At 70.6% G+C, this 56445-nt stretch carries 49 protein-coding genes and 1 pseudogene (2 of these 50 running past the window's edge); 23 read left to right on the top strand and 27 right to left on the bottom strand.

The window, feature by feature from the left end:
- On the top strand, positions 1 to 619 hold the 3' portion of the coding sequence (locus ABT304_RS18345) for an enoyl-CoA hydratase/isomerase family protein (protein ID WP_350717302.1). 152 nt of this gene lie to the left of the window's left edge; only the last 619 of its 771 coding nucleotides appear in the window; its start codon lies beyond the left edge, outside the window; it ends in the stop codon at positions 617 to 619.
- Positions 620 to 624: 5 nt separating this feature from the next.
- On the opposite strand, the gene ABT304_RS18340 is transcribed toward ABT304_RS18345, so the two are convergent.
- On the bottom strand, positions 625 to 1209 hold the full coding sequence (locus ABT304_RS18340) for a hypothetical protein (protein WP_350717300.1): 585 nt from the start codon (positions 1207 to 1209) through the stop codon (positions 625 to 627).
- A gap of 65 nt (positions 1210 to 1274) precedes the next feature.
- Here ABT304_RS18340 and ABT304_RS18335 point away from each other — a divergent pair, with 65 nt between their 5' ends.
- A complete protein-coding gene (locus ABT304_RS18335; protein ID WP_350717298.1) occupies positions 1275 to 1724 on the top strand; it encodes a MarR family winged helix-turn-helix transcriptional regulator in 450 nt (149 codons plus the stop codon).
- A gap of 8 nt (positions 1725 to 1732) precedes the next feature.
- Here the strand turns inward: ABT304_RS18335 and ABT304_RS18330 are convergent, their stop codons facing one another.
- The 4 genes from ABT304_RS18330 to ABT304_RS18315 form a co-directional block, all read right to left on the bottom strand.
- Positions 1733 to 3955 (bottom strand): MBL fold metallo-hydrolase, encoded by a 2223-nt coding sequence (locus ABT304_RS18330; protein ID WP_350717296.1) that lies wholly within the window; start codon positions 3953 to 3955, stop codon positions 1733 to 1735.
- Between the two features lie 790 nt (positions 3956 to 4745).
- Positions 4746 to 6020, bottom strand: coding sequence for an HNH endonuclease signature motif containing protein (locus ABT304_RS18325; protein WP_350717294.1), 1275 nt, complete (start codon positions 6018 to 6020; stop codon positions 4746 to 4748).
- Positions 6021 to 6505: 485 nt separating this feature from the next.
- Positions 6506 to 6889, bottom strand: coding sequence for a DoxX family protein (locus ABT304_RS18320; protein WP_350717292.1), 384 nt, complete (start codon positions 6887 to 6889; stop codon positions 6506 to 6508).
- A gap of 22 nt (positions 6890 to 6911) precedes the next feature.
- Positions 6912 to 7979, bottom strand: a complete 1068-nt coding sequence (locus ABT304_RS18315; RefSeq protein ID WP_350717290.1) for an Lrp/AsnC family transcriptional regulator — start codon at positions 7977 to 7979, stop codon at positions 6912 to 6914.
- 135 nt (positions 7980 to 8114) lie between these two features.
- On the opposite strand from ABT304_RS18315, the gene ABT304_RS18310 reads away from it, so the two are divergent.
- Positions 8115 to 9299, top strand: a complete 1185-nt coding sequence (locus tag ABT304_RS18310) for a dipeptidase (RefSeq protein ID WP_350717289.1) — start codon at positions 8115 to 8117, stop codon at positions 9297 to 9299.
- Positions 9300 to 9306: 7 nt separating this feature from the next.
- On the opposite strand, the gene ABT304_RS18305 is transcribed toward ABT304_RS18310, so the two are convergent.
- Positions 9307 to 10200 carry a MerR family transcriptional regulator gene (locus ABT304_RS18305; RefSeq protein WP_350717288.1) on the bottom strand — a complete coding sequence of 298 codons (894 nt, stop codon included), beginning with the start codon at positions 10198 to 10200 and terminating at the stop codon, positions 9307 to 9309.
- A gap of 8 nt (positions 10201 to 10208) precedes the next feature.
- Positions 10209 to 10646, bottom strand: coding sequence for an SRPBCC family protein (locus ABT304_RS18300; protein WP_350717287.1), 438 nt, complete (start codon positions 10644 to 10646; stop codon positions 10209 to 10211).
- 102 nt (positions 10647 to 10748) lie between these two features.
- On the opposite strand from ABT304_RS18300, the gene ABT304_RS18295 reads away from it, so the two are divergent.
- From ABT304_RS18295 to ABT304_RS18270, 6 genes are read left to right on the top strand one after another with little or no spacing between them, the layout of a single operon-like run.
- Complete coding sequence (locus ABT304_RS18295) at positions 10749 to 12020, top strand: NAD(P)/FAD-dependent oxidoreductase (protein WP_350717286.1); 1272 nt, start codon at positions 10749 to 10751, stop codon at positions 12018 to 12020.
- Complete coding sequence (locus ABT304_RS18290; RefSeq protein ID WP_350717285.1) at positions 12017 to 12772, top strand: DUF1365 domain-containing protein; 756 nt, start codon at positions 12017 to 12019, stop codon at positions 12770 to 12772. The genes ABT304_RS18295 and ABT304_RS18290 overlap by 4 nt, the downstream gene beginning before the upstream one ends.
- Positions 12769 to 14037, top strand: a complete 1269-nt coding sequence (locus tag ABT304_RS18285) for a class I SAM-dependent methyltransferase (protein ID WP_350717283.1) — start codon at positions 12769 to 12771, stop codon at positions 14035 to 14037. Before ABT304_RS18290 ends, ABT304_RS18285 begins: the two co-directional genes overlap by 4 nt.
- A complete protein-coding gene (locus tag ABT304_RS18280) occupies positions 14034 to 15383 on the top strand; it encodes a cryptochrome/photolyase family protein (RefSeq protein ID WP_350717281.1) in 1350 nt (449 codons plus the stop codon). The genes ABT304_RS18285 and ABT304_RS18280 overlap by 4 nt, the downstream gene beginning before the upstream one ends.
- Positions 15380 to 16726, top strand: coding sequence for a TIGR01777 family oxidoreductase (locus tag ABT304_RS18275; RefSeq protein ID WP_350717279.1), 1347 nt, complete (start codon positions 15380 to 15382; stop codon positions 16724 to 16726). Before ABT304_RS18280 ends, ABT304_RS18275 begins: the two co-directional genes overlap by 4 nt.
- A complete protein-coding gene (locus ABT304_RS18270) occupies positions 16723 to 17724 on the top strand; it encodes an SDR family NAD(P)-dependent oxidoreductase (protein WP_350717278.1) in 1002 nt (333 codons plus the stop codon). The genes ABT304_RS18275 and ABT304_RS18270 overlap by 4 nt, the downstream gene beginning before the upstream one ends.
- A gap of 107 nt (positions 17725 to 17831) precedes the next feature.
- Here the strand turns inward: ABT304_RS18270 and ABT304_RS18265 are convergent, their stop codons facing one another.
- On the bottom strand, positions 17832 to 18872 hold the full coding sequence (locus ABT304_RS18265) for an isopenicillin N synthase family dioxygenase (RefSeq protein ID WP_350717277.1): 1041 nt from the start codon (positions 18870 to 18872) through the stop codon (positions 17832 to 17834).
- 123 nt (positions 18873 to 18995) lie between these two features.
- The gene (locus ABT304_RS18260) at positions 18996 to 19703 is read right to left on the bottom strand and encodes a dienelactone hydrolase family protein (protein ID WP_350717275.1); all 708 of its coding nucleotides are present in this window, start codon (positions 19701 to 19703) and stop codon (positions 18996 to 18998) included.
- 99 nt (positions 19704 to 19802) lie between these two features.
- On the opposite strand from ABT304_RS18260, the gene ABT304_RS18255 reads away from it, so the two are divergent.
- Positions 19803 to 22316 carry a BTAD domain-containing putative transcriptional regulator gene (locus tag ABT304_RS18255; RefSeq protein ID WP_350717273.1) on the top strand — a complete coding sequence of 838 codons (2514 nt, stop codon included), beginning with the start codon at positions 19803 to 19805 and terminating at the stop codon, positions 22314 to 22316.
- Between the two features lie 701 nt (positions 22317 to 23017).
- Here the strand turns inward: ABT304_RS18255 and catC are convergent.
- From catC to ABT304_RS18235, 4 genes are read right to left on the bottom strand one after another with little or no spacing between them, the layout of a single operon-like run.
- Positions 23018 to 23296 (bottom strand): muconolactone Delta-isomerase, encoded by a 279-nt coding sequence (gene catC, locus ABT304_RS18250; RefSeq protein ID WP_008361945.1) that lies wholly within the window; start codon positions 23294 to 23296, stop codon positions 23018 to 23020.
- Entirely contained in the window at positions 23296 to 24171 is an 876-nt protein-coding gene (gene catA / locus ABT304_RS18245; RefSeq protein WP_350717272.1) for a catechol 1,2-dioxygenase, read from the bottom strand. Before catA ends, catC begins: the two co-directional genes overlap by 1 nt.
- Positions 24172 to 24207: 36 nt before the next feature.
- Positions 24208 to 25311: a mandelate racemase/muconate lactonizing enzyme family protein gene (locus tag ABT304_RS18240; protein ID WP_350717270.1), complete on the bottom strand. Its 1104-nt coding sequence runs from the start codon at positions 25309 to 25311 to the stop codon at positions 24208 to 24210.
- Positions 25308 to 26219 (bottom strand): LysR substrate-binding domain-containing protein, encoded by a 912-nt coding sequence (locus tag ABT304_RS18235; RefSeq protein ID WP_350717268.1) that lies wholly within the window; start codon positions 26217 to 26219, stop codon positions 25308 to 25310. The genes ABT304_RS18240 and ABT304_RS18235 overlap by 4 nt, the downstream gene beginning before the upstream one ends.
- Positions 26220 to 26412: 193 nt before the next feature.
- Between ABT304_RS18235 and benA the strand changes: the two genes are divergently transcribed.
- From benA to ABT304_RS18200, 7 genes are all read left to right on the top strand, one after another.
- The gene (benA, locus tag ABT304_RS18230; RefSeq protein WP_350717266.1) at positions 26413 to 27780 is read left to right on the top strand and encodes a benzoate 1,2-dioxygenase large subunit; all 1368 of its coding nucleotides are present in this window, start codon (positions 26413 to 26415) and stop codon (positions 27778 to 27780) included.
- Positions 27781 to 27782: 2 nt separating this feature from the next.
- Positions 27783 to 28322: a benzoate 1,2-dioxygenase small subunit gene (gene benB, locus ABT304_RS18225; RefSeq protein WP_502890368.1), complete on the top strand. Its 540-nt coding sequence runs from the start codon at positions 27783 to 27785 to the stop codon at positions 28320 to 28322.
- A 9-nt stretch (positions 28323 to 28331) separates the two neighbouring features.
- Entirely contained in the window at positions 28332 to 31028 is a 2697-nt protein-coding gene (gene benC, locus ABT304_RS18220; RefSeq protein WP_350717265.1) for a benzoate 1,2-dioxygenase electron transfer component BenC, read from the top strand.
- Between the two features lie 69 nt (positions 31029 to 31097).
- Positions 31098 to 32384, top strand: a complete 1287-nt coding sequence (locus ABT304_RS18215) for an MFS transporter (RefSeq protein WP_350717263.1) — start codon at positions 31098 to 31100, stop codon at positions 32382 to 32384.
- A gap of 20 nt (positions 32385 to 32404) precedes the next feature.
- Positions 32405 to 35071, top strand: a complete 2667-nt coding sequence (locus tag ABT304_RS18210; RefSeq protein WP_350717261.1) for a helix-turn-helix transcriptional regulator — start codon at positions 32405 to 32407, stop codon at positions 35069 to 35071.
- Positions 35068 to 36291, top strand: a complete 1224-nt coding sequence (locus ABT304_RS18205) for a benzoate/H(+) symporter BenE family transporter (protein WP_350717259.1) — start codon at positions 35068 to 35070, stop codon at positions 36289 to 36291. Before ABT304_RS18210 ends, ABT304_RS18205 begins: the two co-directional genes overlap by 4 nt.
- Positions 36288 to 37019, top strand: coding sequence for an alpha/beta hydrolase family protein (locus ABT304_RS18200; protein ID WP_350717257.1), 732 nt, complete (start codon positions 36288 to 36290; stop codon positions 37017 to 37019). The genes ABT304_RS18205 and ABT304_RS18200 overlap by 4 nt, the downstream gene beginning before the upstream one ends.
- Here the strand turns inward: ABT304_RS18200 and ABT304_RS18195 are convergent.
- A complete protein-coding gene (locus ABT304_RS18195; protein WP_350717255.1) occupies positions 37006 to 37719 on the bottom strand; it encodes an aquaporin in 714 nt (237 codons plus the stop codon). The genes ABT304_RS18200 and ABT304_RS18195 overlap by 14 nt on opposite strands.
- Before the next feature lie 46 nt (positions 37720 to 37765).
- Between ABT304_RS18195 and ABT304_RS18190 the strand changes: the two genes are divergently transcribed.
- Both ABT304_RS18190 and ABT304_RS18185 read left to right on the top strand, forming a co-directional pair.
- Entirely contained in the window at positions 37766 to 38437 is a 672-nt protein-coding gene (locus ABT304_RS18190) for an arsenate reductase/protein-tyrosine-phosphatase family protein (RefSeq protein WP_350717254.1), read from the top strand.
- 44 nt (positions 38438 to 38481) lie between these two features.
- On the top strand, positions 38482 to 38931 hold the full coding sequence (locus ABT304_RS18185; protein ID WP_350717252.1) for an arsenate reductase ArsC: 450 nt from the start codon (positions 38482 to 38484) through the stop codon (positions 38929 to 38931).
- Here ABT304_RS18185 and ABT304_RS18180 read toward each other — a convergent pair.
- Positions 38918 to 40264 (bottom strand): NAD(P)-binding domain-containing protein, encoded by a 1347-nt coding sequence (locus ABT304_RS18180; RefSeq protein WP_350717250.1) that lies wholly within the window; start codon positions 40262 to 40264, stop codon positions 38918 to 38920. The genes ABT304_RS18185 and ABT304_RS18180 overlap by 14 nt on opposite strands.
- Positions 40265 to 40353: 89 nt before the next feature.
- Between ABT304_RS18180 and ABT304_RS18175 the strand changes: the two genes are divergently transcribed.
- Complete coding sequence (locus tag ABT304_RS18175) at positions 40354 to 40701, top strand: ArsR/SmtB family transcription factor (protein ID WP_350717248.1); 348 nt, start codon at positions 40354 to 40356, stop codon at positions 40699 to 40701.
- A 9-nt stretch (positions 40702 to 40710) separates the two neighbouring features.
- On the opposite strand, the gene ABT304_RS18170 is transcribed toward ABT304_RS18175, so the two are convergent.
- Complete coding sequence (locus ABT304_RS18170; RefSeq protein ID WP_350717246.1) at positions 40711 to 41169, bottom strand: MarR family winged helix-turn-helix transcriptional regulator; 459 nt, start codon at positions 41167 to 41169, stop codon at positions 40711 to 40713.
- Positions 41170 to 41226: 57 nt separating this feature from the next.
- On the opposite strand from ABT304_RS18170, the gene ABT304_RS18165 reads away from it, so the two are divergent.
- Positions 41227 to 41562: a hypothetical protein gene (locus ABT304_RS18165; protein ID WP_350717245.1), complete on the top strand. Its 336-nt coding sequence runs from the start codon at positions 41227 to 41229 to the stop codon at positions 41560 to 41562.
- 54 nt (positions 41563 to 41616) lie between these two features.
- On the opposite strand, the gene ABT304_RS18160 is transcribed toward ABT304_RS18165, so the two are convergent.
- Positions 41617 to 43200: a 4-hydroxyphenylacetate 3-hydroxylase family protein gene (locus ABT304_RS18160; protein WP_350717244.1), complete on the bottom strand. Its 1584-nt coding sequence runs from the start codon at positions 43198 to 43200 to the stop codon at positions 41617 to 41619.
- A 31-nt stretch (positions 43201 to 43231) separates the two neighbouring features.
- Positions 43232 to 43807 carry a flavin reductase family protein gene (locus ABT304_RS18155; RefSeq protein ID WP_350717242.1) on the bottom strand — a complete coding sequence of 192 codons (576 nt, stop codon included), beginning with the start codon at positions 43805 to 43807 and terminating at the stop codon, positions 43232 to 43234.
- 190 nt (positions 43808 to 43997) lie between these two features.
- On the opposite strand from ABT304_RS18155, the gene ABT304_RS18150 reads away from it, so the two are divergent.
- Positions 43998 to 44930, top strand: coding sequence for an AraC family transcriptional regulator (locus ABT304_RS18150; RefSeq protein ID WP_350717240.1), 933 nt, complete (start codon positions 43998 to 44000; stop codon positions 44928 to 44930).
- 83 nt (positions 44931 to 45013) lie between these two features.
- Here the strand turns inward: ABT304_RS18150 and ABT304_RS18145 are convergent, their stop codons facing one another.
- The 9 genes and pseudogenes from ABT304_RS18145 to ABT304_RS18105 all read right to left on the bottom strand — a co-directional run bounded on the left by ABT304_RS18145 (position 45014) and on the right by ABT304_RS18105 (position 55315).
- Complete coding sequence (locus ABT304_RS18145) at positions 45014 to 45925, bottom strand: LysR family transcriptional regulator (protein WP_350717239.1); 912 nt, start codon at positions 45923 to 45925, stop codon at positions 45014 to 45016.
- Between the two features lie 155 nt (positions 45926 to 46080).
- Positions 46081 to 46899 (bottom strand): YceI family protein, encoded by an 819-nt coding sequence (locus ABT304_RS18140; protein ID WP_350717237.1) that lies wholly within the window; start codon positions 46897 to 46899, stop codon positions 46081 to 46083.
- Positions 46900 to 46905: 6 nt separating this feature from the next.
- Positions 46906 to 49275, bottom strand: coding sequence for an MFS transporter (locus tag ABT304_RS18135; RefSeq protein ID WP_350717235.1), 2370 nt, complete (start codon positions 49273 to 49275; stop codon positions 46906 to 46908).
- Positions 49276 to 49400: 125 nt separating this feature from the next.
- Entirely contained in the window at positions 49401 to 49853 is a 453-nt protein-coding gene (locus ABT304_RS18130; RefSeq protein WP_350717233.1) for a MarR family winged helix-turn-helix transcriptional regulator, read from the bottom strand.
- A gap of 97 nt (positions 49854 to 49950) precedes the next feature.
- Positions 49951 to 50559 (bottom strand): annotated as a pseudogene (locus tag ABT304_RS18125) (class I SAM-dependent methyltransferase); the annotation flags it as partial.
- A gap of 217 nt (positions 50560 to 50776) precedes the next feature.
- Entirely contained in the window at positions 50777 to 52234 is a 1458-nt protein-coding gene (gnd, locus tag ABT304_RS18120; RefSeq protein WP_350717229.1) for an NADP-dependent phosphogluconate dehydrogenase, read from the bottom strand.
- Between the two features lie 43 nt (positions 52235 to 52277).
- Positions 52278 to 53318 (bottom strand): AurF N-oxygenase family protein, encoded by a 1041-nt coding sequence (locus ABT304_RS18115; protein ID WP_350717227.1) that lies wholly within the window; start codon positions 53316 to 53318, stop codon positions 52278 to 52280.
- A gap of 85 nt (positions 53319 to 53403) precedes the next feature.
- Positions 53404 to 54069 (bottom strand): DUF2470 domain-containing protein, encoded by a 666-nt coding sequence (locus ABT304_RS18110; protein WP_350717225.1) that lies wholly within the window; start codon positions 54067 to 54069, stop codon positions 53404 to 53406.
- 70 nt (positions 54070 to 54139) lie between these two features.
- Positions 54140 to 55315 carry a 4-hydroxybenzoate 3-monooxygenase gene (locus tag ABT304_RS18105; protein ID WP_350717223.1) on the bottom strand — a complete coding sequence of 392 codons (1176 nt, stop codon included), beginning with the start codon at positions 55313 to 55315 and terminating at the stop codon, positions 54140 to 54142.
- A 182-nt stretch (positions 55316 to 55497) separates the two neighbouring features.
- On the opposite strand from ABT304_RS18105, the gene ABT304_RS18100 reads away from it, so the two are divergent.
- Positions 55498 to 56445 carry the 5' portion of an AMP-dependent synthetase/ligase gene (locus tag ABT304_RS18100; RefSeq protein ID WP_350717222.1) on the top strand. It continues 903 nt past the right edge of the window, so only the first 948 of its 1851 coding nucleotides appear in the window; it begins with the start codon at positions 55498 to 55500; its stop codon lies off the right edge, out of view.

The raw sequence follows: 56445 nt of genomic DNA, 5'->3' as shown, positions 1-56445 counted from the left end.
CGTGGTGGTACGAGGGGCCGGTGGGACGTTCTCCGCGGGGCTTGACCTGTCGCTGGTCGACCCGGGGCAGACCGAGGTGGCCGGGAGCCTGGTCGCGACGCTGGCGCGGAGCGACCAGGAGGTCATCGACCTGATCGGCGAGTATCAGCGGCCGTTCGCGGCGCTGGCGGACCCGAGGTTCATCTCGATCGCGGTCGTCGAGGGGTACGCGATCGGAGCCGGTTTCCAGATGGCACTGGCGTGCGACCTGCGGATCATGGCAGACGACGCCTGGGTCTGCATGAAGGAGCCTGAGCTGGGGCTGGTTCCCGACCTCGCCGGCACCAAGCCCCTGGTCGACGCCGTGGGCTATGCGCGAGCGCTCGAGATCTGTGCCACCGCGCGCAGGGTGGGCGCTGCCGAGGCCGAGTTGATCGGGCTCGCGCAGAGCGTCTTGCCGGCCGCTGAGCTGGACTCGGCCCTCACCGACCTGGTCGGGTCGCTCGTCGCCCATGATGCGACCGCGGTGCGGCGTACGCACGAGCTCTTGGCGGCTGCGTCGAGCCGGAGTCTCGACGAGCAGCGCCTCGCCGAGCGCACCGCCCAGGTGGGCCGCCTCCGCGCCGTGCTCGGACGCTGATCCCGCTACGACACCGGCTGGCCGTGGTCGACGAAGTCGATGCCGAGGGCCAGTTGGCGCAGCCGGGTGCCGAACCAGGCCGCCGCCAGGCAGATGACGAGGTACATCGAGACGGCCTGGGTCGCGTAGTTGGGGTAGTGGAGCACCCAGATCACCTGGTCGTCGGGGGAGGCCGGGTCGGCCCAGATGTAGGGCATCATCCAGGCGATGAAGCCGCCGGTCAGCTGAGACGCGACGAAGATCAGCAGGGCCTCGCCGGCGCGACTCCACCACTGGCGAGGCAGCTCGCGACGGAGCGCGGGCCCGACCTTGCGGACGAGCCCCGGTCGCCATGCGCCGCCGGGCGCGACCCGGGCCGAGATGCGCGGTGCCACCGCGATCAGCAGGAACGACAGCACCAGAAACGCGGTGATGCCGAACGAGGTGATCCCCGGAACCAGGGCGACCCGGCTCCGCATGAGCCCTGGGGTCAGCAGCAGTGCGGCGAGCGGGGCTCCGACGAGCAGTGTCGCGACGTAACAGCGAAGGAGGGCGCCCGCAAAGGTCGGGGAATCAGTGGTTGCCCGGGGTGGCGACAGCTCGATCTTCATGGCCGGAGACTAGCCTGTTATTTCACTAAGGTGAAACAAATTAGGTGAGGACGGGAGGAGGTCGCGTGTCCGAGGAGGGCGACCGGCTCGGTTCCGAGCTGAGCCTCCATGTGGTGATGTTCCACGAGGCCATCGCCCGCCGGCTGGGAGTCGGCAACAGCGAGCACAAGATGCTCGATCTCGTGGCCCGCCATCCCGACGGCATCACCCCCGGCGAGCTCTCGGCCGCGACCGGCCTGAGCAATGCGGCCGTCACCAAGATCATCGACAAGCTGGTCGCCTCCGACTACGTACGCCGTGAACGCAGCTCGCGTGATCGCCGGTCGTTCCGGATCCACACCACGCCCCACTTCCACCAGACCTCACGCCCGACGGCGGCCGGACTCTCTCGACGGATCGAGGAGATGAACCAGGGCTTCGACCAGCAGGAGCTGGCCGCCATCGGACGCTGGGTCACCGGTGTGATCGAGGCGCTCCGGGTCGAGACCGAGCGCCTCGAATCAGGCGACCATTGACAGGGTCGTCAGTCGGCGTCGAAGACGGGGGTGCCGTCGGTGGGGACGACGATGGCGCTGGCCGGGGTCAGGTCGACCCGGTAGGTGCCACCGGCGCTGACCGTGGCACGCACGGCCTCGGCCTCCGCGCGGCTGCCGAGGCGCTGCGTACGCAGGATCTCGGTGACCTCGGGCCGGATCGACTCGACGGGGCCGACGCCGGGGAGGAAGCCACCGTAGGAGTCGAGGACGTCGAGTTCGAACTGGACATACCAGCCGTCGGGGTCGTGCACGAAGCTGTCGATCTTGATGTTGATGCCGTCGGCCAGGAGTGGGATCAGCGGGTTGCGGTTGAGTGCGCGGTCGTAGCCGTGCTGCACCTGGCCGCCGTCGACCAGCCGGACGCGTACGTCCTGGGCGCCGTTCTCGCGGCCGGGCTTGAACGGACCGTAGGTCTCGATGCTCTGGTAGCCGGGCTGGGTGTCGGCGATGGCGTTGGTGGCGGTGGCGTACCTCTTCTCGAGGTAGTTCACCCACTCACCGGGGACCATCGCGTCGAGCATCGTGAGCTGGCGGTCGCTGTTGGCCGGGTCGTTGTTGTAGGCCTTGAGGGCCTGGTAGATCTCGACGAGCGGGAACTGGTTGGCGTGCTGGCCGGTGACGTAGTCGGGCGCGACCCGCTGCTGGAGCCAGGCGAGGTTGTAGGGGAATCCGAGCCGCTGCCAGCCGTTCGTCGGGGTCACCGTCTTGGAGCTCCAGCCGTAGCCGCCCATGTAGCCGAACGTCAGGCGCTTGCCGTCGCGAGGGTTCTCGACCTCGAACACGAACGAGGCCGACCCGGGAGTGTGCCCGGGCGACCACATCGGCATCAGGCGTACGTTGCCGAAGTCCATCCACTCGTCGTAGACGAGGAAGTCGCTGCGCTCCCGGATCAGGGTCTCGCTCGCGGGCAGCGCCGGTGGGAGGTTCCAGGTGTTGCCGACGGCGTCCTGGCCGAGTCCGACGATGTCCTCGCGCGGGGAGTGGAGCCGGACGCTGCCTCCGGCGTTCTCGATCATCGTCACCAGCTCAACCGTGGAGCCGTAGTGGTCGCCATGGCCGTGGGCCATGATGATGTCGTCGATATCGCGCGGGTCGAAGCCCATGGCTTCGATGTTCTTCCAGTACTGGTAGCCGCTGTTGGGCCAACCGGTGTCGAGCAGGACGAGCCGGTTGTCGCGCGCGCTCCGGGTGCCCATGTCGGTTTTGAACAGGTAGCAGGAGACCTCGTTGTCGCCGACGAAGTAGAAGGTGTCGGGCACGATCTCGAAGGGTTCGGTGCTGCGGGTGTAGGGCGCAGCGGTGACGCCCGTCGCGACGATGTCGACGTAGCGCTGCCCCGAGACCGGGTCGACGCCCTTGTCGGTGAGCAGGTCACTCTGTGTGGGTACGTCCCACACCGGCTTGCCGTCGGAGACGTCCTGCGGCGTGAAGTAGAAGATCTGGCGCACCCGGGCGTCGTCGGCGTCGCGGAAGTCGCGGTCGAAGACGACGAACGCGGCCTGGCGTTCGGTCGTGCTGTAGGCGTAGTCCTTCGTCACCGGCACCGCGGCGAACGTCGAGGACCTCGAGATGGCCCAGTTGGCCGTGTCGACGCGGTAGACCTCGACATCGGCCGCGACCCGGTAGGTCTCCTCGTAGCGCTTGCTCGGCTTGGGGAGCGGGCGGCCGCCGATGTCCTCGGTCACCTTCCGTCCGTCGCCGATCGTGATCGTGCGGCCGCTCTTGGCGTAGACCCAACCGGCGGCGACCATCGCCCCCGGGCTGCCGTCGCGAGGCGCCAGCTCCGGGCCGTACTTCTGCGTCGAGAAGACGGGCCTGGTCGACTTCGTCAGCACCGTGTGGAACGGCTGGGTCTGGTCGTCGTCGACCACGACCTCGCCGCGCTTGACCACGAAGTCGACGAGCGCGCCCGGCGCGAGACCGGCCGCGATCTGTTCGGCTGCGCTGGGACGTACGCGCTGGGTCACCGCCAGCCGGGGGCCGCCCTCTGCCAGCACCGGCACCTCGACGACCGCCTGGGTGCCCTGGTCGACGACCTTCGCGTCGCCGATGACGAACCCGACCGCGACCCCGTTGCGCTCGAGCCGCCGCTCCGGGACCGAGGCGTGCGCTGCCTGCTGGATCCCCGCTCCGCTCGCTGCCAGTGCCCCGCCACCGGCCACCGTCGCGCCGACCTTGAAGAGTGAACGACGATCGAACTCCATGCCCATGCCATTGCCTCTCGCGAATGTCCTCCCTGGAGGGAGGCCGCTGGATTGGCAGCCTAGGAACGGCTCCGAACACGCGTCCAAGCCCGTTTCGGACTGACGTGATGCGCCTTCGGTATGACGACAGTCACACCGGGTCTGCGTGGTCTCGCGCCGTGATCGAGCTTCGTCGGTCTTGGTTTGGTCTTGGTTCACCGCGCTGGAGGTGGCCGTGGTTTCGTTTCTGGGGTTCGCCGCCGACCCTTGGTTCGATTGTTTCTCGATCGCGTACCGCGTCAAGGACGGGCTTCGCCCGCCGGCTTCGCCGGTCGCCTGCGGCGATCCTTGACCCGGTGCGCGATCGAGAAAGATTTGGCCTGTATCGGGTCGGCGGCGAGAGTTTGGCGCAGCGGATTCAGTTGGGTGCGGGCTTGGGGCCGTGGGCTGGCCATGCGCGGGAGTCCCGGTGCCTCGTGGGTGCCTACGGCAGTGGGCGTGATCTTGTGAATCGTTCACAAGGTTGCCGTCGGCTCTGGCGGGCGGGTTCGGACAAGGCGGGTGATCAGTTCCCCACTGATTCGGAGAGTTCCCCACGGGCATGGAGGTTCCCCAGTCTCCGGAGCGTGGGGAACCTTCACTGGAGTGGGGAAGCGTCCCTACGAGTGGGGAGACGGCGCGCGTGGAGTCGAGACAGCCGACCGGAACACTCGTCGGGCACCAGAACGGGCGGCTTCGGCAAGAGCTGAAACCGGTCGGCGGTTGGAGTCGTCGGGCCGAGGGCAGGGCCCGGTGGTGTGATTCCTCGCCTGCCCGGTCAGGGGCGGCGGGTGAATCGGATGGTGCCGTCGGGTAGTCGCTCATGAACGTACGCCGCATTGTGGGCGAGGCGGTGATGATGCGGGCACAACAACGCCCCGTCCTTCAGGTCTGTCCTCCCACCGGCGCCCCACGGGTCGAGGTGGTGGGCGTCGCACCATTCCGGTGGCATGTCGCAGCCTTCGGCTTGGCAGCACTTGTGCTGGAGCCGCATCGCTTTGCGTTGGATCGGTTGGAAGAACCTGCTGCCCCGGCCGGCGTCGAGGACCTCACTGTCACCGCCCAGGACCCAGGGGATGATGGTGGCGGTGCACGCCAACTTGCGGGCCTCGGCCGCCGAGATGGTGGTGCCGTTGGTCTCGTCATAGCCCAGGGTGGCGATCCCGAAGTCCTTGCGGAGTTCCTCGAGGCTGATCACCACGTTGACCACGGTGGCGTCGCCACCGTGACGGGGCAGGGCGGCCGGGTCGACGGTCTCAAGCAGCCGGGCGAAGCCCTGTCCCATCAGCCGTTCCCACGGCGGCAAGGACGCACCCTTGGCAACGAACTGTTGCTTGCGGGGCTGGGCCCAGGCCTCGACCAGCCGCTTGAACCGCATCCCCACCGAAGTCGGCAGCACCCCGTCGAACCCGACTGTGCCGTCGTGGTTGTCCCACACCCGCAGCGCGGTCTTCCGCTGAGCCCGTTCCTCCTCAGCCAACAGGGCTTGGGCTTCGGCGTCGTCGAACCGGGCCGGGTCGATCTCGGCCAGGATCCGTCGTCCGACGATGCGGAGCTCGTGGGCGGTCAGACGGGTGGCGTAGTCAACCAGAAGCTTCTCCGCGAGGACCAGGTCCTCGGCACTGGCGACCGGGTCGGCCTCGATCTTGTCGAGGGCCTGGGTGATCACTCGTGCTTTGTCCTGGGACACCACACCCTCGGCCAGGCCGTCGGCCACGAGGTCGTACTTGGTCACCGCGGCCGCGAGCTTCACCTGCGAGCGAGCCACAGCCTTGTCGACCAGGAGTTCGGTCCGCATCCACCCGGAGGCGTCTTTCGCGCCGGTCTCCTCGGCGATGTCACCGGCCGTGGCGAGCACTCGCAGTTTCAGTGCCGCTTGTTGGGCTTGGAGTTTCTCCAGCCGCTCGAGGAGGTCCTTCTTCTGTCCGGTGCGCCAGTAGGCGGGATCGGTCGACAGGAGGTTGTGGAGGGCGGTTTCGATGGCGGCCAGGGCAGCGTCGATCGCATCGCCGGGGTTGGTTCCCCAGTGGTCGATCGGACGCCCGAGACTCATCGCTGCCCTCTCCCTCGGAGGTGTGCTGTGATGGGTCTGATTCTACCCTTCGCACTCCTGTCTGACCACCTATTTTCGCTGATCAGAGACCATTTTCGCGGCGAGCGAACGGCCTAGCATCTGTGGATGGTAAGTGGCCCGAAGGGCCACCCCTTCCACCCCATAACCTCTCCCGTCCCGAGCAAGATTGCGCTGCGCCACACCCGGGCCGCCGCCCCGATAACCAGCCAAATATTTTCTCGACGGGCCCCGGTGTCAAGGACCGCGAAGCGGCCGGCGAAGCCGGCGGCCGAAGGCCGTCCTTGACTCCGGGGTTCGTCGAGAACACCCTCGAAAACGGGTCGGCGGCCCACCCAACCCTCGAGCGAAACGTCCCGGCAGGGAGAGCTCTCGGCACCCCCAACCAGCAAAGCCACCGTGTTGGTCTCGACACGCTCGCTGGCGCTCGCGGCTCGACCAGCGGTGGAGTCGACTCGACGAGCTGGTCAGGCAGCGAACGGCGTGGTGCCGAAGCGGCCGACGACGATGAAGAGGGCCAGGACGAGGTAGACCACGTTGACCGCGACCAGCTTGGCCTGGCCGAGACGGCCGTGGGTGATCATCGCGCCGATCATCAGGGCGACCCAGCAGGCGGCGGTGACGGGCACCATGACGGGCGCGATGCCGAGCACGGCGGGAAGGACGAGCCCGATCGCAGCCAGGATCTCGAGTACGCCGAGGGTCCGGACGAAGGTGGGGCTGGTGCCGCGGGTCCAGGCGGCGCCGTCGTGCTGGGACAGCGTCTCCAGCGGCACGAAGGTCTTGGTGAGGCCGCCCGCCAGGGCGACGAGGGCGAGCAGGCCGGCGGTGATCCAAAGGGCGATGTGCATGTCTGACTCCTGATCTGTGGGTTCACCCCTGGAGACGAGACGGCTCCTCGCCGTGTGACGTACGGTCGGTGCTCGCCGGGTAGGGCACCAGCGTGCCGGTGGAGCGGCCGACATCGTCGAGCCTCCAGCCGAGGCGCTTGATCTGGCGCAGGACGATCGCGGACTCGACCACCTCGAGCGGTGCGAGGTCGCGCTGGAGATGCTCGTGGAGAAGCATCGCGCTCTCGACCGAGCGCGTCCAGGTGCTGATCAGCAGGTTCGTCGGCCCGGGCAGGCCGACGACCTGTCGTACGCCGGGCGTGGCCCGTAGGCGCGTGACGCACCCGGCGACGTCGCCGACCGGCACCCGGCACCAGGTCTGGACGACGATGGGCAGCGGGGTCAGGCCCTGGGCGACCTCGCAGCGGAAGGTGAGCGCGTCGGAGGCGAGCAGCTGGCCGAGCTGGCGGCGGGTCGTCGACAACGGCCGGCCGGTCTGGCGGGCGATGTCGGCCGCGGTGCTGCGACCGTTCCGGATCAGCGCCTGGGTGAGGGCGGCGTACGGCTCGGTCCAGGGGTTGATCGGAGCAGACGCGGCGCCACCTGTGTCGCGCTGGTCCGGGATCCGGGCCACCGCCCGGGCGTGGTCGTGATCGAGCCCGCCGATGCGCCAGTTGCTCGCGTCGACATGCAGCCGGGCGACATGGTGGGCGCGTACGCCCAGGACCCCCGGCAGGGCGGACAGGTCGTCGAGCAGCAGCTTCGGCATGTCGCCGGCGTCGAGGCCGACGGCCGTCACGATCAGCCCGTAGTCGCGGGCCGCCTCCTCGATGGTGATGATCGTCGGCCACGCGGCCAGCTCCTGGGCGAGGGCACCGGACCGACCGCCGACGCAGGAGATCTCGGCGATGGCGAGGTTCGTCCCGTCGATTCCCCGGGGCCGCGGATGGCCCATGACCCAGGCGCTGCCGTCGGCGCGCAGCCTCTCCCAGCGGCGGCTCAGGGTCGTCGGTGAGGTGCCGAGCGCGGCGGCGAGGTCGGTCCAGGACGCGCGCGGCCTGATCTGGAGTGCGTGGATGAGCGAAATGTCGTCCTCATCCAGCGTCGCCATGGTCACATCCTGTCCGATCGCCCCGGCAGGCGAGCGATTCGGTCCAATTCACCCGTCGTCGGCGTACCCGCCGCGATACTCGTCCCCGCCGTGAGCTCGGCCGTTCCGAGCCTGCCCGAGAGGACCCCGAGAAACATGATCCGACGCTGGACGAAGCGTGTGCTGCTGGCCGTACTCACCCTTCTTGTCGTCGGAGGTGGCGGCTTCTTCGTGCTGGCCCCCGGGATCGTGGAGAACGCCCAGAACAAGATCCGCCCGGCCAGCCTGCCGGAGGTGACGCCCGAGACACGACAGCTGCACGACTCCCTGCAGGTCATCGACATGCACAGCGACACTCTGATGTGGGACCGCGACGTCCTGGAGCACTCGGACCGGGGCCACCTGGACCTGCATCGGATGGAGGACGGCAACGTCGCGCTGCAGGTGTTCTCGTCGGTCTCGAAGTCGCCGCAGGGGCAGAACTACGACAGCAACACCGGGGACAGCGACAACATCACGCTGTTGACCTTCGCCCAGCTCCAGCCGCCCCGTACCTGGACGTCGCTGCTCGACCGCTCTCTCTACCACGCCCAGAAGCTCGACAAGGCGGCGGCGGACTCCGACGGCAAGCTGCGACTGATCCGCTCCCGTGCGGACCTCGACGGCCTGATCGCCGACCGTGAGGCAGGGAAGCAGGTCACCGGTGCGCTCTTCTCGGTCGAGGGCCTCCAGAACCTCGAGGGAGACTTCGACAACCTCGACACGCTCTACGACGCCGGCATGCGGATGGCCGGGTTCACGCACTTCTTCGACAACGAGGTGGCGGGCTCCATGCATGGGGTCGAGAAGGGCGGCCTCACCGATCTCGGCCGCCGCGTGTTCGCCGAGATGGAGCGCCGCGGCATCGTCGTCGACATCGCACACGCCAGTCACGCAGCGGTCGCCGAGATGCTCGCGATGGCCACCAAGCCGGTGGTGCTCAGCCACGGCGGCGTCCAGGCGACCTGCGACGTCAACCGCAACCTGACCGACGAGGAGGTACGCGGGGTCGCCGCGACCGGCGGCGTCGTCGGTGTCGGCTACTGGGACGCCGCAGTGTGCGACCTGACCGTCGAGGCCGTTGTCGACGCCATCGACCATGTCGTCGAGGTCGGAGGCATCGAGACGGCGGCACTCGGCAGCGACTACGACGGCGCCACCACCGTCGGCTGGGACGCCGGTGACCTCGCCGCCATCACCCAGGAGCTCATCGACCGGGGCTATGACGAGACCGAGGTGGCGGCGATCATGGGCGGCAACACGCTGCGCGTGCTCCGCGCCACCCTGCCCGACCAGGTGTGATGTCCAGTCAGCGCTGCGTCTGCGAGATCAGGGCCGCGAGGGTCTTCGCGCCGGCCACGATGTCATGACCCAGGCGTACGGCGGGTTCGGGAGCGTGGCTCTGCTGGGCTCCGCCGACGGCCACGACGAGATCGGGGCGGTGGTCGTGCAGGGCGGTGATCACCGCCGCGGTGGCGATGATGTCGGCGGTGGTGGGGATCACGAGCACCGCGGCGGCAAGGTCGGGATCGTCGACCACGCCGAGCCAATCCTCGACCGGCAGGTCGGCACCCAGGTAGTCGGTGTCCATCCCGTGCCGTCGGGCGGCGACGGCGAAGGCGAAGAGACCGATCTCGTGGCGGGCGTTGGATGCCGTCCCGAGGGCGATGCGGGGCCCGTGGCCGTGGGCGGCCGCCGCCTCGTACGCGAGGGCGAGGCGGCGCATCACCGCGTTCGACGCCAGGTGTTCGCCGGCGATGCTGACCCGGCCGTCGGCCCAGGCGTCCCCGAGCTCCTCCAGAGCCGGGAAGACGTGGTCGGTCATCACCGTCTCGAAGCCACCGAGGGCGAACACCTGGTCCAGGGTCGCAGCCAGGTCGGTGGTGTCGAGTGCCGACGCGGCGGTCGTGAGTCGCTCTACGAGGTCGGAAGAGGAGCTGGCCCCGTCGCCCGGCGCCGCCGCGATCTCGTGAGCGGGCTGCGCGCGATCGAGCCGGATCGCCTCGGCCGCGGCCAGGGCGGCCGACCATCCCTGGTCCACGAGCTGCTTCATCGAGCGCAGCACGGCGACGTCGTGGTCGCCGTAGAGGCGGTAGCCGCTCTCGGACCGGTGGGGAGCGATCACGCCGTACCGGCGCTCCCAGGCACGAAGCGTCGCGGTGGTGATGCCGACCCGCTGTGCCGCGTGCTTGATGGTGTACATCTGCGCGGCTACCGGCCCAGTCGGTCCAGGGTCGCGCGCATCTGCTCGGAGGCGGAGTCACCCAGGCGGGTGAATGCGGGGGTCAGCAGTGGGGCCACCATCCTGGCCATGCCTTTCAGCTCGAACTCGGCCACGTAACGCACAGAGGTTCCGCCCGTGGCTGTCGGGACGAAGGTCATCGTGTCATGTGCCACGACCGTCTTGTTCTCGCCTCGTAGCGTGACGCGCTTCCCGGGTTCGTAGACCTCCACCACGTAGGTGAGATCGGTGTTGCGCCCGAGGAAGCGAGAGGTGTTCGCGTACGCCGTCCCGACCCCGCCGTCGCCGGAGATCCGGTCGGTGCGCACGGTGCCCGGATCCCACTCCTCGGTGTTGGTGAAGTCGGCCAGGAAGTCGAACACCTGGGCGGTCGGTGCGGAGGTCTCCACGGTGCGATCGATCTTCATGTCGTGCCCCTTTCAAACCTTTGACATACCTTGTACAAACATTGTACGTTCGATCTTCGAAACTAGCCAGCGGCCATGCCGTTGCCGGACGAGGGAGTTCTCATGAGCCGAGCGGCCCACACACCGCGGCCAACGGTTGCCGTGATCGGTGGCGGCGTCTCCGGGCTGACCGCGGCGTACCTCCTCGGTCGCAGCCATGACGTCACGCTCTTCGAGGCCGAGCGGAGGCTCGGTGGCCATGCGCACACCCACGACGTCCCGACCACGTCGGGAGCAGTCCTCCGGGTCGACAGCGGCTTCATCGTGATGAACGAGCGCACCTATCCGAACCTGCTCCGGCTCTTCGGAGAGCTCGGTGTCAAGACCCGGCCGACCGAGATGAGCATGAGCATCGACTGCGACGACTGCGGGCTGTCGTACGCCGGCGGCAAGGGGCTGGGTGGCATCCTGGCCGACCCGCGTCGCCTCGGTGATCCGCGTTTCCTCCGCATGCTCGCGCAGGTGCCGCGGTTCCACCGTCGCGCCCGCCGTCTGCTCCAGACCGACAGCGACCTGACGTGGGGAGAGTTCCTCGCCGAGGGCGGTTTCAGCGACTACTTCGTCCAGCACTTCGCCGTGCCACTGGTCTCGTGCGTCTGGTCGTGCGGTGACGAGGACGCCGCCGCCTACCCGGCGCGGCACCTGTTCGCCTTTCTCGACCACCACGGGATGCTCCAGGTCACCGGGTCGCCCATATGGCGCACGGTCGTGGGCGGCTCCCGTGCCTATGTGGACAAGATCGCCGAGCGGGTGGGCGAGATCCGTGTCGGCGAAGCGGTGACCGCCGTGGAGCGGCACGCCGACGGGGTCGAGGTGCGCACCGAGGCCGGGTCCCGGCACTTCGATCGCGTGGTCCTGGCGACCCACGCCGACCAGGCCCTGCGGCTCCTGGCCGATGCGACCCCGGAGGAGAAGGCGGACCTGGCCGCGATCGGATACTCGCGGAACGAGACCTGGCTGCACCGCGACGCCACCCTGCTGCCTGCCTCGCCCCGCGCCCGGGCGTCGTGGAACTATCGCCTCGCCTCGTGCGGCGGTGGCGCCGACAAGGTGGTCGTCAGCTACTGGATGAACCGTCTCCAGGGTCTCGAGGACCACGACGAGCACGTGGTGACGCTCAACGCCACCGAGCACGTCGACCCGGCCAAGGTCACCGCACGGATGAGCTACGAGCACCCGGTCTTCACCACCGAGGCGGTCGCGGCAGCGGCCCGGCTGCGTACGTCCGGAGGACCTCGCCTGGCCTTCGCCGGCGCCCACCTCGGCTGGGGCTTCCACGAGGACGGCTGTCGCTCGGGCGTGGAGGCGGCCGAGTCGTTCGGGGTGACGTGGTGATCCCGTCGCCGGCCTTTCCCGAGGTGCCCGCGCTGGTCGTCGGTCATGTCAGCCACACCAGAGCGGTGCCGTTGCGGCATGCGTTCCGTCACCGCAGCTACCAGTGGCTCATCGACATCGACGACCTGCCTCGACTGCCGCTCTGGCTGCGTCCGCTGGCCGGGTTCCGGGCAGAGGACCATCTCGACGGGGGCTCGTCGGGAGGCGGTGTCCGTGGCGACCTCGGTGTGTTCCTCGCCGGCCACGGCGTCGACCTCGCGCCGACCGACCGGGTGCTGATGCTGGCGAACGCCCGCGTCCTGGGCCATGTCTTCGACCCCCTCACCGTCTTCTGGGTGCAGTCGGACGACGGTGTGCTGCGCGCGGTCGTCTTCGAGGTGCACAACACCTACGGCGGCCGTCACGCCTACCTGCTCGACGTCGATCGAAACGGGCACGCCCGCACCGACAAGGCCTTCTACGTCTCGCCGTTCAACGACATGACCGGGACCTATGACGTCCGGCTCCAGGTCGACCCGCGACACGTCTCGGTGACCGTCGGCCTCGACCGCGACGGCGCCCGCGTGCTGACCGCGACCACCCGCGGGACCGCGGAGCCCGCGACACGTCGTGCGCTGCTGCGAGTCAGCCTCACCCACCTGCTGATGCCTCACCGGGTCAGCGCGCTCATCCGGTTCCACGGGATCCGGTTGTGGCTGCGCAGGTTGCCCATCATCCCTCGTCCAGCCACTCCCAAGGAGGTCACATCATGAGTGCAGAGCCGGTCTCGCTCGAGCTGCCGGTGCAGAGGGAGCCCGCGGCCGCCGCGAGCCTACGAGGCCGTGTCGCCAAGCAGATTCTGCGTCTGGTGACCCGGCAGATCCCGGTCGACGTCATGCTCCCGGACGGCAGCCTGCTCAATCAGCGAGGCGGGTCGCGTACGACCGGGCGGCCGGGCATCCTCCTGGAGCGCCCGGAGTCGTTCTACCGACGACTCACCGAGAACCCGAAGATCGGCCTCGGTGAGGCCTACACCGCCGGGGACTGGCACGCGGCCGAGGGCACCGACCTCGCGGACGCGCTGACGCCGTACGCCGAACGCCTCTCCGGGCTGCTCCCGGGCTGGATGCTGCGGCTGCGCCGCCTCGTCGACCTGCCGATCCCCGCCGACCAGCGCGGCGCCGTGGAGCACACCCGGGAGAACATCTCGGCCCACTACGACCTGGGGAACGACATGTTCGCCGCGTTCCTCGACCCGAGCCTCAGCTACAGCTCGGCGCTGTTCGACCGCAGCCGTCCGGTCGCCGATCAGGACCTGGAAGAGGCACAGCTGCGCAAGGTCAACGCGGCCCTCGACCTGGCCGGCGTCGGCGCCGGAGACGACGTGCTGGAGATCGGTACGGGATGGGGGACCCTCGCGATCGAGGCGGCACGTCGTGGGGCCCGGGTCACCACCATCACGCTGTCCGTCGAGCAGGCGGACCTGGCCAGGGAGCGGATCGAGGCAGCGGGGTACGCCGACCGGGTCGAGGTCGTGGTGCAGGACTACCGACACGTCACCGGCACCTTCGACGCCGTGGTCAGCATCGAGATGATCGAGGCGGTCGGGGAGCGCTACTGGCCCGACTACTTCGCCGCCCTGTCCCGTCTGGTACGTCCCGGCGGCGCCGTGGCCCTGCAGGCGATCCTGATGCCGCACCAGCGCTACCTGGCGACCCGGAACTCCTACGGGTGGATCCAGAAGCACATCTTCCCGGGAGGCCTGATCCCGTCCGCCACGGCGATCTCCGCCCAGGCCGACCGGGTCGGCCTGAGCGTGACCCGCGCCGACAGGTTCGGTGCCGACTATGCCGAGACGCTCCGCCGCTGGCGCTCCGCCTTCCTGGCCTCGTGGCCCGCGATCCGGTCCGAGGAGTTCGACGAGGAGTTCCGTCGCACCTGGGAGTTCTATCTGGCCTACTGCGAGGCGGGCTTCCGGGCCGGAGCCATCGACGTCGCCCAGATCCGGCTGGAGGCCGGGGAACGGGACCACCCATGACCACATCCGTGATGTGGTTCCGGCGGGACCTGCGGCTGGGAGACCATCCCGCCCTGCAGGCCGCGGCCGCCGACGGGCCCGTGGTGCCGCTGTTCGTGCTCGACCCGCGCCTGGCCGGCTCCGGGCGGAGGTGGGAGCGGCTGCTGGCCTCGCTCACCGCGCTGCGCGAGGAGACGGACGGGGCCCTGGTGATCCGCCAGGGCGACCCGGCCGAGGTGGTGGCCCAGGTCGCCGCCGAGGCCGGGGCGACCCAGGTGCACATCTCGACCGAGACGACCCCGTACGGCCGGCGACGCGACGAGGCCGCGGAGCAGCGGCTGGCGGATGCCGGCATCGGGCTGGTCGGCACCGGCAGCCCGTACGCCGTGACCCCGGGCAGGATTCGGAACGCCAGCGGTGCGCCCTACCGCGTCTTCACGCCCTTCCTGCGTGCCTGGCGCGAGCACGGGTGGAGGGCGCCCGCCGGTGACGCTCAGGTCGAGTGGATGACGAAGCTCGAGTCGGACCCGCTGCCGGACCACCCCGAGCATCTGGACCAGGAGGCCGGCGAGCGTGTGGCGCTGCACCGCTGGGAGGACTTCTGCGCCGAGGACCTGGCCGGCTACGCCTCGGCCCGGGACCGGCCCGACCTCGACCGGACCAGCCGCGTCTCGACGGCCCTGAAGCTCGGCGAGATCCATCCGCGTACGCTCCTCGCCGATCTGGATCAGCACGGCAGTGGCGCCTCCGGAGAGGACGTCGAGCGGTTCGTCGCGGAGCTGGCCTGGCGCGAGTTCTACGCCGACGTGCTCTGGCACGATCCCGGATCGGCCTGGCGTGACCTGCGGGACGGTCTGCGAGGCATGCAGTACGACGACGACCCCGAGCTGCTGGAGGCCTGGAAGTCGGGCCGGACCGGCTTCCCGTTCGTCGATGCCGGCATGCGTCAGCTGCTCGCCGAGGGCTGGATGCACAACCGGGTGCGGATGGTCGTCGCGAGCTTCCTGATCAAGGATCTGCACATCTGGTGGCCGGCCGGCGCCCGGCACTTCCTCGACCACCTCCTCGACGGCGACCTGGCCTCCAACAGCCACGGCTGGCAGTGGGTGGCCGGGACCGGAACCGACGCCGCGCCGTACTTCCGGGTCTTCAACCCGATCACTCAGGGTCTCCGGTTCGACCCGCAGGGTGACTACGTCCGGCGCTGGGTGCCTGAGCTTCGCCACCTTCCGGGGGCCGCCGCCCACGAGCCGTGGCGCCACTCGGAGGGCTTTACCAACGGCTACCCTGAACGCGTCGTCGACCATGCCGAGGAGCGTCGCGAGGCGCTGGCCCGGCTGGCAGAGCTGAAGGACTCCACCTCATGACTTTGTTGCGTACGACGACCCACGAGTTCCGCCACACGGTGCCGGACGCGGCCGACGTCGTCTTCGACTGGCACGGCCGACCCGGCGCGTTCCAGCGCCTGGTGCCCCCGTGGCAGCCCGTCCGGATCGGCGAGGAGGCGCAGGACCTCGCCGGAGGCACGGCGGTGCTCGAGTTCCCGGCCGGCCGGCGATGGGTGGCCCAGCACCTGCCCGAGGAGTACGTGGCAGGCCAGCGCTTCGCCGACCGCCTGGTCTCGCGTCCGTTCGTGGTGCCGGTGTCGTGGCACCATCGCCACGACTTCGAGAGCGTCGGCGAGGGCACGACCGTGATCGACAGGGTCACGACGACACTGCCGAAGCGGCTGCTCGAGCCGATGTTCGCCTACCGGCGGCGTCAGCTCGCCGACGACCTGGCGGCTCACCGCTCAGCGGCCGGCACCCCTCGGCTCACCGTGGCGGTCACCGGCGCATCCGGCCTGGTGGGGAGCGCGGTAGCGGCGTTCCTGACGACCGGCGGGCACACCGTGGTCCGCCTGGTGCGCCACCGGCCGACGGCTCCGGACGAGCGTGCCTGGGACCCCGATGACCCCGACCCGGCCTCGCTGGCCGGAGTGGACGCCGTCATCCATCTGGCCGGGCACAGCATCGCCGGCCGCTTCACGGACAGGCACAAGGAGAAGATCCGCGGCTCGCGCATCGGGCCCACCCGTCTGCTCGCCCGGGCCAGTGCGGAGGCCGGCGTGGGTGTCTTCGTCTGCGCGTCCGCGATCGGGATCTACGGAGCCGACCGCGGCGAGGAGGTCCTCACCGAGGACTCCACCACCGGGGACGACTTCCTCGCTCACGTCGTCCGCGACTGGGAGGAGGCGGCCCTGGCCTCGGTCGACGCGGGGATGCGGGTCGTCCTGGTGCGCACCGGGATCGTGCAGAGCCCGCGCGGGGGAGCCCTGCGCCTGCAGCGGCCCCTGTTCGCCACCGGTCTCGGCGGCCCGATGGGGTCGGGGGAGCAGTGGCAGTCGTGGATCGCGATCGACGATCTCGTCGACATCTACCACCGGGCTCTGGTGGACCCCGGCCTCGCCGGACCGGTGAACGCCGTCGCGCCCGCGCCGCTGCGCCAGCGTGCCTACGCCGCCGCCCTGGGCCGAGCCCTGCACCGCCCGGCGATCCTGCCGACACCGTCGTTCGGTCCCCGTCTGCTCCTGGGCGGCGAGGGAGCGCAGGAGGTGGCCTTCGCCAACCAGCGGGTGGTCCCGCAACGACTCCTCACGCTCGACCACCGCTTCCGGTTCGACGAGGCCGAGCAGGCGCTGCGACATGTTCTCGGGAGCGTACGCACATGAAGCACGCCGCAGCATCTGACCAGGGTCTCGACCGCCTGCTCGACCGCACGGTCGTGCTGGGCTACTCCCGCCTCGGCTACGCGATCCGCCGCCGTCGCTGGGCCGAGGGCGACCCGCGTCCGGACGTGCTGGCCGGGCGGACCGCGGTGGTCACCGGCGGCGGCAGCGGTCTCGGCGAGGCCACGGTGCTGGGCCTGGCCCGGCTCGGTGCCCGCGTCCACCTCCTCGTGCGCTCACCCGAACGCGCCGGGCCCGCGGTCGAGAGGATCGAGCGGATCCTCCGCGACGAGGGGCGGGCCGCCGAGCTCCGGACGGAGCGCTGCGACGTCTCCGATCCGGCGATGATCGACGCGTTCGCCGCGGAATTCTGCGCGCGCGACGGCGGCCGCACCGCGCTCGACGTACTCGTGCACAACGCGGGAGTCATGCCGCCCGAGCGGACCGAGTCGGTCGAGGGGCACGAGCTGTCCGTCGCCACCCATGTGCTCGGCCCGATCCGGCTGACCGAGCGGCTGCTCCCGGCCCTGCGCCGCTCGGCGCGCGGCGCCAGGCAGGTCTTCGTCGCCTCGGGCGGGATGTACACCCAGCCCCTTCCCGTCGACGACCCGGAGTTCGAGCAAGGCACCTACCAGGGCGCCGTGGCCTACGCGAGGTCCAAGCGCATGCAGGTGGAGCTGGCACCGATCCTCGACCGGCGGTGGTCACCGGACCGGATCTCCACCTTCGTCATGCACCCCGGCTGGGCGGACACACCGGGCCTCTCCCGATCGCTCCCCGCCTTCCGTACGTTGACCCGACCGCTGCTGCGCCCGGCCGAGGAGGGCGCGGACACGGCGGTATGGCTCGCAGCCACCGAGCCCGCCCCGCCGTCCGGCACCTTCTGGCACGACCGTCGCCAGCGACCGACGAGCTATCGGTCGGCGACCCGTCCGGGTCGCGGAGAGACCGAGGCGCTGTGGAGATGGGCGGCGGCTGCCGCCGGCCTGGAGAGGCCTTAGCTCCGATGTCATCCGCACCGTGGTGGTGCCGGCGGTCTTCGCCCTGGTCGGCGACAAGATCTGGTGGCCCGCCTCGATCGCCCGCCGGCGCTCCAAGGAACCGCTGGTCAGCGACCCGCGGTGAGCACGCGGGCCGCCTCCCGGCCGGCGGCGGCGTTGAGGATGCCGGCACGGGAGCCCGCGAGCTTGGCGGCGATGTGCTCGTCGACGGTGACGTCACGGTAGAGGCGGGGATGCTCCTCGTCGACGAACCCCGGCAGCGGGCCGATGACCGCATGGGCGTCGCCGTCGAAGAAGTACGCAGCCGACCGGCGTCGCTGGATGGTGCCGTCGACGATCGGCGGCTTGACCCGATGCAGGGTCGAGAGCCACTGCTCGTTGGTCAGCCGGGTGGTGAGGTCGCCGAGGTTGATCAGCAGCGCCCCCTCGGCCGGGCTGACGTCGTGCCACTCGCCGCCGTGCAGGACCTGGAGACCCTTGACCCGGTCGGCCCACAGGATCGTGACGATGCCGTAGTCGGTGTGCTCGCCCATCCCGATCATGTCCTCGTCGACCTCGACCCGGGTGCCTTCCGGGAGGGCGTAGTTGTTCAGCCGCAGGACCTCGATCGGGTGGGCCGCGAGGCTCGCGATGGCGCCGCACTCCAGGTCGAGCGCGTCCTCGAAGATGGTGACCATGGTGCGCGCGACCCGGGCGGACTCGGCGCGCCAGGCGTCGATGCGCGCCCGGAAGTCCGGCACCGACGGCCAGGTGTTCTCGGCGTAGTGCGCCGCGACGAGATCGGCGTCCGGGTGGTCGGAGACCGACGAGCCGACATTGAAGGCCTCGAAGAAGTCCTTCATCCGCGTCTCGGACTGGACGCCGGCGCTGAGCGCGAGCGTCTCCGACTTGGGTGGGGTGTAGCCGCGGTTCTCGGCGGCCGGTCGGCGCCACCGGATCTTCTCCGCCGGCGGCAGGGCGAAGAAGTCGTCCATGGCCGCGGCGAGGCCGGCGGCCGCGGCCGGAGCGACGCCGTGACCGAGGATCTGGATGAAGCCGACCTCACGGCAGGCGGCGTCGATGGCGGCCGCGACGGCCGCCTTCTCCTGGGGCGTTCCGCCCTGGACGTACGCGGCGATGTCGACGACGGGAACGTGGAAGTTACTCACGGATGTTCTCCTTGCTCGGAGCAGACAGGTGGTCGTGCCCGGAGGTGTCCGCTTTCCCGGCCAGGAGGCCTTGCTGTCCGTTGAACTCGGGCGCCACCACAGTAGAACGCCGAGGTTTCCGCGCTATTTCGGGGCGAGATGCTCGCCGAAGAAGGCGAGGATGCGCCGCCAGGCGTCCTCCGCCTCGGGCTCGGAGTAGTTGTAGCCGACCACCCGTTCCAGGGCGGGAACGGGGCGGGGAAAGCCCCAGTCGTTCATGAAGCTGTGCCCGACATCCGGGTACTCCTTGACATCGCGCGGCACGTCGCCCGCGGCGAGCGCCGCCTCGACCTTGTCCGCCGCGCCGGGCAGCATGCGGTCCTTGGCGCCGTAGCTCGCCACCATCGGGCACGAGGAGCTCAGCGTGGACAGGCTCCTCGGCAGCACTCCGTAGTTGGGTGCGGCCGCGTCGAAGATGCCGCGCGGGGCCAGCAGCAGGGTGAAGCCGCCGCCCATGCAGAAGCCGACGACGCCGACCTTGCCGGTGCAGCGTGGGTCGTCGGCGAGATGGTCGCGAGCGGCGATCAGATCGTCGACCGCGGTGCCCTTGCCTGTCACCAGCGACTTCATCGTGCTGACGACGCACCCGACCTTCGGGCCTCGCTCGTAGAGCGACGGCGTCAGCGCCAGGTAGCCGTTGGCGGCGAACCGGTCACTGATCCGCCTGACGTCCGAGGCCACGCCGAAGAGGTCCTGCACGACGACGACGCCGGGCCAGGGCCCAGCACCCTCGGGAACCGAAAGATAGCCACGCGTCGGACCCGCGGGAGCGGCATAGTCGATCATCGACATCTCATCACCTCGCCGCGATCCTCGCAGGTACGACGATCCTGCACGCCGGACCACGCCTGACCCGATAGGATTTCGTGGTGATTCGCCAGGCTCGGGCTCTTGACGGAGGCCGGGGTGCGCCATGAGGGCATGTTCGGTCCCAGGCTCCGCCGGCTCCGTGAGTCGCGTTCGTTGACCCAGGGCGCGCTGGCGCGTGCCGCGGGGGTCAGCGTCGCCTCGATCCGCGACCTCGAGCAGGGCAGGACGAGGCGGCCGAGGGCGGCCTCGCTGCGCGCCCTCGCCGAGGCGCTGGACCTGAGCGCCGAGGAGACGGCCCGGCTCGCCGAGGCCATCACGCCCGCCCGCGAGGCCGACGGCGCGGCGGTGCGCATCGCCGTCCTCGGCCCGACCGTCGTGGTCCACGACGGAGTGCCGGTCGAGATCGCCGATCAGGTCGGACTGCTGCTCCGGCGGCTGGCCCTGGAGCCGGGGGAGAAGGTCGGGCGCGACGAGCTGCTCGACCTGCTGTGGCCCGAGCTCACCTCGGCCGAGTCGGGCAGGCGGCTGGCCCAGCTGGTCCGGCGCCTGCGCGCCCTCGTCGGCCCGGTCGCGGTCACCCAGGACGGCAGTGGCCTCCGCCTCGACGCCTCGGCCGACGAGCTCGACCTGGTCCGCTTCCGTGAGCTGACCGGGACCGACGAGATGGCCCCGCTCACCGAGGCCGTCGGCCTGTGGCGCGGGCGTCCCGACAGGTTCGACCAGGCACCCTGGCTGTCGGGCACCATCGAGGACGAGTACGTCGCGGTCGTGCTCAGATGGACGACCCTCGGCGTTGCCGAGGGCCGGGCCATCGACGCGCTCCCGGTCGTGGGCGAGCTCGCCCGGCTGCGGCCCCTGGACGAGCCGTTGTGGGCGGCGTACGTGAAGGTGCTGGCAGCGGCCGGACGGCAGGCCGAGGCGCTCGCCGCCTATGACACGGTCCGGTCCGTCCTGGCCGAGGAGCTCGGGCTGGACCCGAGCCCGGTCCTCGAGGACGTCCGCCAAGGGACGCTGGAAGGGCGTTGGCACACCCGGCGACCGACGCTGGTCGAGGGTGCGCGCCGGCGGGACGTACCTCGGGAGGTGCCGGCGGCGCCGGCGCTGATCGGGCGTGACGCCGAGCTCGAGATGCTGGCGGCGGGGCTCGGCGAGGGCGGCGGTGGCGCGGTGCTGGTCACCGGGCCGGCGGGCTCCGGGAAGAGCGCGCTGGCGCTGACCGCCGCGGCCCGACTGAGCGGCGACTTCCCCGATGGCCAGCTCTACGCCGACCTCCACGGCGTCTCGGGCGATGCGGTCGACCCCGGCACGGTGCTGCGGCGCTTCCTGCGCTCGCTCGGACTCTCCGGCCAGCAGATCCCGACCGACGCCGCCGACGCCGCGGCCCTGCTCCGCAGCGAGCTCTCCGACCGCCGGATGCTGATGGTGCTGGACAGTGTCGACAGCCCCGGCCAGGTGATCCCGCTGCTGCCCGGGCTCGGCGCCACCCGGACGATCCTCACCAGCCGCCACCGGCTGCCGGCCCTCGCGGGCACCATCGACCTGGGCCGCCAGATCCACCTCGGCGAGCTCAGCACCGACGCCTCCGTCCACCTCATCGGCGCGATCGTCGGGCATGAGCGGGTCGCCGCGGCGCCGCGGGCGAGCGAGTCGCTGGCGCTGGCGTGCGGCCGTCTTCCGCTGGCGCTCAGGATCGCCGCGGCCAGGCTGCTGAGCCGCCCGGAATGGTCGATCGAGACGTACGCCTCCCGGCTGAGCGAGAGCTCCCACCGGCTCGCCGAGCTGGCCGTCGGCGAGGTGAGCGTGGCGGCCAGCCTCGAGATCTCCTACGCCGCGATGCCCGCCGAAGCGCAGCGCGCGTTCCGGCTGTGCTCGCTGATCTCGGCCTACGACTTCGACCCCGCTCCGGCCTGCGCCGTCCTCGACCGCGACCCGAGCACCACGCTGCGGCTGCTCGAGGACCTGGTCGATGCCAACATGCTGCAGACTGCCGTCTCCGACGACGGCGTCGGGCGCTACCACTACCACGATCTGCTCCGGCTCCACGCCGGCGACCTGGCCGCCGTCGATCCCGAGCAGCCGCATGCGCAGGGCCGGCTCGCCGACTGGCTGCTGGACACCCACGGTCAGCGCCGCCGACACCGCCTACCCCGGCCGCCTGCGCGCGCTGGAGATCGAGCCGTCGCCGCAGAGCCGCTTCGACTCCGGCGACGACGCCCGCACCTGGCTCGACCGCGAGGCCCAGCTGCTGATCGCGTTCTCGAAGCAGGCGGCGACCGACCCGCTCCGGCGTCACTACGCCTGGAAGCTCGTCGACCAGGCCCGGATCCACTACCGCACCCGCCTCGACGTGACCACCTACCTCGAGCTCGTGACGGTCGGGGCCGAGGCCGCCATGCTGGAGGAGGAGGCGCGGGCCGAGGCCTTCCTGCGTACGCTGCGAGCCGATGTGCTCGGGGTCCTGGGGCGGATGGAGGAGGCCTGGGCGGAGTCGGACCGGGCCTGGAGCCTGCTCGACACGAGCGGGTGGCCGCAGGGGCTGGCGTTCGCGTCGATCGTCGACGGCCACCGCCACCGGGTCGCCGACTCCGGCCGTGAGGCGGAGGTCGCCTACACGCACGCGCTGAAGATCCTCGGCGACGTCGAGGGCACCGAGGGGCTGCGGTCCTGGGCCCATCAGGCCCTCGGCATCGCCTGCACCGAGCAGGGCCGCTTCGAGGAGGGCCGCCGTCACCATCTCCGGGCGGTCGAGCTGAGCGAGGTACAGGGCAGCGCTACCCCGCTCGAGCTCTCCACCCTGGCTGCGGCCGAGCGCGCTCTCGGTCTGCTCGACTCAGCCGGCGAACGGCTCGAGTCGGCGCTGGCGCAGGCCACCCGCAACCGGAGCCCGTTCGCCGAGGCCAACGCGCTCGAGGAGCTCAGCCTGCTCGCCCTGGTCCGTGGCGACCATGCCTCGGCGCTCGAACTCGCCGAGCGGGCCCACCTGACCGCGCGGGCCCACGGGGACGTACGTTTCGTCGCCTCGACCGCGTGCAGCTATGCCGCCGCCCTCGAGGCGACCGGGAACCACCGAGACGCCGCCGAGACGTACGAGTACGCGGTGCGGCTCAGCCACACCCACGTCGCCTCGTTCACCGAGACCCGGGCCCGGATCGGGCTGGCCCAGGCGCTCCACGCGGAGGGAGACACCGCGGCCGCCCGGGTCCACGCCCGCAGGGGCCGGCAGCTGGCCGCCGAGCACGGCTTCGCGCCGTTGCGGCGCGAAGCCGACCGGGTGCTCGGACAGCTCGAGTCCAGGTCTAGTCGACCTTGGAGGGGTGCTTGGCCAGCGGGGTGACCTGGACGTCCATGTAGGGGAACAGCGGCAGGCCGGAGAGGATCTGGTGGAGCTCGTCGTGGGACTCCACGTCGAAGACCGAGAAGTTGGCGTACTCCCCGGCGATCCGCCACAGGTGCGGCCACTTCCCGGCGCGCTGGAGCTCCTGGGCGTAGGCCTTCTCGCGGGCGATCGTGTCGTCGCGGACGTCCGGATCCAGGTCGTGCGGGATCCGGACGTCCATGCGTACGTGGTAGAGCATCAGCCGCGAACCGGGTCGAGTACGAAGCCGTAGTCGACGCTCACCGAGCCGTCCCCGTTGGCGACGGGCGCGAGCACGAGCTCGGGCTTGACCGCCGAGGCGATGTCGTCGTCGTTGTGCTCGTCACCGGGGAAGTAGAGCTGGGCGGTGAGCAGCTCGTGACCCGGAGCCGACACCTTGACGTGCAGGTGTGCGGGACGCCAGGCGTGCCAGCCGGCGGCGGCGATGAGCTTGCCGCAGGAACCGTCGGTCGGGATCTGGTAGGGCGCCGGCTGGATCGTGTGGATCTCGAAGGCGCCGTCGGACCCGACGGTGAAGCTGCCACGCAGGTTCCACTCCGGGATGCCGGGCGCGAACTGCGAGTAGAAGCCGTCGGCGTCGGCGTGCCAGAGCTCGACCTTGGCGCCGTCGAGCGGGGTGCCGTCGGTGGAGGTGATGGTGCCGGTCCAGGTCAGCGGGGTGCCGGCCTCGCCGTCGCGCATCGGGATGGTGCCGTTGGCGCCCTGCTCCGGGGCAGCGGGGACGTAGTAGGGGCCCTCGATGGTGCCCTTGTTGCCCTCGCGGTGCTCGGTGGCGACCTTCTCGATCTCGTGCTCGACCCAGACGTCGAGGAAGAGCGGCCACTCGCCGTCCTTGCCGACCTGGATCAGCCACGCCTTGAGCGCGTTGTACTCGTCGTAGCTGACCTTCTCCTCGCGGATCGTGTCGTAGACGGCGTTGAGCACGCGCTTGGCGAGCCGGTCGACGCGCTCCGGCGGGGTGTCCTTGACGGCGTCGAAGGGCGACTTGTCGGCGGCGAAACGCTCGGTGGCGGAGGCGCCCGAGGCGGCCGCGGTCGCGGCCTCGGCGGACTCGAGGGTCTGGTCGGTGGTCATGGGTGTGTCCTCTCGTGTTGCGGTGGGGTCAGGTGTTCAGTTGTCGGTGCGGTAGCGATCCAGCTTCTCCGGATCGATCTCGACCCCGAGGCCGGCACCAGGACGTACGGCGAGCTCGCCGTCGCGGATCTCGAGCGGCTCGGTGAGCAGGTCATCGGCCATGTCGAGGAAGTTGGAGAGCTCACCGGCCCGGCGGGAGGTGAGCCGGTGGGCGGCGCCGAAGGCGATCGAGCAGGCGCTGCCGAGCTGGCCGTCGATCTGGTTGCCCATCACGACCTCCAGGCCGAGGCCCTCGGCGAGATGGAGCACCTGCTGCGACCCGGTGAAGCCGGTGCGCGCGGTCTTGATGCTGATCGCGGTGGCCGAGCCGCCGAGCACCTCGCGGGTGACGTCGGCCGCGGTCGGCACGGACTCGTCGGCGATGAACGGCACGTCGATCTGGCTGACCAGCCAGCGCCGTCCGAGCACGTCGTCGGCGGGGTTGAGCTCCTCGGCGAAGAGCAGGTCCAGGTCGGCCATCTGCTTCATCGCGCGGGCGGACTCGGCCGCGGTCCAGCCGCGGTTGCCGTCGACGTACAGCTCGATCTCGGTGCCGAACCGCTCGCGCAGCGCCCGCACCACGGCGGTGTCGAGCTCGATGGGGGAGCGGCCGACCTTCACCTTGAACGTCGAGATCCCGTACGTCTCCCGCATCCGCTCCGCCTCGGCGACCATCGCCTCGGGCCCGTCGAAACCGAGCATGTGGGAGACCCGCATCCGGTCGGTGAAGGCGCCGAGCAGGTCGACGACCCGCAGATCCAGGGTCTTGCCGAGGGCGTCCCACATGGCCATGTCGACGGCGGCCTTCGCGGTCGGGTTGCCGACGGTGCGCTCCATCAGGACACGGGCGGTCTCGCGCTCGAGCAGGGTCAGCCCGGCGAGCTGCGGCGCGAAGAGCTGGTCGATGACGGCGATGATCCCGGCCTGCGTCTCGCCGTAGGTGAACGGCCGCGGCGGCGCCTCGGCGACACCCACGACCCCGTCGTCGGTGTGCACCCGGACGAGCACGTGCTGGGCGGTGTGGACCTCGCCGGAGGCGAAGCGCAGCGGCTTGCGGTAGGGGATGGCGAACGGGATCGCCTCGACCTTGGTGATCTTCATGATCGGGGAGCTTCCAGACGGGGTGCGGTGAACAGGTCGGCTGCCTCGAGGATCTCGATGACGGCGTCGACGACGGGGGTGTCGTCGTCGGTGCGGTAGGCGAGGGAGAGCTCGACGCTGCCCGCGTCGAGCAGGTCGCGGAAGACCACGCCCTCCAGCGGAAGGGCCCGGACCGAGGCCGGGAGGACCGCGACGCCGAGGCCCGCGGCGACCAGCGCCAGCAGGACCGCGGTGCTGGGTGCCTCGTGCTCGCGGCGCGGCACGAAGCCGGCCTCGCGACAGCTGCGCAGGACCGCCTCGTTGACCGCCGAGTCGCGGGCGCTGTAGGCCACGAACGGCTCGGTGCGCAGGTCGGCCAGGGCTACGACGGGCTCGACGGCGAGCCGGTGGTCGACGGGGATGGCGAGCGCGAGCGGCTCGACCTCGAGGGTGCGCAGGGTCAGTCCCTCGCCGGTGGCGGGCGGCCGCAGTACGCCGAGGTCGAGCGCCCCGCTCTGCAGCCGCTCGCACTGGGCCGGCGTGAGCAGGTCGGCGTGGATCTCGAGCGCCACCTCGGGCAGCTCGCGCTTGACCACCCGGGCGATGCCCGGCAGGTGCGAGAACGAGGCGGTGCCGGTCAGTCCCAGGCGGACCAGGCCGTGGCGGCCGGCCCCGATGCGGCGTACGCCTCGGACGCTGTCGTCGACGGCGGCCAGGACCCGCGCGGCCTCGGTGCGCAGGAACTCGCCGGCCGGCGTGAGGGAGACCTGCCGGGTCGTCCGGGTGAACAGGGTGACGTCGAGCTCGGACTCGAGCTGGCGGATCGCCTGGGAGAGCGCCGGCTGGGCGATGTGCAGCTGCGCCGCGGCCCGCCCGAAGTGGCAGGTCTCGGCGACCGCGGCGAAATACCGCAGGTGGCGTAGCTCCATGAAGCGCTCCTCACGAGGTGGTGATGACCGCCACACTAGGACCGCGATAGATAAACAACAAGGACGAAACTGACGCTTATTGATCGATTCGAATGATCAATAGGTGCCTAGGTCGGGACTGGGCATTCGCCTGGTGTGACGGTCGCCACGTCTTGCGAAGGTGTGGGGACCGTCACCCGTTGGAGGCATCACCATGACCGCACCGCTCACCGAGAGCCTGGGCCACATCGAGAACGTCCTGTCGGACGCCGTGGTCGAGGACCGCGAGGCCGGGATCTACCGCGCCAACCGCCGAATCTTCACCGACGAGGAGGTCTTCGAGCTGGAGATGAAGCACATCTTCGAGGGCAACTGGATCTACCTCGCCCACGAGAGCCAGGTGCCCAACCCCGGCGACTACTTCACCACCTACATCGGGCGGCAGCCGGTCATGATCACCCGCGACAAGGACGGCGAGCTGCACTGCATGATCAACGCCTGCGCCCACCGTGGCGCGATGCTGTGCCGGCGCAAGACCGACAACCGGATGACCCTGACCTGCCCGTTCCACGGCTGGACGTTCCGCAACGACGGCACCCTGCTCAAGGTCAAGGACCCCGACGACGCGGGCTACCCGGAGAGCTTCGACACGCAAGGCTCGCACAACCTGACCCACGTGGCCCGCTTCGACAGCTACCGCGGCTTCCTGTTCGGCTCGCTCAACGAGGACGTACTGCCGCTCGAGGAGCACCTCGGTGACACCGTCAAGGTGATCGACATGCTCGTCGACCAGTCGCCCGAGGGGCTCGAGGTGCTGCGCGGATCCTCGACCTACACCTACGACGGCAACTGGAAGGTCCAGGCGGAGAACGGCGCCGACGGCTACCACGTCACCGCCACCCACTGGAACTACGCGGCCACGACCTCGCGTCGCAACACCGGCGAGTCGAAGAACACGACCAAAACCGTCGACGCGGGCAGCTGGGGCAAGGCGGGTGGCGGCTACTGGTCCTACCCGAACGGCCACCTGTGCCTGTGGACCTGGGCGGCCAACCCCGCCGACCGGCCGCTGTGGGACCAGATGGACACGCTCAAGGAGAAGTTCGGCGAGGCCAAGGGCGAGTTCATGGTCAAGGGCTCCCGCAACCTGCTGCTCTACCCGAACGTGTATCTGATGGACCAGTTCTCGACCCAGATCCGGCACTTCCGCCCGATCTCGGTCGACCAGACCGAGGTCACCATCTACTGCATCGCGCCGAAGGGCGAGAGCCCGGAGTCACGCGCCTGGCGGATCCGGCAGTACGAGGACTTCTTCAACGCCTCCGGCATGGCCACGCCCGACGATCTGGAGGAGTTCCGCTCCTGCTTCCTCACCTACCAGGCCTCCGCCGCTCCGTGGAACGACATGAGCCGTGGCGCCGAGCACTGGCTCACCGGCCCCGACGAGGTCGCCGAGGCACTGGACATGCCGGGTGTCATCTCGGCCGGCGCGAAGAACGAGGACGAGGGTCTCTACCCGGTCATGCACGCGCAGTGGACCGAGCAGATGCGTACGGCCATCGCGAACGAGAAGGGCAACTGACCATGACGCTCACCCAGAACGCCCCGGCCGGGGCGAAGCTCGTCACCCCCAAGCTCATCACGCACAACATGATCGAGCAGTTCCTCTACCGCGAGGCGCGCTTCCTCGACGACCGCGAGTTCGAGAAGTGGCTGGAGTGCTACGCCGACGACGTCGTCTACTGGATGCCCTGCTGGGACGACGCGGACCTCCTGACCGAGGACCCGCAGACCGAGATGTCGCTCATCTACTACCCCAACAAGGGTGGTCTGGAGGACCGGGTCTTCCGGATCCGTACGGAGCGGTCCTCGGCCACCTCCCTGCCCGAGCCGCGTACGTCGCACAACATCAGCAACGTCGAGGTGATCGAGCGCCGCGGCGACCTGGTCGACGTGCGCTTCAACTGGCACACCATGTACTTCCGCTACAAGACCGTCGACCCCTACTACGGCACGTCGTTCTACACGATCGACTTCTCCGGCGAGCAGCCGCTGATCCGCCGCAAGACCGTGGTGCTGAAGAACGACTACATCCACCACGTCGTCGACATCTACCACGTCTGAGGCACCGCGATGACTGCAACACAGACCGAGCCGAGCACCGGAGTCGCGACCCACCAGGTCGCGCTCTCCTTCGAGGACGGGGTGACCCGGTTCATCACCGTCCGCGAGGACCAGACCGTCGCCGACGCGTCCTACCGCCAGCGGATCAACATCCCGCTGGACTGCCGCGACGGCGCCTGCGGGACGTGCAAGGCGCTGTGCGAGTCGGGGGAGTACGACGGCGGCACCTACATCGAGGACGCGCTCTCCGAGGCGGAGGCCGCCGAGGGGTACGCCCTGCCGTGCTCGATGAAGCCGCGCTCGGACCTCGCGCTGCAGATCGCCACCACCTCCGAGGTCGCCAAGACCGGCGCCGCGAGCTACACCGGCACCGTGGTCGGCCTGGACCGGCTGAGCCCGACCACGGTCGAGCTCGCCATCGACATCCCCAACCGCGGCGAGCTGGCCTTCCTGCCAGGTCAGTACGTCAACATCGCGGTGCCCGGCACCGAGGTGACCCGGTCGTACTCCTTCGCGAACGCCCCGCACGAGGAGCGGCTCGTCTTCCTGGTCAAGCTCACCCCGGGCGGCGCGATGTCGACCTGGCTGACCGAGCGGGCCGCCGTCGGTGACGAGGTCACCTTCACCGGGCCGAACGGCTCCTTCTTCCTGCGCGAGGCGCGCCGGCCGGTGCTGATGCTGGCCGGTGGCACCGGGCTCGCCCCCGTGCTCTCCATGCTGCGTCAGCTGGACGTCGACGGCTGCGACCGCGGCGGCCGCCTGGTCCACGGCGTCAGCACCGACGACGACCTGGTCAAGCTCGACGAGGTCGAGGAGCTGGTCTCGCGGCTGCCCGGGTTCACCTGGGACCACTGCGTCTCCGACCCCTCCTCGACCGCCGCCAACAAGGGCTACGTGATGAGCCTGATCGGCGACGAGGACCTGCACGACGGTGACGTCGCGATCTACCTGTGCGGCCCGCCGCCGATGGTCGAGGCGGTGCGTACCCATGTCGCCGGTGCCGGCATCCAGCCCACCGGGTTCTACTACGAGAAGTTCGCCCTCGCCGTCCCTGCTGCCGAGGCGTCAGCCCCGTCGGCCGAGGCGTCGCCTGCGTCGGCCGAAGCGTCACCCTTCCGCGTCGAGCTGGAGACCCACCCGGAGGCGCGGGCGATCGCGGGGCAGCAGATGCTTCCAGCGCTCGATCTCGGACCCGCTGGATCGGCCGCCACGACGCGTGACGACGGAGATGTCGTACGCCGCATCGCGGGTCAGCTGGTCGCGCCGGCCGCGCTCGACGGAGCCGTCGGCGCGGTCGTCGAGGACGACGGCCTGAGCGTGGCCGCGGATGCCCGCCGGATCGGTGGTCAGGAGGTGTTCCCGGCCGGTGATGACCTCTCGGCCGACGCACCTGACGCCTCGGCCGGCGCGGGCGACGTCTCGACGACTGCGGACGGCTACACGATCGGTGAGGAGCACCCGGACATCTCCGCGTCCGATGCGATCTTCGAGGCCCGGGCGGCGCTGGAGGTGGGAGCGCTCGATCTGACCATCGGACGGCTCGACTCCCAGCAGCTCGCCGGTTACCGACTGCTCGCCGAGTCCACCCTCCCGTACGTCGAGGGCGACCGGTTCCTCGACGCCCACGGCTACACCGAGTCGAACGCGGCCTTCCACGACTACCTGTTCACCCTCACCGGCAACAGCCACCTGCTGGCCGCCTACCAGGCGCTCGGGGTCAAGGGCCGGATGGAGGACGTGCTGCGCAACGCCACCTGGTGCCACCCGCAGTGCACCCAGGACCACCTCGACATCGTCGAGGCGTTCGAGCGCGGCGACCGGGCGGCTGCCCGCGATCTGATCAAGGCCCACAGCGAGCGGTCCCAGGAGACGATGCGGCGCGCGATGGCCGAGTCGGCCGCCGCGAGCAGGCCGCGGTTCATCACGCCGGGCCGATTCGCCGGCCAGGTCGTGGTGGTGACCGGGGCCGCCCAGGGCATCGGTGCCCAGGTCGCCCGCCGGGTGGGCGCCGAGGGCGGAAAGGTCGTCCTCGCCGACCGATCGCCGCTGGTGGCCGAGGTCGCCACCGACCTCACCGGCCACGGCACAGGAGCGACCGCGGTCGAGTGCGACCTCGAGCACTACGAGGGCGCGACCGCGCTGGTGGAGCGGGCTGTGGAGACGTACGGCCGGATCGACGTGCTGATCAACAACGTCGGCGGCGCGATCAACTTCAAGCCGTTCACCGAGTTCACGCCTGCACAGATCGACGCCGAGATCACCCGATCGCTGATGACCACGCTGTACGCCTGCCGGGCCGCCCTGCCGGGCATGGTCGAGCGCGGCCACGGCGTCATCGTCAACGTCTCCTCGGCCGCGACCCGCGGCATCCACCGGATCCCGTACTCGGCGGCGAAGGGTGGGATCAACGCGATCACGGCGTCGCTCGCCCTGGAGTACGCCGGCGATGGCATCCGCGTCGTCGCGACCGCTCCGGGCGGCACCGAAGCGCCGCCGCGCCGGATCTCCCGGGGCACACCCACGCCGCGGACCGACGACGAGAAGGCGTGGTTCCAGGCCCATATCGACCAGACCCTCGAGACCTCACTGATGCACCGCTACGGCACGCTCGACGAGCAGGCCGCCGCGATCTGCTTCCTCGCCTCCGAGGAAGCCTCCTACATCACCGGCACGGTCCTTCCCGTCGCCGGCGGTGACCTCGGCTGAGCCACCAGGTCCTCTCTCGGGGCCGTCCCTCCCTTCGCGAGCACGCTCGCGTCACCCATGGAGACACCCATGTCCGAAAACACCGATGAAATCACTCGGGCCAAGACCGCGCGCCAGCTCGCCTGGGTCGTCGCGCTCTCCGCGCTGGCCCTGATGTTCGACGGCTACGACCTCGTGGTCTACGGCACGGTGCTGCCGACCCTGATGTCAGATCCTTCCCAGATCGGGCAGCTCTCCGCGGGCCAGGCGGGCACGCTCGGCAGCTACGCGCTGGTCGGGGTGCTCGTCGGCGCACTGAGCGCCGGCGCGGTCAGCGACCGGATCGGCCGCCGGAAGGTCGTGCTCGCCAGCATCACCTGGTTCTCGCTGGGGATGGCCGCGACCGCGTTCGCCCAGTCGATCGCCGTCTTCGGCATCCTGCGCTTCCTCACCGGCCTCGGGCTAGGCGCGATCCTGGCGACCGTCGGCGCCCTGGTCGCCGAGTTCGCCCCGCCGGAGCGGAAGAACCGGCTCAACGCGATCGTCTACAGCGGCATCCCCGCCGGCGGCGTGGCCGCCTCCGTGATGGCGCTCATCATCGACCCGAGCGGCTCCAACTGGCGGATCCTGATGGCGATCGGCGCGGCTCCGCTGGTGCTCCTGCTGCCCTTCGCGATCGCCAAGCTGCCCGAGTCGCAGCTGTGGCTCGACTCCCGCGGCCGGGTCGCGGCGACCAGCACGGCCCAGGAGGCGGTCGGCTTCAGCGCGCTGGCGCGCCGCCCGCTCGCGTTCCCGACTGCCGTGCTCGGCCTGATGAGCTTCTCCGGTCTGCTGCTGACCTACGGCCTGAACACCTGGCTGCCGAAGATCATGGAGGACAACGGCTACGGCAAGGCGTACGCGCTCACGTTCCTGCTGGTGCTCAACGGCGGTGCCATCCTCGGTGGTCTTCTCGCCTCGTACGTCGCCGACCGCACCGGGGCCAAGAAGGTGGTCTCGACGACCTTCGTGCTCGCCGGCCTGATGCTGTTGCTGCTGCCCCTCGGGCTGCCGCTCTCCATCCTGTTCCCGGCCGTCGCGATCGCCGGGGTCGGCACGATCGGTACGCAGGTCCTGATCTACGGGCTCGTCGCCAACTACTACCCGACCCGGGCCCGCGGCGCGGGCGTCGCCTGGTGCGCCGGGTTCGGCCGGCTGGGCGGCATCGTCGGACCGATCATCGGCGGGGCGCTGGTCGCCGCCGGAGTGGGCGGCACCACCGCATTCCAGATCTTCGCCGGCGTCGCGGTGCTCGGTGCCCTTGTGACCGTGGCGGTGCCGCGGTCCCCGGAAGAGACCGTCGTGAGCGTCACGCTCGACGACGGCGTACCCGCCTGAAGGGGGCCTAGGGTGTGACCGTGCTCATAGAACGAGCTGGGTGTGTCGGTCGCGAGGACGAGCTCGTGGAGCTCACCTCGCGGCTGGCCCGCGCCCGCACCTCCGGCTCGGCCGCCGTACTCGTCCTCGGCGACCCGGGGCTGGGCAAGACCGCGCTGCTGCGCGGCCTGGCCGACCGGGTCACGACACCGGCGCTGAGGGCCCGCGCCGGCGCGTGGGAGCAGGACTCGCCCGGAGCGGTGCTGCGCCAGCTGCTCGGGGAGGAGCCGCCGGCCGACCCGGTCGCCGCGGCGGATGCCCTGGTCGCGCGAGCCCTGGCAGGGTGCGCCGACGAGCCCGGACTGATCCTGGTCGACGACGCCGACCTCGCCGACACCCTCTCCCTGCAGGCGATCGCCTCCGCGCTGCGCCGACACCGCGTCGCCCCGGTTCTCGTGGTGCTCTCAGCCACCCGCAGCACCGCGTTCCTCGGCGAGATCGCCGCCGAGACCGTACGCATCGAGGGGCTGGACGCGGCCGCGGTCGGCGAGCTCGCCTCGCTGCGCGGACGGGTTCTGCACCCGTCGATGGCCGAGGTCCTCACCCGCCACACGGCGGGCAGCCCGCGTGACGCGGTCGCGCTGCTCGACGAGCTCCCACCGACCCGCTGGGCACGTCCCGACACCCAGCTGCCCGCCCCGGTCCACGTCCGCGACGAGGTCCAGCTCGCCCTCGCCGGGTGCGGCGCCGACGGACGTGCGCTCGCCGAGGCCTTCGCGATCCTGGGAGAGGACGCGTCGCTGGGCCAGGCCGCGGCCCTCGCCGGTCTCGAGGACCCGCTCTCCGCGGTGGATGCCCTGGCCTCGGCCGGGCTCGTGGAGACCACCCGCGACCACCGCCCCCGCTGGCGTACGCCATTGGTCGGCGTCGCCGTGCTGGCGACGATGGGCGCTCGCCGGGCCGCCGACGCGCACCAGCGCGCGGCCGCGATCGTCGACGACGAGGTCCGCCGGGCCCGGCACCTGGTCGCTGCCACCCCGCTGCCCGACGCCGAGCTCGCCGACGAGGTCGCCCGGCTCGCCCAGCGGCGCGGGGACGAGGGCGCCTGGGCAGAGGCCGCGGCCCTCTACCGTGACTCCAGCCGGCTCACCGAGGACCCCGTGCGGCGCGACGACCGGCTGATCCACTCCGTCGACGCGCTGGTCGCGGCGGGTGACGGCATGGGCGCCGCGGCGCTGGTCCCGATCGTGGAGAGTCTGCGCGAGACGCCGCTGCGCGATGCGGTGCTCGCCTACCTGGCGATCCTGCGCGGCCGCGCCACCGAGGCCGAGGTGCGGCTCAAGCGCGCCTGGGACATCGTCAACGCCGACCGCGAGCCGGAGACGGCCGCGCTGATCGCCACCCGACACGTGCTGCACTCGCTGGCGCTGTGCCGGGGCGACGAGCTGGTCACCTGGGCCGACCGGGCGATCTCACTGGCCGGCCGGGACTCGGCGGCGGGGGTCGAGGCGGCGGCGATCCGCGGGCTCGGCCTGGCGATGGCCGGCCGGTTCGAAGACGCCCACGAGGCGTACGCCCTGGCCGCGCGCCGCGTCGGACACAGCGCCCAGACCCAGCGGGTCACCATGGGCCGCGGCTGGCTCGACGTACTCTCCGACGAGCCCGATGAGGCTCGCAGCCGCCTGGAGGGCGTCACCGACCCTCGGGTCCTCGGCGGCTCGACCCGGATCTCGATGTGGGCCCTGGCCTGGCTGGCACGGGTGCAGTTCCTGACCGGTGAGGGCGAGGCGGCCCTGCAGACGGTCGCGGCCGGCCGGGCGCTGGCCGCCGAGTCCGGCATCGCCCTGGTCACCCCGCTGCTGGAGTGGACGGCCACCGAGACCCACCTGCTGCGCGGCAGCTGGGAGGAGGCGGCCCGCACCGCCCGCGCCGCCGAGATCGGGGCGCAGGGCTACGAGATCATGCGCGTCCCCGCGCTGCTCGCCCGCGCCCACATCGCCGAGGCCCGCAGCGACTTCCGCGCGGTCCTCCGCATCCTCGAGCCGCTCACCCAGGCCCCGGCCGGAAGCGCGCTGACCGAGCCGGCCATCTGGCCCTGGGCCGAGACGTACGCCGCCGCGCTGATCGCGGAGGGCCGCTTGGACGAGGCGGATGAGTTCCTCCGCCCGCACGAGGCCCGCGCCCGGGAGGAGCAGCACCGCTCCGCCCAGGCCAGGCTGGCCACCGCCCGGGGCCGCTGGCACGGCGCGCGTGGCGACCTCGCCGGGGTCCGGGACACGTTCGACCGCGCGCTCGGTCTGCTCGACGGGCTGCCGCTGCGCTACGAGCGCGCCCGGGTCACCTTCGCGTACGGGCAGGCGCTGCGCCGCGCCGGCCGCCGTCGCGACGCCGAGGCGCTGCTCTCCTCCGCGCGTGATCTGTGGGACGGGATCGGCGCGGTGACGTACGTCGACGCCGCCCAGCGCGAGCTGCGCGCCGGGGGAGTGCGGGCGCCGCGCGGTCAGCGTGGCCCGGTGGACCTGACCCCGCAGGAGGAGACCGTCGCGCAGATGGTCGCCTCGGGGCTCTCCAACCGCGAGGTGGCCGCGCAGCTCTTCGTCTCGCCCAAGACCGTGCAGTACCACCTGACCCGCATCTACGCGAAGCTCGGCGTCCGCAGCCGGACCGAGCTCGCGGCGATGGCGGCCGAGCCGACGGAGGAGCCATGAGCACCGAGCTCGACGTCCGCGAGCCCCGGGCCGGTCTGCGGCGCGACCTGGGCCGTCACGAGCTGGTCAACGGCTTCATCGGCTTCCTCTTCTCCTGCACCGGCCCGGTCGCGGTCATCCTGGCCGTCGGCCAGGGCGCCGGACTCTCCGCCGCGGTGGTCGCCTCCTGGGTGAGCGCGGTCTTCTGCCTCAACGGCGTCCTGACGATCATCGCCTCCCGCTGGAGCCGGCAACCGCTGGTCTACTTCTGGACGATCCCCGGCACCGTGGTCGTCGGCCAGGCGATGGCTGCCGGCACCACCTGGCCGGAGACGGTCGGCGGCTTCATCATGGCGGCGGTGCTCCTGGTCGCGCTGGGCCTGACCCGGCAGGTCGACCGGGTCATGCACCTGCTGCCGATGCCGATCGTGATGGCGATGGTGGCCGGTGTCTTCCTCCGCTTCGGCACCGACCTGGTCCTCGCCGTCGACCGCGACCTGGCGATCGCCGGGCCGATGGTGGTCGCCTTCGTCGCCGTCAGCGCGGTCCCACGACTCGCGGGCTGGCTCCCGGCGGTGCTGGTCGCGCTCGCCGTCGGCGCGGTCGCGGTGAGCCTCGCCGACCGACCGGCCGTCTCGGTCTCCGGGCGATGGCTGGCCGACCCGGTCTGGACCACGCCGGTCTTCACCGGGTCCGCGTTCATCGAGCTCACCATCCCCCTGCTGATCACCGTCCTCGTCGTCCAGAACGGCCAGGGCATGGCGGTCCTGCGAGCCGCCGGCCATGACCCGAGGATGAACCAGGTGACCGGCTGGTGCGGGGTGACCTCCCTGGTCGCGGCTCCCTTCGGTGGCGTGTCCACCTGTCTGGCAGGGCCGACCAACGCGCTGGTCACCGCCTCGGGCGAGCGTCGTCGGCACTATGCCGCGGCGATCTGGTGCGGCGTGCTCGCGATCGGGTTCGGCCTGCTCGCCCCCGGCATGGTGCGGGTCATCACCACCATGCCCGAGGCGTACGTCGCCGTGCTGGGCGGCCTGGCCATGCTCAAGCCGCTCCAGGGCGCCTTCCAGACCGCCTTCAGCGGGCCCTACGTCACCGGCGCGCTGGTCACCTTCCTGGTGACCGTCGCCGACATCACCGTCTTCAACATCGGCTCCGCCTTCTGGGGGCTGGTGGTCGGTGTCGCGGTCAGCGTGCTGCTCGACCGCGACACCCGAAACAACAGCAGGGAGAAGTCATGACCACCACCGACACCACCTACCCCGATGCGACGATGCGCTACGGCGCCACCGCCCGTCAGGTCGCCGACGTCTTCGAGCCGGCGCAGGCGACCGACTCGCTCGTGCTGCTGCTCCACGGCGGGATGTGGCGCGACTCCGACCGGATGCGCACCTGGTCCGCCGGCCGGGCGCTCGCCGAGGCCGGTCATCTGACCGCGACCGTGGAGTACCGGCACGGGCCCGGCCAGTGGCGGCAGGCCTTCGACGACGTCGAGACCGCGATCGAGTCGATCCAGCTCAGCGGCCGGGAGTGGACCATCCACAACGACGCACCCCGCCGGATCACCCTGGTCGGACACTCCTCCGGCGGCCAGCTCGCCCTGTGGGCGGCCTCCCGGGCGGGCACCCTCGTCACCGGCGTCGTGGCCCTGGCCCCCGCCGCCGCGCTGGCCGCGATGAGCCAGGACGGCCTCGGCGACGGCGCGGTCGAGGAGTTCCTCGGTGGCACCCCGTCCGAGAACCCCGAGGCGTACGCCGCCGCCGACCCGCTCGGTCTCGCCCCGCAGGTCCCGGTGCGGGTCCTGCACGGCGCCGCCGACACCGTGATCCCGCTCGCGATCTCCGAGCGCTATGCGGCAGCACACCCCGGCGTACGCCTGGAGGTCGTCGACGGCGCCGACCACGCCGCCTGGGGCGACCCGGCCTCGACGGCCTGGCCGCACCTGCTCACCGCGGTCAGCCAGGTCTGACGACGACGTCGTCGGCCTTGTCGCCGACGCCGGGGTAAAGGACCAGGACCAGGAGTACGCCGACGGCGAGGCCGACGAGCTGCGCGAGGACGAACGGCGTCACCGAGCCGGGAGCGATGCCCGCGAAGGTGTCGGAGAAGACCCGGCCGATCGTGACCGCCGGGTTGGCGAACGAGGTGGAGCTGGTGAACCAGTAGGCGGCGCCGATGTAGCCACCGACCGCGGGCGCTGCGAGAGCGCCGCGGTCGCTGCGTACGAGAGCGAAGATCAGGACCACCAGGCCGGCGGTGGCGACGATCTCGGCGACGAAGTGGCCGCCGGTGGCCCGGTCCTTGGTCGAGATCGCCTGGTCGACGTCGAACATCACGTTGGCCAGCAACGCGCCACCGATCGCGCCCGTGACCTGCGCCACCACGTAGGCGCCGACCTCGGCGAGCGAGAGCCCCTTGCCGGCCCGGCGCCCGAGGAACCAGTCGGCGAGCGAGACCACCGGGTTGAAGTGCGCGCCCGAGACCGGGCCGAACATCAGGATCAGCGCGGCCAGTCCGAAGACGGTCGCCATCGAGTTCTCCAGAAGCTGCAGGCCGACGTCGTCGGGGGAGAGCTGCTCGGCGGCGATGCCCGAGCCGACGACGACGGCGACGAGCAGGGCGGTGCCCAGGAATTCGGCCAGCACGCGGCGCGGGAGGGAAGAGATCACGGTCGCATTCTTGACGTACGACGATTACTCAGTCAATATTGAGTCAATGGAGGTTGAGAGACAGCCGGAGCTGGAACGCCGGGCGAAGATGCACGCAGCGCTCGGTGATCCAGTGCGACTTCGGATCGTCGACAGCCTCCAGATGAGTGATGCCTCCCCCACAGAGCTCGCCGGGATGCTGAATGTCCCGTCGAACTTGTTTGCTCACCACGTGCAGACCCTGGTGAGCGCAGGCGTCGTGTCCCGTCATCATTCCGAGGGCGACGGGAGACGCACGTACCTGCACCTCGAGCAGGACGCGCTCGAGAGCCTGGGCACCGCATCCCCCGTGGCGGTGCCCAGGCGTGTCCTGTTCGTGTGCACCGGCAACTCGGCCAGATCGCATCTGGCCGCGGCGCTGTGGCGTCAGGTCAGCGCGATCCCGGCCGCCTCCGCCGGCACCCATCCCGCCGAGCAGATCAACCCAGGGGCGGTCGATGTCGCATCCCGCCACGACCTGGAGCTCCCCATCGTCGATCCCCGTGATCTCGACGACGTGCTCGACCCGGACGATCTGGTGGTCACCGTCTGCGACCGCGCGCACGAGACCCCGAAGGTTCGCGGCGAGCTGCACTGGTCGATCCCCGACCCGGTGGGCAGGGGCCCCGAGGCCTTCGATGCTGCGTACGTCGAGCTCGAGCACCGGATCCGGACGCTCGCTTCCCGTTTCGACTCCTGATCTCGACTCCTGACCCCACACCCCACCGCAAGGAGAACCACTCGATGAACACCGACGGATCAGCGGCCGAGGCCAAGCCCGCCGTCCTCTTTCTCTGTGTCGAGAACGCCGGTCGCTCGCAGATGGCGCTCGGCTTCTTCACCCACTACGCCGGCGACCAGGCGATCGGCTGGTCCGGAGGCTCGGCTCCGGCCGCGGCGATCAACCCGGTCGCCGTCGAGGTCATGGCCGAGCTCGGGATTGACATCTCGGGGGAGTTCCCCAAGCCCTGGACCGACGAGGTCGTACGCAGTGCCGACGCCGTCATCACCATGGGCTGCGGTGACGCCTGCCCGTACTACCCGGGCAAGCGCTACGAGGACTGGAAGGTCACCGACCCGAAGGGCGGGGGCATCGAGCACGTACGCGGCATCCGCGACGAGATCGAGCAGCGGGTGCTCGGTCTCCTCGGTGAGCTCGGTGTGACCCCCGCCCGCTCCGTCACGAGAGGGTGATCGGCGCGCGGCTGATGGTGAACAGCTCCTCGCTCGGAGCCGTCGGGCCGCAGCAGCCGCCACCGCTCGTGCTCTCCGGGTCGTCGAAGCGATGTATCGAGCTTGTCGAGATGACGCCGGCGCCGCCGCAGACCCCGGTGTCGGGGAGCTCGAGCTCCACCCGAGCGGCCGCGTCGTGGTCCCCGGCGAGCTCGGCGACCACGCTGCGTACCTGCTCGTAGCCGGTCATCGCCAGGAAGGTCGGCGCGCGACCGTAGGACTTCATCCCGACGAGGTAGAGGTCGGGCTCGGGCTGGGCGAGGTCCTTGGCGCCGGTCGCGCTGACCGAGCCGCAGGAGTGCAGGTTGGGATCGATCTGGACCGCGATGTTGCGCGGCGCCTCCAGCGTCGGGTCGAGGTCGAGGCGCATCTCGCTGAGGAAGCCGAGGTCGGGACGGTAGCCGGTGAGCACCACGATCTGGTCGGCCTCGATGGCGCGGCCGTCCTCGGCGATGACGGTGCCGCCGTCCACCCGCTCCGTGCGGAACCCGGTCACCAGCTCGACCGAGCCGTCCTGGACCGCCTTCCTCGCGCGTACGCCGAGGGCGCCCCGCTCCGGGAGCTCGTCGGCCTCGCCGCCGCCGAAGGTGTTCGTCGAGACCGCGCGGCGGATCGCCCAGGTGATCCTCGTTCCCGGGTAGTTCTTGGCGATGGCGGTGAGCTCGTTGACGCCGTTGAACGCGGAGTCACCCGCGCCGATCACGACCGTGTGCCGGCCGGCGTACGCCTCGGGGTGCGCGCGGTCCGGGACGGCGTAGCCGAGCGCGCCGGCGGCGTGCGCCGCACGCTCCCCGAGTGCCGGGAGCCCGTCGGCCCCGGCCGGGTTGGGGCGGCGCCAGGTGCCGGAGGCGTCGATGACGGCGCGCGCCTCGATGCGTTCCTCGGTGCCGTCCGCACCGGTCACGTGCAGGACGAACGCCTGCTCGGCACGGTCGGCGTCGACGAGGCGGTCACGGCCCTTGCGGGAGACGCCGGTGACCGTGGCGCCGTAGCGGACGTGGTCGCCGAGCGCCTCGGCGAGCGGGGCGAGGTAGCGCTCGCGCCACTGCGCACCGGTCGGGTACCCCTGAGCGGGTGCGGTCCAGCCGGTCGGCTCCAGGAGCCGGGCGGCGGCCTTGTCGACGAGCTCCGGCCAGGCCGAGAAGAGACGTACGTGGCCCCACTCGGCGACGGCTGCCGCAGGCTCGCTCCCTTGCTCGAGCACGAGCGGGATGAGGCCGCGCTCGAGGAGATGGGCGGCGGCCGCGAGGCCCTGGGGGCCGGCGCCGATGACGGCAACGGGAAGGTCGGTCATGATGCTCCTCAGATTCAAGAACGTCGATATGTCGGCGACCTTAGGCGACGTATCGACGTTCGTCAATATCATTCGGTAGACTCGTCCTCATGACCGTTCTTCCCGTGCTTCCCTCCGCCGCCGTCGCGTGCTGCTCTCCGGTGACCGCAGGCGTCCTCGACGACGACCAGGCCGAGGCGCTGGCGCGGATGTTCAAGGCGCTCGGTGACCCCAACCGGGTCAAGCTGCTCTCGATCATCGCGGCCGCCGAGGACAACGAAGCCTGTGTCTGCGACCTCACCGAGCCGGTCGGGCTGTCCCAGCCGACGGTCTCCCATCACATGAAGCTGCTGGTCGAGGCCGGGCTCGTCACCCGCGAGCAGCGCGGCCGATGGGCCTACTTCTCCATCGTCCCCGGCGTCCTCGACTCGCTCGCGGGCGCGCTGGCGTCCCGCTAGGCGCCCGGCTCAGCGGGTCGCTGCGGCGATGACCTCCAGCAGTCGGCGATGGAGCTCCATCAGCTCGTCGACGCTCATGTCGAGACGCTCGACGATCGCGGGCGGGATCTTCTCGGCGTCGTCCCGCAGTGCGCGCCCGCGATCGGTCAGGACGACGGCGAGCGAGCGCTCGTCGAGCTTGTTGCGTTCGCGCCGGATGTAGTCCTGGGCCTCGAGGCGCTTCAGCAGCGGCGAGAGCGTGCCGGGGTCGAGCTGCACCTTGCGGCTCAGCTCGGAGACGCGGAGAGGCTCCTCCTCCCAGAGGGCCAGCATGACCAGATACTGCGGGTGGGTCAGTCCCATGGGCTCGAGCAGGGGTCGGTAGAGGCCGATGACGCTGCGGGCGGCGACGGCCAGGCCGAAGCAGACCTGTTGATCGAGGGCGAGTGGGTTCTCGATCTCCGAGAGGGGGTCCTTCTTCGTCGGCATGTGAGTTAGCGTACCAATAGTTGGTGCACAAACAGTTTGCCTGGTAAGTATGGAGCCGTGAACGATCAACCGCGACGACCACGCCACCTGATGGACCCGGACAACCCGATCCGGCCCGTCAACGACAAGTCGCTCACTCACGTGAAGCAGTGGGTGGCGTCCGTGCTCGTCGTGTTCACCGTCGCCCACCTGGCGGTCGGGCTGGTCATCGGTGCCGTCGCGATCGACCCGGTCTACCAGAGCTCGCGGGTCGGGCTGTGCATCATCGCTGCGGCCTTCGGGGTGCTGGGCCTGGCTGGCGGGTTCCTCATCCACCGGCGCAGCCCGCTCACGCCCTGGCTGGTCCTCGGTGTCCTGCCGGCAGCTGTCGGGCTCTGGTACATCCTGCGCTGAGGCCCGAATGCCGAGTCGGCGCGTTCGAACGCGCCGACTCGGCGGGGTTTCTCCTCAGAACAGGTCCGGGACGGTCCAGCCGTCGAGGTCGTACTCGGCCAGGAACTCGTCGGCGAGCCCCTTCATCGCGTCCGCCCCGCCGCGGTTCTGGGCGGCGAAGAGGAGCTCGGCCTTCACGTTCTCGTGGTTGCCGGAGTAGTTGCGCTCGTAGAGCTCGTGACGGCCGCCGAACTCGGAGCCGATCGAGTCCCACAGCGCCTTCATGACCTTGACCCGGTCGACGGCGGTGATGCCGTTGGAGCCGCGGACGTACTTGTCCAGGTACGGCCTCACCTCGGGGCTCTTGAAGTCGGCGGCGCCGGAGGGCAGGTAGATCAGCCCGGAGGCCACGTCCTGCTCGATGATCTCCTTGACCCGCGGATAGCCGTGGATCATGAACATCCGGTACGTCAGGCCGTACTCCAGCTTCGGGATGACCGCGTCGCCGACCCACGGCTCGGGGTCGCGGGCCATCGACTCGGTCAGCGACCAGAACAGGTTGCGCCAGCCGATCACCTCACCCACCCGCGTCTGTACGCCGCGGAAGCCACCCGAGCCGGTGGCGTCGAGCGCCTTCATCAGCAGGCCGGCGATGAAGTCGAGCTTCACGGCCAGGCGCGTGCAGCCCTGGAAGGTGAACCGGGGCAGGAACCCCGACTGCGGGAAGAACGAGTTGATCCGGTCGACGTCGCCGTACATGAAGACGTTCTCCCAGGGCACGAGCACCTTGTCGAAGATGAAGATGGTGTCGTTCTCGTCCATCCGGCTCGACAGCGGGTAGTCGAACGGCTCGCCGTTCTGGGCCGCCTGCTCGGTGTAGGAGGAGCGGCAGATCAGCTTGATGCCGGGGGCGTCCATCGGGACGGTGCAGATCAGCGCGAACTGCTTCTTGCGGATCGGCAGGCCGTAGTGGGCGATGAAGTTGTAGTTGGTGATCGCGCTGCCGGTCGCGACGACCTTGGCGCCGGAGACGATCAGGCCGGCGTCGGTCTCCTTCTCGACCTTCATGTAGACGTCGCCGACCTCGTCCGGCGGCAGCTGGCGGTCCACCGGCGGGTTGATGATCGCGTGGTTCCAGTAGAGGACCTTCTCCTGGGACTCGCGGTACCAGCGCTCGGCGTTGTCCTGGAACGGCGTGTACAGCTCCTTGTTGGCGTGCAGGGTGCCGAGGAAGCTGGCCTTGTAGTCGGGGGAGCGGCCCATCCAGCCGTACGTCATCCGGGACCAGCGCGCGATCGCGTCGCGCTCCTTGAGCAGGTCGGCCGAGGAGGTCGGCGTCTTGAAGAACGGCATCGTGACGCCGCCGTTGCCGGTGTCGGTCGGCACGGTGAGCTCGTCGACGTGCGGGCCGGTGTGGAGCGCGTCGTAGAGGCGCGCGGTCATCCGCACCGGGTTGCGGAAGGCCGGGTGCGTGGTGACGTCCTTGACCCGCTCACCGTGCAGGTAGATCTCGCGGCCGTCGCGCAGGCTCTCGATGTACTCGTCGCCGGTCATCGGACGGGAGGCGAAGTTGGTCCGCTGGTTGGCGGGCGAGCCGGCGGCCGGGTTCACGGTCGGCGGGCCGTCGGACTGGGACTCCTGGGCGAGGGTGTCGGTCATGGTTCTCTCCTTGGTCTGGCAGTTGGACGGATCAGTAGTGGGTGGAACGTGGGATCACGGGGACATCGATGGCGGTGAACGACGTGGTCGCGTCGAACCAGCCGGTACTCGGGTCGTCCTGGCAGCCGAGCCAGACGACCTCGGAGGACGGGTTGCCGATGTGGTGGAAGGCGCTGTCGTGGAAGAGCAGCGGCTTGCGGTCGGTGGTGATCACCTCGACGACCTCGCCGAGGAACAGCAGGTGGTCCCCGCCGTCGTCGGTACGCCACGGGCGGCACACCAGCGTTGCGGCCGTCCCGCCCAGCCGCGGCGCCGTCGCGCCCTCGCGCCAGGGGAGCGGGTCGCTGCCGGGACGCCCGGCGAAGTGCATGGCGACATCGCTCTGGTCATCGGCGAGGACGTTGACCGCAAAGGCCTCGCCCTCGAGATATGCGGCCGCCTTGGACGTACGCGTCAGGGCGACCTGCACGAGCGGCGGGTCCAGCGAGATCGGGGTGAAGGCCGTGACCGTGGCGCCGTGGTGGGCGCCGTCCGGGGTGCGGCAGGTGATCACGGTGACGCCGGTCGCGAAGCGGCCGAAGGTCGACCGCAGGGTGCGTGGGTCCATGGAGCTCCTCCTTCATCGGGCCGCGGGTCGTGTGGCGGCGGTCACGTCGGAGGACGACGCTAGATCCGGATCACGAGGGCGGCGATCCGCTGGGCGAACGGGCTGTCCGGATTGCGCACCGGGTTTCCGGACGCTCTCGGCCACGCTCGGATGCGCTGTTACTGTGAAGGACGTCACTAGGGGGTGGCAGATGAGCACAGGCACTCTCGCCGCATCGTCCGGCGACCTGGAGAGCTTCTCCGACGAGGTCGCCCGGGCGTACTTCCCGCATGCCCTGACCATGCGGGGCCGGCCCGCGCGCCCTGCGGAGCTGCGTGCGGTCGACCTCGGCCCGGTCCGGCTGACCCGGATCGGCTGGGGTGCGGAGGTGTCGGTGGAGTCGAACCATCCCGGCGCCTGGGCAGTCAACGTCCCGCGCAGCGGTGTCCTCGAGGCCAACGTCGGTGGCGCTCACGTGCTCTCGCTCGACGGCCAGGCGACGGTGTGCCCTCCCGATAGGCAGACCAAGATGACGCGCTGGTCGGCCGACTGCTCCATCGTCGGGATGCGGGTCGAGCGTGACTATCTGGTCGAGGAGGTCGCGGCCCTGGTCGGCCTGCACACCGACCGGTTGCCCGCTCAGCTCGACCTGCGAGCCCATGGCGCCCGCGCCTGGATCGGTCTGCTCGGCTCGCTCGGCACCGAGGCGATGCGCAACCCGGCTCTGGTGGGCGACGAACGGGTCCGGACCCGGCTGGCCGGGACGTTGACCGCCGCCTTCGTCGCCGCCTGCTTCCCCGAGGAGCCCGCCGTCGGCTCCATCCAGCCCCGCATCGTCTCCCGCGTCGTGGAGGCCATGGAGGCTGACCCGGCGCGCGAATGGACCGTCTCCGACCTCGCCCGCGAGGCCGACGTCGGCATCCGCCGGCTCCAGCAGGGCTTCCAGCGCTACCTCGGCCGCACCCCGACCCAGAGGCTGCAGGAGATCCGCCTCGAGCGGGTCCACGCCGACCTCATCGCCAGCCGCGGCGACACCGTCGCCGAGGTCGCCTACCGCTGGGGCTTCACCCACCTCGGCCGCTTCGCCGCCGCCTACCGGCAGACCTACGGCGTAGCCCCCTCCCAGACCCTCCGCTGCCGCTGACCGGCGTTTGCCGAGTCGGCTCGTTCTGACCGAGATCCGTGCCGAGTCGGCTCGTCATGACGCGCCGACTCGGCGTCGTGTCGTCAGTTCGCGCCGACTCGGGGCTCGTCGGTGCTGAGGCCGGCCAGGATGTCCAGCGCGCGGGTGATCAGCGGACTCTCGTCGCCGGCGCGGGTCGCGGCGACGAGCTCGACGCCGGGGGTGCCCGAGAGGGGGACGTACATGACGCCCGGGACGGCGAGGGCCGCAGTGGGCTCGGGGACGATGGCGACGCCGAGACCGGCGGCCACGAAGGTGACCAGGGTGGAGGTCTCGGCGACCTCGTGGGTGATGTGGCTGCGGATCCCGGCGGAGTCGAAGAGCTCCTGGATCATCGCGTTCATCGCCGAGCGGCCGCCGCCGGCGTGGATGACGAGGCCTTCGCCGTCGAGGTCGGCGATGCGTACGCTGCGACGGCCGGCGAATCGGTGGTCCTTCGGCATCGCCACCAGCAGGTTCTCCTGGCGCAGGTGGGTGATCGAGAGGCTCCCGGAGTTGCCCGTGGGCAGGGGGCGGAGCAGGCCGAGGTCAAGGGTGCCGTCGGCGAGTGCCGCGGCCTGGTCCGGCGAGAGCATCTCGCCCCGGAACCCGAACTCGACCTCGGGCAGCTCGGCGCGCAGGGTGCGCGCCAGAGCCGGGAGCAGCGAGTACGTCGCCGACCCGACGCACCCGATCAGCAGCCGCCCACGCCGCCCCGAGGCGATGCTGGCGGCCTCGTGGGCGGCTGCGTCCACGGCACCCAGGATCTCCCGCGCCCGTTCCAGGTACGCAGCACCGGCCGGGGTCAGGTCGACCCGTCGCGTCGTCCTGGTCAGCAGGGTCAGCCCGAGCTCGGCCTCGAGCTGGCGGATCTGCTGCGACAGCGGCGGCTGTGCCATGTGGAGCCGCTCCGCCGCCCGCCCGAAGTGACGCTCCTCGGCGACCGCGACGAAGTAGCGAAGGTGGCGCAGCTCCATGCACTCATACTCGCAGAGTCTCAGTCGCTCGGCAGTGATATGCCTTGCCGAGGCGTCACGTACGTCGGCCGAAGCGTCGCCCGCGTCGGCCGAGTTGTCACGGCGCTGCCCACTCGACCGACGTAGCTGACGCCTCGGCTGTCGGGGGCCTCGGCTCAGGCCGGCAGCGTGTCGCCCTGGACGGCCTGGATGTCCAGCTCCACCTTGAGGGTCGTGCCGATGGCGGCGATGCCGGCGGCGACGGCCTGGTTGTAGTTCATCGCGAAGTCGTCACGGCGCAGCTGAGCGGTGGCGCGGAAGGCGGCCCGGGTGCCGCCCCAGGCGTCCGGGCCGGTGCCGAGGTAGGCGACGTCGAGGTCGACGGAGCGGGTCTGCCCGTGCATCGAGAGCTCCCCGTGCACGGTCCAGCGGTCCGACCCGGCCGGAGTGAGGCCGGTGGAGCGGTAGACGATCTCGGGAAAGGCCTCGACGTCGAGGAAGTCCCCGCTGCGGAGGTGGTCGTCGCGCATCCGGTTGCCGGTGTCGATCGAGGCGGCACGGATGACCGCCTCGACGCGTGACTTCTCCAGATGGTCCGGCGCGATCTCGACGACTCCGGCGAAGTCGGTGAACCGGCCGCGCACGCTGGAGATGCCCAGGTGCTGCGCGATCGCGCCGACGGTGGAGTGGGCGGGGTCGATCGTCCACGGCCCGGGAGCGGGGAGGGAGGTGTCTCCCTGGCGGGTCAGGGTGACGGTGCCGAGCGCGGCCGTCCCCGAGGCCGTGACGATCGCGGTCGCCGCGGTGGGGGACCAGCCGATCGCGGTGACGATCGCGACGTACGGCCCGGGGGCGAGGACGGTGTCGTCGGCGACGACACCGTCCTCGTCGGCCTCGGCGCGCAGCACCTGACCGCCGGCCGTGTCGGTGAGGGTGACGACCGCGTGCGCCACGGCCCAGCCGTCGCGGGTGCGGATCTGTGCGGTCAGTGCCATCGCGGATCAGTCCTCGGGGTGGGAGAGGACGATCTCGTGGCCGTCCACCCCGTGGCCGGAGAGGCTCACCGCGCCGGCCACCGGCGGGTAACTGGTCGCCAGGACCGTGTAGTCCCCGCTGTCGAGATCGGCGAAGGCGTACGCCCCGTCCGGGCCGGTCGTCGCGGTCCCGGCCACGTTGCCGGCCGCGTCGACCAGCGTCACCCGAGCGTCGGCGAGCGGCCCGAAGGCCGCCTTGACGACACCGGTCAGGCGAGCGCCGGTGACCATCTCGACCTCGATCCGGGTCAGGCCGGTGGCACCGATCTCGATCGGCACCGCGCGCGGGCGGTAGCCCTCGGCGTTGACCGCGACCGTCGCCGGTCCCGGGACCAGCTCGTCGATGAAGAAGGTGCCGTCCGCGACGGTGGTGCCGGTGGAGAGCAGGTCGCCGCGTACATCGGTCACGATCACCATCGCGTCCTTGATCGGCGCGCCGTCCTCGCCGCCGCGCACGATGCCCTTCAGGCCCGTGGTGCCGCTGAGCAGGAGGTCGTACGCCACCGGCTCACCGCCCACGACGACCGTGGACGCCTGCGGCTGGAAGCCGTCGGCCGAGGCGATCAGGACGTACGTCCCCGAGCCGGGCGCGTCCACCGCGTAGGAGCCGTCGGCGTGGGCGACCGAGCGGCCGAGCTGACGCCCGGACAGCGAGATCAGGGTCACCGCGGCGTGCGGGACCGGGACGTTCCCGGAGCCGCGGACGAAGCCGTGCAGCGCGATCCCGTTGGCGACCGGCGCAAGAGCGGCGGCCTGCTGCTCGGGCACCCCGGCGACGGCCTCGGCGACCGCTGCGGGCCGGTCGACCTCGACAGCCTCCGTGGCGGCCTGGGCGATCCCGCCCTTGGTCTTCAGCGGTACCTCCTTGATGAACACCACGAACAGCAGGGCGATGACGGCTGCCCCCGCGGCGACGAGGAAGATGTCGGCGATGCCGTGCCCGTACGCACTCTCCAGCACCGACCGCAGCGGCTCGGAGACCTTGTCCATGTCCGGGATCTCGCCCGAAGTGCCTTGGGCCAGCGCGGCGTAGCGCGGACCGAGGTCGGCCAGGCCGTCCTGGACGTAGTCGGCGACCCGGTGGGCCATCAGCGCGCCGAGCGCGGAGACGCCCATCGCGCCGCCGAGGCTGCGGAAGAACGTCACCATGGAGCTGGCGGCACCGAGGTCGGCGGGTGCGACCTGGTTCTGGGTGGAGAGGACCAGGTTCTGCATCGTCATGCCGACGCCGAGGCCGAGGACCGCCATGAAGACGGCGACGTGCCAGTACTCGGTGTCGTAGCGGATCGTGCCGAGCAGGCCGAGCCCGCCGACGATGAGGAGGGCGCCGACGACGAGCCAGGCCTTCCACTTCCCGGTGCGGGTGATGACCTGGCCGGAGACGGTCGAGGAGAGGAACAGCCCCGCGATCATCGGGATCGTCATCACCCCGGCCATCGTCGGCGACTCGCCGCGGGCCAGCTGGAAGTACTGGCTGAAGAAGATCGTGCCGGCGAACATGGCCACACCGACGAAGAGCGAGGCCAGCGAGGAGAGCGTGATCGTGCGGTTGGCGAAGAGCCGCAGCGGGATGATCGGCTCCTTGGCCCGAGACTCGACGAGGACGAAGATCAGCAGGAGCAGCACGGAGCCGCCGACCATGGCCGCGGTCTCCCAGGAGGCCCAGTCGTACTTGTCGCCGGCGAAGGTGACCCAGACGAGCAGCAGGCAGACGCCGGCGGCCATGAAGAAGGCGCCGGCCCAGTCGACCTTGACGCCGTCGCGCTTGATGACGGGCAGGTGCAGCGTCTTCTGCAGCACGATGAAGGCGATGACCGCGAACGGGATGCCGACGTAGAAGCACCAGCGCCAGCCGAGCGAGTCGGCGTCGGTGATGACCCCGCCGATCAGCGGGCCGCCGACGGTGGCGACCGCGAAGACGGCGCCGAGGTAGCCCGAGTAGCGGCCACGCTCGCGCGGGGAGATCATCGCGGCCATGATGACCTGGGCGAGGGCGGTCAGACCGCCCATGCCGATGCCCTGGACCGCTCGGGCGGCGATGAGCTCGCCCGGGTTCTGGGCGAGGCCGGCGACGGCCGAGGCCGCCACGAACAGGACCAGCGCGATCTGCATGAGCAGCTTCTTGCTGAACAGGTCGGACATCTTGCCCCACAGCGGGGTGGTGGCCGTCATGGTCAGCAGGGAGGCGGTGACCACCCAGGTGTAGGCCGACTGCCCGCCGCCGATGTCGGCGATGATCTCGGGCAGGGCGTTGGAGACGATCGTGGAGGAGATCATCGCCACGAACATGCCGAGCAGCAGACCCGAGAGCGCCTCCATGATCTCGCGGTGAGACATCTCACCGTGCGAGGTGGGTGCGCCCCCGGACGGGCCTCCCGGTGGACCGGCGTGAGTCCGTTCGGCTGTCGTCGTTGCCATGGACTTCCCTTCTGTATCGAGCAGATCGGTGGTGGGGCAGAGCCCTAGGTGCGTACGTGGGGGAGGGCGGGTGCGGGGCAGACGAGGCTGTCGTGCAGCTTGGCCATGAGCCGGATCAGCTCATGCACCTCCTCCTCGCTCCAGTCGCTGAGCCGCTCGGCGAGCAGCTCGGTGATGTGGTCGGAGAACCCGGCGAGCAGATCGTTCCCGGAGTCGGTGAGGCGCAGCAGGCGCGAGCGCCCGTCGGCCGGGTTGGGGGTGCGCTCGAGCCAGCCCTGGTCGGCGACGTACGAGACGTGGCGGCTGGTCACCGAGATGTCGACGGCGAGCAGGTCGGTGAGCTCGCTGATGGTCATCTCGCCGTGCTCGCTCAGCAGTCCCAGCACGCCTGCCGAGCCGGCCGGCAGGTCGGGCGGGAGGTTGCGGGCCAGGCCCTTCCTGACGGCCCCGACCTCGATGAGTCGATGCATCAGCTCGCGGTAGGTCGCCTGCGTCATCATCGCCCCCTCTGATTGGTTGACTTTTACAACCTTATGGAGGATAGGGGAACGATGCAAATTGCCGCGCCGGGTCGCAGACGGAGACCTCGGGCGGCTAGGCGACGGTGCCGCGGGCCGCCCAGGCCGTCGCGGTCACGGTGAACGGACCGTTGCCGAGCCGGCGCCGGGCGACCTCCTCGAGCGCCGTGCGACCGGCGTCGTCGAGGGTGCTCACGTAGTCGCCCGCCGGCCCGACGCCGAAGGTGTACGGATCCCACCAGTCCTCGAACGTGGGATGCGTGACGCGGACGACCAGGCCGCTCGGCTCGACCTTGCGGAGGCCGACCTTCTTGAACAGCTTCTCCAGGTCACCCAGCCGGGCGCCGGCGAGCAGGGCCTCGTCCTCGGCCTCCGGGTCGATCTCGTGCACGCAGTCCCAGAACGGCGCGACGGCACCGGTGTCGCCGTCCCAGACGCACGCCGCGACGGTGCCGCCGGGTCGGGTCACCCGGACCATCTCCCTGATCCCGGCCTCCGGATCGGTCATGAAGTGCACGACGAGCTGGGCCAGGGAGACGTCGAACCAGTTGTCGGCGAAGGGGAGCGCCTCGGCCACGCCGGTGTGCACATCGACCCTGGCCAGCTGCCGGGCGACCGCCTCCATGAACGGTGGCGAGGGATCGATCGCGGCCACCAGGTGGGCCTCGGTGAGGGTCACCAGATGACGGGTGAGCGTTCCCGGTCCGCAGCCGACGTCGAGCACCCGCTGGCCCATGCTGACCCGGGCGAAGTTGGCGAAGTGGGGTGCAAGCGGTTCGGCGTAGCGCCCCATGAAGCGGGCATACCTCTCAGCGGCAACGTCGAACCCCATGCTTCAGGCTAGGTCTGCCGTCGCCGCCGCTGACAGCCCCAAGTTCGGTATCTCCGCCCGGGCAGTATCCCTAGTGCGTCGAGGGCGTCGTCGGGATCTCCGAGCGGTCGTCGGACCACAGCGTGTGGAACGTGCCGTCCTTGTCCACGCGCTTGTAGGTGTGGGCGCCGAAGAAGTCGCGCTGGCCCTGGATGAGCGCGGCCGGGAGCCGGTCGGCGGCGAGCGAGTCGAAGTAGGCGAGCGCCGAGGAGAACCCCGGTGCAGGTACGCCGGAGGCCGCCGCGATCCCGACGACGCGCCGCCACGCCTCCTCGCCGGACGCGACCGCGTCGGCGAAGTAGGGGTCGACCAGGAGCGTCTCCAGGTCGGGCTTGGTGGCGTAGGCGTCGACGATGCGGTTGAGGAAGCGGGCCCGGATGATGCAGCCGGCGCGCCAGATCTTGGCGAGCGCACCCAGGTCGATGTCCCAGCCGTACTCCTTCGCTCCGGCCACGATCAGGTCGAACCCCTGTGCGTAGGCGACCACCTTCGAGGCGTAGAGGGCCGCGCGTACGTCGTCGACGAACGTGTCGGGGACCGCTGGCGCCTTCGGGCGGTTGGTCACCGAGGCCCGCATCGCCCCGCGCTGGGCGGGCTTGGAGGAGACCGCCCGGGCGAAGACGGCCTCGCCGATGCCGGAGACCGGGATGCCGAGGCCGAGGGCGTTCTGCACCGTCCAGACGCCGGTGCCCTTCGAGCCGGCCTCGTCGAGGATGACGTCCACGAGCGGCTGGCCGGTCTCGGCGTCCTTCTGGGCGAGCACCTCCGCGGAGATCTCGATCAGGTAGGACTCCAGGTCGCCGGTGTTCCAGTCCCGGAAGACGTCGACGAGCTGCTCCACCGAGAGCCCGGCCACCCGCCGGAGGAGGTCGTAGGCCTCCGCGATCAGCTGCATGTCGGCGTACTCGATGCCGTTGTGGACCATCTTCACGAAGTGGCCGGCGCCGTCGGTGCCGACGTGGGTCACGCACGGCTCGCCCTCGGCCACCGCGGCGATGCTCTTCAGGATCGGGCCGAGCGTCGTCCAGGCCTCGGCCGAGCCGCCGGGCATGATCGAGGGGCCGTTGAGCGCGCCCTCCTCGCCGCCGGAGATGCCGGTGCCGACGAAGTTCAGGCCGCGCTCACGCAGCTCGCGCTCGCGGCGGATGGTGTCGTTGAAGTTGGCGTTGCCACCGTCGACGATGATGTCGCCGGGCTCGAACCGCTCGGCCAGCTGCTCGATCGCCGCGTCGGTGCCCTTGCCGGCCTGGACCATGATGATCGCCGTACGCGGCTTGGCCAGCGTCGCCACGAAGTCGTCGATCGTCTCGGAGGCGAGGAAGCCGGCCTCCGGGTGCTCGGTGATGAGCTCCTCTGTGCGGGCGTAGGTGCGGTTGTAGACCGCCACGGTGTTGCCCTCGCGGGATGCGAGGTTGCGGGCCAGGTTGGACCCCATCACGGCCAGGCCCACCACGCCGATGTTCGCGCGGCCATTGTCGTTGTTCGGCATCGTGCTCCTCGGTTGAGTCGGTGATGCCATTCAACTCTGCTCGTCAAGCGGCGGCGGTGGGTGGCTCGGCCCGGAAACGCGCCGGCCGGCCATCCACGCCGAGCACCTTCCAGGACCACCGCGTGAGCGGCGTACGCAGCCCGAGGTTGTCGAAGAGCATCCGGACGTCGGCGAAGAGATGACGGCGGAACGCGGCGGCCTCGGCGCCGGTGCCCCAGACCTCGCGTACGACCGAGTCGGGCAGCCCCATCAGCTCGCGGTCGGCGCGCGAGGGGATGATGATCGCGTCGGAGCCCAGCCGCATCGCGAGCGGGGTGAGGATACCGAGAGCCAGGCGCGAGACCGGGTTGAGCGAGGGGGCGTGCTCCTCGAGCCAGGCGTGCGCGAAGCCGATGTGGCGGGCCTCCTCGGCGATGTGGATGGCCATGATCTGGTCCAGGAGCGGATGGGTTCCGCCGGCGCGCATGGCCTCCTTCTGCACGTGGTCGATCGGCTCCTCGCCGGCGAGGATGATGGCGAAGAAGAGGGAGGGATAGAGCCCGCCGAGATGTCCCACGAGCGGGATGGCACGCATCAGCCAGCCCGGTGCGCCCACCACGTCGGGGCAGGCGCGGTTGGTGAACTCCTGGAACATCTGGATGTGATGGGTCTCCTCGGTGAGCTCGTGCATGAAGTAGCGGAACTCGGGGTCGCCGTTGTCGACGCCCATCAGGAACTGGGTGCCGCCGAGGAGGAGCAGCTGCTCGAACTGGGAGCCGGTCTTCACCATCGCGGTGAGCCGGTGCCGGCCGACCTCGATCTGGCGTGCCTTGGGCAGCGACTGGTACCACGGATGGGCGCCGAGCAGGTCGAGCGTCGGCAGGATCCAGCGCTCGTCGTCCTCGGGCAGGGCCATCTCGGGCGCGTCCCAGTCGACGTCCTTGAAGGCGTTGAAGTACATCTCGACCGACGCCTCGGACAACGTACGCAGCGTCTCGCCGTACTCCCGCCGCGGCAGGTGCCTGGTCGGCGTGACCATCCGGACCGGGGTGCCGGCGACCGCACCCACGTAGCCACCGATCGAGCGCAGTGTCTGCACAACCATCCGAGCCTCCTTGCACGACGTTGATACGTCACCAAGGTACATGGGATTTGTGTACCAGGAAACAGGTTCGGCGCGCGTGTTCCGCTCAGCAGATCTCGGCGGCGAGGGCCTTCCGGACGCCGGCGACGAGGTCCTCCGGGGTGCGGGCCGGTCGGTCGAACGTGGTGCGTGCGCTGTGCGCCCCGCCCTCGTCGACCCACTGGAACTCGAAGCCTTCGGCGCTGAGGCCGGTGATCTGGGCGGCCAGGATGGTGTCGACCGGGATGTAGGAGCGGGTCGCGACCGCCTCGCGGAGCTCGTTGCCGTGGTGGTTGTTGAGGTGGTCCTGGTTGCGGTGGAGCACGCCGTCGTTGAGGTCGAGGTCGCGGTCGGTGAAGGCATCGAGGGGGATCGGGACCGCCTCGCCGGTGCGGCGCACCAGCATCACGTTGGAGACGTCCATGACGACTTCCTCCCACTCCGTCTCGCAGCACGTGCAGGCATCCGTACGCAGCCACCTCAGCGCTCCGGTCAGCCGGACCGCCTCGCCGTTGCCCAGCACGCCCTGGAGGACCAGCACGACATGGCTGCCGCGGCGCCCGGCGTACGCCATCCGCTGCTCGGGCGGACACAGGAAGGTCGGGCGCCCGCCGTCGTCGGCGAAGCCCTGCATCTCCAGCTCCTCCATCGAGTAGGGGATGCCGTCGATCACCACGCTGCCGCCACGAGGGCATGACAGGATGCTGCGGGCAATGCTGGCGGTCGAATCCATGACACCTCCGTGTTTAGGTAAGGCTTACCTAAACATGACTGTGGCTGATCGAGCAAGAGCCGCCGACCGTTCAGAAGCCGATCGGCAGACCCGCGTAGTTCTCCGCGAGCCCGGCGGCGGCGTGGTCGCTGGACGTCACCCAGCGGAGCTGGGAGAGCTGGAGCTGGGTGTCGAACGGGTCCTCGGCGGTGTGCAGCATCGTGGTCATCCACCAGGAGAAGTGGGTGCAGCGCCAGACGCGGCGCAGCGCCGTCGCGGAGTAGTCGTCGGCCAGTCGCGAGTCGCCCTTGAGCAGCGCGGTGAGCGCCGGGGCCAGCAGCGCGACGTCCGCGACCGCGAGGTTGAGCCCCTTGGCGCCGGTCGGCGGGACGATATGGGCGGCGTCGCCGGCCAGGAAGAGCCGGCCGTGGCGCATCGGGGTGGAGACGTGCGAGCGCATCGGGAGGACGCTGCGGTCGGTGATCCGGCCCGGCTGCAGGCTCCAGCCGTTCTGGCCGTGGCCGAGGCGAGCGGCGAGCGCGTCCCAGATCTGGTCGTCGGACCAGGTCGCCGGGTCGGTGCCGTTGGGCACCTGGAGGTAGAACCGGGAGACGCTCTCCGAGCGCATCGAGTGCAGGGCGAAGCCGTCGGGGTGCCAGGCGTAGATCAGCTCGTCGGTCGAGGGCGCGACGTCGGCGAGGATGCCGAACCAGCTGTAGGGATAGGTGCGGTCCCAGCTCTCCCGGGCCGGGATCGCGGCGCGGCTGGGGCCGAAGGAGCCGTCGCAGCCGACGACGACATCTGCCCGGATCCGCTGGGGGAGCCCGGCGGCATCGGTGAAGGTCACCGACGGGTGGTCGGACTCGATGTCGTGCAGCGCGGTGTCGCTGACCGCGTAGTGAACCACCTGCCCGGCGGCACGCCGGGCATCGATCAGGTCCTTCTGCACCTCGGTCTGGCCGTAGACGTAGACCGCCCGGCCGACCAGGTCGACGAAGTCGAGGTGGTGGCGCTCCTCGGGCCACTGCAGGTAGATCCCGCGGTGCTTGTCGGCGTCGCGGGCGAGCCGGTCGCCGAGACCGACCTCGGTGAGCAGATCGACGCTCGACTGCTCCAGGATCCCGGCGCGGATGCGGGCCGCGACGTACTCCTCCGACCGGGTCTCGACCACGACCGAGTCGACCCCGTCGGCGGCGAGGAGATGGCTCAGCAGCATCCCTGCGGGGCCGGCGCCGACGATCACAACCTGCGTACGTTCTTCTGTCATGGGGCGAGTCAACTCCCGTTCGGGCGGCTGCCGCCAGCCCGTTCTTCCACTGAATGGAAAGCGGGCCGCTGGGGGTGGAGTCCAAATAGCGCAGACGGGCTCTTGTGTCCGCGCCAACTCGTCCCTACGGTCGAGGCACCTCGATTGTGACCCGAGTCACAAACTACAGAAGGAGCGCTCCGATGCCCGACGTCCTCGCCGACCGCGCCGCCCTCGAGTCCCAGATCGGCGACCAGACCATGGTCGACGTACTCGCCAAGGTGGTCGCCGACCGCGGCTCCGAGCCGGCCTTCTCCGACCGGCACACCCCTGACGGCACGGGCTGGCGCACGCTGACCTGGGGCGAGCTGCACCAGCGTGCCCGCGAGCTGGCCGCCGCCTACATCGCTGCCGGTCTCCAGCCGGGGGAGTCGGTCGCGATCATGGCCGCGAACCGCATCGAGCACGTCGTCGCCGACATGGCCACCGTGCTCGCCGGTGGTGTCCCGATCAGCATCTACAACACCCTCGCGCCGGACCAGGTCGGCTATGTCGCCGAGCACGCCGACCCGCGGATCGTGGTGCTCGAGACCGACGACCACGTCGCCCGCTGGGCGCTCGGGCTCAAGCGCGAGGAGATCGTACGCATCGTCACCATCGACACCGCCGTGACGGACGACCCGCGGGCGGTCGCCTGGGACGACTTCGTGGCCTCGGGCGCGGCGGCGCTGGTCGAGGTCGGCGAGGAGCTGGACGCGCGCAGTGCCGCGGTGAGCCCTGACGACACGGTCACGATGCTCTACACCTCGGGCACGACCGGGCAGCCGAAGGGTGTGGTGCTCACCCACCGCAACATCGTCTTCGAGACGACCAGCTCGCTGACGGTCTCCGGGGTCGTGGAGCCGGGAGTGCTCGTCTCCTACCTGCCGTTCGCGCACATCGCCGAGCGGGTGCTCAGCCTCTACATCCCGCAGTTCAACGGCGGCCACGTCTACCTGGTCCAGGACCCCGCGCTGCTGCTCGGCACCCTCCAGGAGGTGCATCCGACCAGCTTCTTCGGGGTGCCGCGGGTCTGGGAGAAGATCCGCACCGGCGTCACCGCGCTGCTCGCCGCCGAGACCGACGAGGCCAAGAAGGCCGGTGTCGAGAAG

This window comes from Nocardioides sp. NPDC000445, assembly GCF_040300245.1.
Classification (GTDB): Bacteria; Actinomycetota; Actinomycetes; order Propionibacteriales; family Nocardioidaceae; genus Nocardioides.
The sequence above is the reverse complement of the archived record's forward strand: the minus strand, read 5'-3'. Positions and strand labels throughout refer to the sequence as shown.

Coding starts and splice junctions, on each gene's coding strand:
- ABT304_RS18340 (WP_350717300.1), bottom strand. CDS start 1,209: ATGAAGATCGAGCTGTCGCCACCCCGGGCAACCACTGATTCCCCGACC.
- ABT304_RS18330 (WP_350717296.1), bottom strand. CDS start 3,955: ATGGGCATGGAGTTCGATCGTCGTTCACTCTTCAAGGTCGGCGCGACG.
- ABT304_RS18325 (WP_350717294.1), bottom strand. CDS start 6,020: ATGAGTCTCGGGCGTCCGATCGACCACTGGGGAACCAACCCCGGCGAT.
- ABT304_RS18320 (WP_350717292.1), bottom strand. CDS start 6,889: ATGCACATCGCCCTTTGGATCACCGCCGGCCTGCTCGCCCTCGTCGCC.
- ABT304_RS18315 (WP_350717290.1), bottom strand. CDS start 7,979: ATGGCGACGCTGGATGAGGACGACATTTCGCTCATCCACGCACTCCAG.
- ABT304_RS18310 (WP_350717289.1), top strand. CDS start 8,115: ATGATCCGACGCTGGACGAAGCGTGTGCTGCTGGCCGTACTCACCCTT.
- ABT304_RS18305 (WP_350717288.1), bottom strand. CDS start 10,200: ATGTACACCATCAAGCACGCGGCACAGCGGGTCGGCATCACCACCGCG.
- ABT304_RS18300 (WP_350717287.1), bottom strand. CDS start 10,646: ATGAAGATCGATCGCACCGTGGAGACCTCCGCACCGACCGCCCAGGTG.
- ABT304_RS18295 (WP_350717286.1), top strand. CDS start 10,749: ATGAGCCGAGCGGCCCACACACCGCGGCCAACGGTTGCCGTGATCGGT.
- ABT304_RS18285 (WP_350717283.1), top strand. CDS start 12,769: ATGAGTGCAGAGCCGGTCTCGCTCGAGCTGCCGGTGCAGAGGGAGCCC.
- ABT304_RS18280 (WP_350717281.1), top strand. CDS start 14,034: ATGACCACATCCGTGATGTGGTTCCGGCGGGACCTGCGGCTGGGAGAC.
- ABT304_RS18275 (WP_350717279.1), top strand. CDS start 15,380: ATGACTTTGTTGCGTACGACGACCCACGAGTTCCGCCACACGGTGCCG.
- ABT304_RS18270 (WP_350717278.1), top strand. CDS start 16,723: ATGAAGCACGCCGCAGCATCTGACCAGGGTCTCGACCGCCTGCTCGAC.
- ABT304_RS18260 (WP_350717275.1), bottom strand. CDS start 19,703: ATGTCGATGATCGACTATGCCGCTCCCGCGGGTCCGACGCGTGGCTAT.
- catC (WP_008361945.1), bottom strand. CDS start 23,296: ATGCTCTACCACGTACGCATGGACGTCCGGATCCCGCACGACCTGGAT.
- catA (WP_350717272.1), bottom strand. CDS start 24,171: ATGACCACCGACCAGACCCTCGAGTCCGCCGAGGCCGCGACCGCGGCC.
- ABT304_RS18240 (WP_350717270.1), bottom strand. CDS start 25,311: ATGAAGATCACCAAGGTCGAGGCGATCCCGTTCGCCATCCCCTACCGC.
- ABT304_RS18235 (WP_350717268.1), bottom strand. CDS start 26,219: ATGGAGCTACGCCACCTGCGGTATTTCGCCGCGGTCGCCGAGACCTGC.
- benA (WP_350717266.1), top strand. CDS start 26,413: ATGACCGCACCGCTCACCGAGAGCCTGGGCCACATCGAGAACGTCCTG.
- benB (WP_502890368.1), top strand. CDS start 27,783: ATGACGCTCACCCAGAACGCCCCGGCCGGGGCGAAGCTCGTCACCCCC.
- benC (WP_350717265.1), top strand. CDS start 28,332: ATGACTGCAACACAGACCGAGCCGAGCACCGGAGTCGCGACCCACCAG.
- ABT304_RS18215 (WP_350717263.1), top strand. CDS start 31,098: ATGTCCGAAAACACCGATGAAATCACTCGGGCCAAGACCGCGCGCCAG.
- ABT304_RS18205 (WP_350717259.1), top strand. CDS start 35,068: ATGAGCACCGAGCTCGACGTCCGCGAGCCCCGGGCCGGTCTGCGGCGC.
- ABT304_RS18200 (WP_350717257.1), top strand. CDS start 36,288: ATGACCACCACCGACACCACCTACCCCGATGCGACGATGCGCTACGGC.
- ABT304_RS18190 (WP_350717254.1), top strand. CDS start 37,766: ATGGAGGTTGAGAGACAGCCGGAGCTGGAACGCCGGGCGAAGATGCAC.
- ABT304_RS18185 (WP_350717252.1), top strand. CDS start 38,482: ATGAACACCGACGGATCAGCGGCCGAGGCCAAGCCCGCCGTCCTCTTT.
- ABT304_RS18180 (WP_350717250.1), bottom strand. CDS start 40,264: ATGACCGACCTTCCCGTTGCCGTCATCGGCGCCGGCCCCCAGGGCCTC.
- ABT304_RS18175 (WP_350717248.1), top strand. CDS start 40,354: ATGACCGTTCTTCCCGTGCTTCCCTCCGCCGCCGTCGCGTGCTGCTCT.
- ABT304_RS18170 (WP_350717246.1), bottom strand. CDS start 41,169: ATGCCGACGAAGAAGGACCCCCTCTCGGAGATCGAGAACCCACTCGCC.
- ABT304_RS18160 (WP_350717244.1), bottom strand. CDS start 43,200: ATGACCGACACCCTCGCCCAGGAGTCCCAGTCCGACGGCCCGCCGACC.
- ABT304_RS18155 (WP_350717242.1), bottom strand. CDS start 43,807: ATGGACCCACGCACCCTGCGGTCGACCTTCGGCCGCTTCGCGACCGGC.
- ABT304_RS18150 (WP_350717240.1), top strand. CDS start 43,998: ATGAGCACAGGCACTCTCGCCGCATCGTCCGGCGACCTGGAGAGCTTC.
- ABT304_RS18145 (WP_350717239.1), bottom strand. CDS start 45,925: ATGGAGCTGCGCCACCTTCGCTACTTCGTCGCGGTCGCCGAGGAGCGT.
- ABT304_RS18140 (WP_350717237.1), bottom strand. CDS start 46,899: ATGGCACTGACCGCACAGATCCGCACCCGCGACGGCTGGGCCGTGGCG.
- ABT304_RS18135 (WP_350717235.1), bottom strand. CDS start 49,275: ATGTCTCACCGCGAGATCATGGAGGCGCTCTCGGGTCTGCTGCTCGGC.
- ABT304_RS18130 (WP_350717233.1), bottom strand. CDS start 49,853: ATGACGCAGGCGACCTACCGCGAGCTGATGCATCGACTCATCGAGGTC.
- gnd (WP_350717229.1), bottom strand. CDS start 52,234: ATGCCGAACAACGACAATGGCCGCGCGAACATCGGCGTGGTGGGCCTG.
- ABT304_RS18115 (WP_350717227.1), bottom strand. CDS start 53,318: ATGGTTGTGCAGACACTGCGCTCGATCGGTGGCTACGTGGGTGCGGTC.
- ABT304_RS18110 (WP_350717225.1), bottom strand. CDS start 54,069: ATGGATTCGACCGCCAGCATTGCCCGCAGCATCCTGTCATGCCCTCGT.
- ABT304_RS18105 (WP_350717223.1), bottom strand. CDS start 55,315: ATGACAGAAGAACGTACGCAGGTTGTGATCGTCGGCGCCGGCCCCGCA.